At 73.4% G+C, this 57,171-nt stretch carries 52 protein-coding genes, 1 tRNA gene and 2 pseudogenes (2 of these 55 cut by a window edge); 33 read left to right on the forward strand and 22 right to left on the reverse strand.

Annotated elements, in window-relative coordinates; all coding sequences use genetic code 11:
* Positions 1-510, forward strand: the 3' portion of a protein-coding gene (locus GA0070560_RS06190; RefSeq protein WP_091292418.1) for an NAD(P)/FAD-dependent oxidoreductase. 459 nt of this gene lie to the left of the window's left edge; the window shows 510 of its 969 coding nt (coding positions 460-969); its start codon lies beyond the left edge, outside the window; its stop codon occupies positions 508-510.
* 41 nt (positions 511-551) lie between these two features.
* On the opposite strand, the gene GA0070560_RS06195 is transcribed toward GA0070560_RS06190, so the two are convergent.
* Complete coding sequence (locus tag GA0070560_RS06195) at positions 552-1,241, reverse strand: TetR/AcrR family transcriptional regulator (RefSeq protein ID WP_091292420.1); 690 nt, start codon at positions 1,239-1,241, stop codon at positions 552-554.
* A gap of 142 nt (positions 1,242-1,383) precedes the next feature.
* Between GA0070560_RS06195 and GA0070560_RS06200 the strand changes: the two genes are divergently transcribed.
* Positions 1,384-2,301 carry an NAD-dependent epimerase/dehydratase family protein gene (locus GA0070560_RS06200; RefSeq protein WP_091292422.1) on the forward strand — a complete coding sequence of 306 codons (918 nt, stop codon included), beginning with the start codon at positions 1,384-1,386 and terminating at the stop codon, positions 2,299-2,301.
* Between the two features lie 12 nt (positions 2,302-2,313).
* On the opposite strand, the gene GA0070560_RS06205 is transcribed toward GA0070560_RS06200, so the two are convergent.
* Both GA0070560_RS06205 and glpX read right to left on the reverse strand, forming a co-directional pair.
* Positions 2,314-3,285, reverse strand: coding sequence for a DMT family transporter (locus tag GA0070560_RS06205; protein WP_091292424.1), 972 nt, complete (start codon positions 3,283-3,285; stop codon positions 2,314-2,316).
* Entirely contained in the window at positions 3,282-4,313 is a 1,032-nt protein-coding gene (gene glpX / locus GA0070560_RS06210) for a class II fructose-bisphosphatase (RefSeq protein ID WP_091292426.1), read from the reverse strand. Before glpX ends, GA0070560_RS06205 begins: the two co-directional genes overlap by 4 nt.
* Positions 4,314-4,471: 158 nt before the next feature.
* Between glpX and GA0070560_RS06215 the strand changes: the two genes are divergently transcribed.
* Both GA0070560_RS06215 and GA0070560_RS06220 read left to right on the forward strand, forming a co-directional pair.
* Positions 4,472-5,260: a DUF4245 domain-containing protein gene (locus GA0070560_RS06215; protein WP_091292428.1), complete on the forward strand. Its 789-nt coding sequence runs from the start codon at positions 4,472-4,474 to the stop codon at positions 5,258-5,260.
* Positions 5,261-5,480: 220 nt separating this feature from the next.
* Entirely contained in the window at positions 5,481-6,326 is an 846-nt protein-coding gene (locus GA0070560_RS06220; RefSeq protein WP_091292430.1) for a hypothetical protein, read from the forward strand.
* A 108-nt stretch (positions 6,327-6,434) separates the two neighbouring features.
* Here GA0070560_RS06220 and GA0070560_RS06225 read toward each other — a convergent pair whose 3' ends face one another.
* A complete protein-coding gene (locus tag GA0070560_RS06225; RefSeq protein ID WP_091292990.1) occupies positions 6,435-6,647 on the reverse strand; it encodes an exodeoxyribonuclease VII small subunit in 213 nt (70 codons plus the stop codon).
* A complete protein-coding gene (xseA, locus tag GA0070560_RS06230; RefSeq protein WP_091292431.1) occupies positions 6,647-7,873 on the reverse strand; it encodes an exodeoxyribonuclease VII large subunit in 1,227 nt (408 codons plus the stop codon). The genes GA0070560_RS06225 and xseA overlap by 1 nt, the downstream gene beginning before the upstream one ends.
* A gap of 142 nt (positions 7,874-8,015) precedes the next feature.
* Between xseA and GA0070560_RS06235 the strand changes: the two genes are divergently transcribed.
* The gene (locus GA0070560_RS06235; protein WP_091292433.1) at positions 8,016-9,005 is read left to right on the forward strand and encodes a 4-hydroxy-3-methylbut-2-enyl diphosphate reductase; all 990 of its coding nucleotides are present in this window, start codon (positions 8,016-8,018) and stop codon (positions 9,003-9,005) included.
* Between the two features lie 41 nt (positions 9,006-9,046).
* Positions 9,047-9,496: a hypothetical protein gene (locus GA0070560_RS06240; protein ID WP_091292435.1), complete on the forward strand. Its 450-nt coding sequence runs from the start codon at positions 9,047-9,049 to the stop codon at positions 9,494-9,496.
* Positions 9,497-9,617: 121 nt separating this feature from the next.
* On the opposite strand, the gene GA0070560_RS06245 is transcribed toward GA0070560_RS06240, so the two are convergent.
* On the reverse strand, positions 9,618-12,884 hold the full coding sequence (locus tag GA0070560_RS06245; RefSeq protein ID WP_091292437.1) for a S8 family serine peptidase: 3,267 nt from the start codon (positions 12,882-12,884) through the stop codon (positions 9,618-9,620).
* Positions 12,885-13,033: 149 nt separating this feature from the next.
* Positions 13,034-14,197 (reverse strand): DNA recombination protein RmuC, encoded by a 1,164-nt coding sequence (locus GA0070560_RS06250; RefSeq protein ID WP_091292439.1) that lies wholly within the window; start codon positions 14,195-14,197, stop codon positions 13,034-13,036.
* A 54-nt stretch (positions 14,198-14,251) separates the two neighbouring features.
* On the opposite strand from GA0070560_RS06250, the gene GA0070560_RS06255 reads away from it, so the two are divergent.
* Positions 14,252-15,037, forward strand: a complete 786-nt coding sequence (locus GA0070560_RS06255) for a hypothetical protein (protein ID WP_091292441.1) — start codon at positions 14,252-14,254, stop codon at positions 15,035-15,037.
* 139 nt (positions 15,038-15,176) lie between these two features.
* Here the strand turns inward: GA0070560_RS06255 and ppc are convergent, their stop codons facing one another.
* Positions 15,177-17,963, reverse strand: coding sequence for a phosphoenolpyruvate carboxylase (gene ppc, locus GA0070560_RS06260; protein ID WP_091292992.1), 2,787 nt, complete (start codon positions 17,961-17,963; stop codon positions 15,177-15,179).
* A gap of 279 nt (positions 17,964-18,242) precedes the next feature.
* Here ppc and GA0070560_RS29350 point away from each other — a divergent pair.
* Positions 18,243-18,575, forward strand: a pseudogene (locus tag GA0070560_RS29350) (LD-carboxypeptidase); the annotation flags it as partial.
* Between the two features lie 370 nt (positions 18,576-18,945).
* Entirely contained in the window at positions 18,946-19,284 is a 339-nt protein-coding gene (locus tag GA0070560_RS29355; protein WP_245675383.1) for a S66 peptidase family protein, read from the forward strand.
* Here the strand turns inward: GA0070560_RS29355 and GA0070560_RS06270 are convergent.
* The 4 genes from GA0070560_RS06270 to GA0070560_RS06285 all read right to left on the reverse strand — a co-directional run bounded on the left by GA0070560_RS06270 (position 19,268) and on the right by GA0070560_RS06285 (position 22,616).
* Positions 19,268-19,537, reverse strand: coding sequence for a GntR family transcriptional regulator (locus GA0070560_RS06270; RefSeq protein WP_091292443.1), 270 nt, complete (start codon positions 19,535-19,537; stop codon positions 19,268-19,270). The genes GA0070560_RS29355 and GA0070560_RS06270 overlap by 17 nt on opposite strands.
* 88 nt (positions 19,538-19,625) lie before the next feature.
* Positions 19,626-20,546: a cyclase family protein gene (locus GA0070560_RS06275; RefSeq protein ID WP_091292445.1), complete on the reverse strand. Its 921-nt coding sequence runs from the start codon at positions 20,544-20,546 to the stop codon at positions 19,626-19,628.
* A gap of 340 nt (positions 20,547-20,886) precedes the next feature.
* The gene (locus GA0070560_RS06280) at positions 20,887-21,795 is read right to left on the reverse strand and encodes a helix-turn-helix domain-containing protein (protein ID WP_139131448.1); all 909 of its coding nucleotides are present in this window, start codon (positions 21,793-21,795) and stop codon (positions 20,887-20,889) included.
* A 128-nt stretch (positions 21,796-21,923) separates the two neighbouring features.
* Positions 21,924-22,616 carry a hypothetical protein gene (locus tag GA0070560_RS06285; RefSeq protein WP_139131449.1) on the reverse strand — a complete coding sequence of 231 codons (693 nt, stop codon included), beginning with the start codon at positions 22,614-22,616 and terminating at the stop codon, positions 21,924-21,926.
* A 217-nt stretch (positions 22,617-22,833) separates the two neighbouring features.
* On the opposite strand from GA0070560_RS06285, the gene mfd reads away from it, so the two are divergent.
* The 4 genes from mfd to GA0070560_RS06305 all read left to right on the forward strand — a co-directional run bounded on the left by mfd (position 22,834) and on the right by GA0070560_RS06305 (position 30,364).
* Positions 22,834-26,472 carry a transcription-repair coupling factor gene (mfd, locus tag GA0070560_RS06290; protein ID WP_091292452.1) on the forward strand — a complete coding sequence of 1,213 codons (3,639 nt, stop codon included), beginning with the start codon at positions 22,834-22,836 and terminating at the stop codon, positions 26,470-26,472.
* A 98-nt stretch (positions 26,473-26,570) separates the two neighbouring features.
* Complete coding sequence (locus tag GA0070560_RS06295) at positions 26,571-27,356, forward strand: SurA N-terminal domain-containing protein (protein WP_091292994.1); 786 nt, start codon at positions 26,571-26,573, stop codon at positions 27,354-27,356.
* Positions 27,353-28,351: a nucleoside triphosphate pyrophosphohydrolase gene (locus GA0070560_RS06300; RefSeq protein ID WP_091292454.1), complete on the forward strand. Its 999-nt coding sequence runs from the start codon at positions 27,353-27,355 to the stop codon at positions 28,349-28,351. The genes GA0070560_RS06295 and GA0070560_RS06300 overlap by 4 nt, the downstream gene beginning before the upstream one ends.
* 393 nt (positions 28,352-28,744) lie before the next feature.
* Positions 28,745-30,364, forward strand: a complete 1,620-nt coding sequence (locus tag GA0070560_RS06305; protein WP_091292456.1) for a DUF885 domain-containing protein — start codon at positions 28,745-28,747, stop codon at positions 30,362-30,364.
* Between the two features lie 46 nt (positions 30,365-30,410).
* Here the strand turns inward: GA0070560_RS06305 and GA0070560_RS06310 are convergent, their stop codons facing one another.
* Complete coding sequence (locus tag GA0070560_RS06310; protein ID WP_091292996.1) at positions 30,411-31,103, reverse strand: hypothetical protein; 693 nt, start codon at positions 31,101-31,103, stop codon at positions 30,411-30,413.
* 235 nt (positions 31,104-31,338) lie between these two features.
* On the opposite strand from GA0070560_RS06310, the gene eno reads away from it, so the two are divergent.
* From eno to GA0070560_RS06385, 15 genes and pseudogenes are all read left to right on the forward strand, one after another.
* Positions 31,339-32,622 carry a phosphopyruvate hydratase gene (gene eno / locus GA0070560_RS06315; protein WP_091292459.1) on the forward strand — a complete coding sequence of 428 codons (1,284 nt, stop codon included), beginning with the start codon at positions 31,339-31,341 and terminating at the stop codon, positions 32,620-32,622.
* 32 nt (positions 32,623-32,654) lie between these two features.
* Positions 32,655-33,275: an FtsB family cell division protein gene (locus tag GA0070560_RS06320; protein ID WP_091292998.1), complete on the forward strand. Its 621-nt coding sequence runs from the start codon at positions 32,655-32,657 to the stop codon at positions 33,273-33,275.
* 37 nt (positions 33,276-33,312) lie between these two features.
* A complete protein-coding gene (locus GA0070560_RS06325; protein WP_091293000.1) occupies positions 33,313-33,870 on the forward strand; it encodes a DUF501 domain-containing protein in 558 nt (185 codons plus the stop codon).
* 2 nt (positions 33,871-33,872) lie between these two features.
* Positions 33,873-34,376 (forward strand): amino-acid N-acetyltransferase, encoded by a 504-nt coding sequence (locus GA0070560_RS06330; RefSeq protein ID WP_091292462.1) that lies wholly within the window; start codon positions 33,873-33,875, stop codon positions 34,374-34,376.
* A gap of 423 nt (positions 34,377-34,799) precedes the next feature.
* Complete coding sequence (locus GA0070560_RS06335) at positions 34,800-35,741, forward strand: Ppx/GppA phosphatase family protein (RefSeq protein ID WP_091292464.1); 942 nt, start codon at positions 34,800-34,802, stop codon at positions 35,739-35,741.
* Between the two features lie 155 nt (positions 35,742-35,896).
* Positions 35,897-35,986 (forward strand): annotated as a pseudogene (locus tag GA0070560_RS06340) (PadR family transcriptional regulator); the annotation flags it as partial.
* A 252-nt stretch (positions 35,987-36,238) separates the two neighbouring features.
* Entirely contained in the window at positions 36,239-36,829 is a 591-nt protein-coding gene (locus tag GA0070560_RS29360) for an LppU/SCO3897 family protein (RefSeq protein WP_245675384.1), read from the forward strand.
* A 203-nt stretch (positions 36,830-37,032) separates the two neighbouring features.
* The gene (locus tag GA0070560_RS06350; protein ID WP_091292467.1) at positions 37,033-37,719 is read left to right on the forward strand and encodes a dienelactone hydrolase family protein; all 687 of its coding nucleotides are present in this window, start codon (positions 37,033-37,035) and stop codon (positions 37,717-37,719) included.
* Positions 37,720-37,738: 19 nt separating this feature from the next.
* Positions 37,739-38,452 carry a uracil-DNA glycosylase gene (locus GA0070560_RS06355; protein ID WP_091292470.1) on the forward strand — a complete coding sequence of 238 codons (714 nt, stop codon included), beginning with the start codon at positions 37,739-37,741 and terminating at the stop codon, positions 38,450-38,452.
* A gap of 17 nt (positions 38,453-38,469) precedes the next feature.
* Positions 38,470-39,216 carry a DUF4129 domain-containing protein gene (locus GA0070560_RS06360; protein WP_091292472.1) on the forward strand — a complete coding sequence of 249 codons (747 nt, stop codon included), beginning with the start codon at positions 38,470-38,472 and terminating at the stop codon, positions 39,214-39,216.
* The gene (locus GA0070560_RS06365; protein WP_091292474.1) at positions 39,213-39,800 is read left to right on the forward strand and encodes a hypothetical protein; all 588 of its coding nucleotides are present in this window, start codon (positions 39,213-39,215) and stop codon (positions 39,798-39,800) included. Before GA0070560_RS06360 ends, GA0070560_RS06365 begins: the two co-directional genes overlap by 4 nt.
* Positions 39,797-40,804 (forward strand): AAA family ATPase, encoded by a 1,008-nt coding sequence (locus GA0070560_RS06370; RefSeq protein WP_091292477.1) that lies wholly within the window; start codon positions 39,797-39,799, stop codon positions 40,802-40,804. The genes GA0070560_RS06365 and GA0070560_RS06370 overlap by 4 nt, the downstream gene beginning before the upstream one ends.
* A complete protein-coding gene (locus GA0070560_RS06375; RefSeq protein WP_091292479.1) occupies positions 40,801-42,180 on the forward strand; it encodes a DUF58 domain-containing protein in 1,380 nt (459 codons plus the stop codon). Before GA0070560_RS06370 ends, GA0070560_RS06375 begins: the two co-directional genes overlap by 4 nt.
* Positions 42,181-42,235: 55 nt before the next feature.
* On the forward strand, positions 42,236-42,796 hold the full coding sequence (locus tag GA0070560_RS06380) for a hypothetical protein (RefSeq protein ID WP_091292482.1): 561 nt from the start codon (positions 42,236-42,238) through the stop codon (positions 42,794-42,796).
* A gap of 102 nt (positions 42,797-42,898) precedes the next feature.
* Complete coding sequence (locus GA0070560_RS06385; protein WP_091292484.1) at positions 42,899-44,251, forward strand: NAD(P)/FAD-dependent oxidoreductase; 1,353 nt, start codon at positions 42,899-42,901, stop codon at positions 44,249-44,251.
* 67 nt (positions 44,252-44,318) lie between these two features.
* Here GA0070560_RS06385 and GA0070560_RS06390 read toward each other — a convergent pair whose 3' ends face one another.
* A complete protein-coding gene (locus tag GA0070560_RS06390; RefSeq protein WP_091292486.1) occupies positions 44,319-46,154 on the reverse strand; it encodes a DUF6311 domain-containing protein in 1,836 nt (611 codons plus the stop codon).
* A gap of 102 nt (positions 46,155-46,256) precedes the next feature.
* Here GA0070560_RS06390 and GA0070560_RS06395 point away from each other — a divergent pair.
* The 3 genes from GA0070560_RS06395 (at position 46,257) to GA0070560_RS06405 (ending at position 47,761) form a co-directional block, all read left to right on the forward strand.
* A tRNA-Leu gene (locus GA0070560_RS06395) sits at positions 46,257-46,337 on the forward strand.
* A 109-nt stretch (positions 46,338-46,446) separates the two neighbouring features.
* Positions 46,447-47,268 carry a Bax inhibitor-1/YccA family protein gene (locus GA0070560_RS06400; protein ID WP_091292489.1) on the forward strand — a complete coding sequence of 274 codons (822 nt, stop codon included), beginning with the start codon at positions 46,447-46,449 and terminating at the stop codon, positions 47,266-47,268.
* Positions 47,269-47,431: 163 nt separating this feature from the next.
* On the forward strand, positions 47,432-47,761 hold the full coding sequence (locus tag GA0070560_RS06405) for a hypothetical protein (RefSeq protein ID WP_091292492.1): 330 nt from the start codon (positions 47,432-47,434) through the stop codon (positions 47,759-47,761).
* Here the strand turns inward: GA0070560_RS06405 and GA0070560_RS06410 are convergent.
* The 3 genes from GA0070560_RS06410 to GA0070560_RS06420 all read right to left on the reverse strand — a co-directional run bounded on the left by GA0070560_RS06410 (position 47,758) and on the right by GA0070560_RS06420 (position 51,116).
* On the reverse strand, positions 47,758-49,020 hold the full coding sequence (locus GA0070560_RS06410; protein WP_091292494.1) for an acetyl-CoA C-acetyltransferase: 1,263 nt from the start codon (positions 49,018-49,020) through the stop codon (positions 47,758-47,760). The two genes, GA0070560_RS06405 and GA0070560_RS06410, sit on opposite strands and share 4 nt — an antisense overlap.
* An 83-nt stretch (positions 49,021-49,103) precedes the next feature.
* Entirely contained in the window at positions 49,104-49,907 is an 804-nt protein-coding gene (locus GA0070560_RS06415) for an SGNH/GDSL hydrolase family protein (RefSeq protein WP_091292497.1), read from the reverse strand.
* Between the two features lie 156 nt (positions 49,908-50,063).
* A complete protein-coding gene (locus GA0070560_RS06420; RefSeq protein WP_091292500.1) occupies positions 50,064-51,116 on the reverse strand; it encodes an SGNH/GDSL hydrolase family protein in 1,053 nt (350 codons plus the stop codon).
* A 181-nt stretch (positions 51,117-51,297) separates the two neighbouring features.
* Between GA0070560_RS06420 and GA0070560_RS06425 the strand changes: the two genes are divergently transcribed.
* Both GA0070560_RS06425 and GA0070560_RS06430 read left to right on the forward strand, forming a co-directional pair.
* The gene (locus GA0070560_RS06425) at positions 51,298-51,654 is read left to right on the forward strand and encodes a YkvA family protein (protein WP_091292502.1); all 357 of its coding nucleotides are present in this window, start codon (positions 51,298-51,300) and stop codon (positions 51,652-51,654) included.
* A 76-nt stretch (positions 51,655-51,730) separates the two neighbouring features.
* Positions 51,731-53,101, forward strand: coding sequence for a cystathionine beta-synthase (locus GA0070560_RS06430; RefSeq protein WP_091292505.1), 1,371 nt, complete (start codon positions 51,731-51,733; stop codon positions 53,099-53,101).
* A 50-nt stretch (positions 53,102-53,151) separates the two neighbouring features.
* Here GA0070560_RS06430 and GA0070560_RS06435 read toward each other — a convergent pair whose 3' ends face one another.
* The 5 genes from GA0070560_RS06435 to ngg all read right to left on the reverse strand — a co-directional run.
* A complete protein-coding gene (locus tag GA0070560_RS06435; RefSeq protein ID WP_091292508.1) occupies positions 53,152-53,661 on the reverse strand; it encodes a GNAT family N-acetyltransferase in 510 nt (169 codons plus the stop codon).
* Positions 53,658-54,587: a ribonuclease Z gene (locus GA0070560_RS06440; RefSeq protein ID WP_091292510.1), complete on the reverse strand. Its 930-nt coding sequence runs from the start codon at positions 54,585-54,587 to the stop codon at positions 53,658-53,660. The genes GA0070560_RS06435 and GA0070560_RS06440 overlap by 4 nt, the downstream gene beginning before the upstream one ends.
* Before the next feature lie 320 nt (positions 54,588-54,907).
* Positions 54,908-55,864 (reverse strand): helix-turn-helix transcriptional regulator, encoded by a 957-nt coding sequence (locus GA0070560_RS06445; protein WP_091292513.1) that lies wholly within the window; start codon positions 55,862-55,864, stop codon positions 54,908-54,910.
* Positions 55,865-55,908: 44 nt separating this feature from the next.
* Positions 55,909-57,084 carry an osmoprotectant NAGGN system M42 family peptidase gene (locus GA0070560_RS06450; protein ID WP_091292515.1) on the reverse strand — a complete coding sequence of 392 codons (1,176 nt, stop codon included), beginning with the start codon at positions 57,082-57,084 and terminating at the stop codon, positions 55,909-55,911.
* Positions 57,081-57,171, reverse strand: the final stretch of a protein-coding gene (ngg, locus tag GA0070560_RS06455; RefSeq protein WP_091292517.1) for an N-acetylglutaminylglutamine synthetase. It continues 1,739 nt past the right edge of the window; 91 of the gene's 1,830 nt are visible here — the last part of the coding sequence; the start codon falls outside the window, past its right edge — the gene reads right to left on this strand; it ends in the stop codon at positions 57,081-57,083. The genes GA0070560_RS06450 and ngg overlap by 4 nt, the downstream gene beginning before the upstream one ends.

Below are 57,171 nucleotides of genomic sequence, written 5' to 3' on the forward strand. Positions count from 1 at the left end.
GTCGGCGGTGGCGACTCGGCCTTCGACTGGGCGGCGACCCTGCAACCGCTGGCCCGCTCGGTGACCCTGGTGCACCGCCGGGAACGGTTCCGGGCGCATGCGGGCACGGTCTCCCGGGTGCTGGCGTCACCGGTCCGGGTGATCGTGAACGCCGAGGTGACGAAGCTGTACGGGGATGACGCGGTCACCGCCGCCGAGATCACCGTACGCGGCGGGGCCGCCGAGACCCTGCCGGTCGACGCGGTCGTCGCCGCGCTCGGCTTCACCGCCGACCTGGGTCCGCTCGCCGAGTGGGGGCTGCGGCTGGACCGTCGCCACATCGTCGTCGACAGCGCGATGGCGACCAACCTGCCCCGGGTCTTCGCCGCCGGGGACATCACCGAGTACCCGGGCAAGGTGCGCCTCATCGCCACCGGCTTCGGCGAGGCGGCGACCGCGGTCAACAACGCGGCCGTCGTGATCGATCCCACCGCCCACCTCTTCCCCGGTCATTCCTCCGACGCCGGCTGACCCGGGTCGGGCACCCCGGGTCGCGCCTGGTGGCCCGGCCGTCAGCGGGGCAGGCCGATGAGGTCGGCCATCAGTCCCGTCTGGTGGTCGAAGTACGCCTCCCGGTGCGGCACGGCCCGGTTCAGCCGGCCGAAGAGTTCGAAGCTGATCAGCCCGAACAGCTGCGTCCAGCCCGCCATGACCCGGGCCAGCAGTGACTCCGGCAGGCCGGGGAAGAGCCCGGCGGTGATCTCGGCCAGGTCGGCGCGGACCGGCTCGGGCAGGTCGTCGTCGGCCACGGTGACCCGACCGTCGGCGTACCCGTCACCGAGGATGCCGACCAGGGTCGTCGGGGGGCGCTGCGCCGGCAGGACGGTGTCGTCCGGGGCGGCGTACCCGGGGACCGGGCTGCCGTAGAGCAGGGCGTACTCGGCGGGGTGGGCCAGCGCCCAGTCCCGGGCGGCGCGGCAGGCGGCGTGCCACCGGCCGCGCAGGTCACGCGGGTCGACGGCGGCGTCGGCCGCCTCGACGGCGTCGCCGAGCGCGTCGTACGCCTCCAGGATCAGCGCGGTGAGCAGGTCGTCCCGGCTCGGGAAGTAGCGGTAGAGGGCCGAGGAGACCATGCCCATGTCCCGCGCGACCGCGCGCAGCGAGAGGTTGGCGCCGTCGGTGGCCAGGTGCCGCCGGGCCACCGCCTTGATCTCGTCGATCATCTCGGCACGGACCCGGGCGCGGATGGAGGCAGCGGGCATGCGGTCCACTCTGCCACGGATTGGAGCGGCAATCAAAAGAGAGAGCGCTGCTCTTGACGGCACGGTGGGATGACAGTCATGCTGTGGTGGCACGACGAGAGCGCTGCTCTCGGTTCGTACTGACGCTTCGAAAGGTGTTCCCATGTCGCTGCATGTGATCGTCGGGGCCGGCCCGGTCGGCACCGCCACCGCCCGGCTCCTCGCCGAGCGGGGCGAGCGGGTCCGCATCGTCACCCGGCGCGGCACCGGTCCGGAGCACCCGGCCGTCGAGCGGATCGCCGCCGACGCCGCCGACCCCGGCCCGCTCACCGCCCGCACCGAGGGCGCTACCGCCCTGTACAACTGCGCGAACCCCGCCTACCACCGCTGGCCGACCGACTGGCCGCCGCTGGCCGGGTCGCTGCTCACCGCCGCCGAGCGGACCGGCGCGGTGCTCGCCACGGTCGGCAACCTCTACGGGTACGGCCCGGTCGACGGCCCGATGACCGAGACCACCCCGCTCGCCTGCACCGGCATCAAGGGGCAGGTCCGCAACCGGATGTGGGCCGACGCGCTCGCCGCCCACCAGGCCGGTCGGGCCCGGATCACCGAGGTGCGCGGCTCCGACTACCTCGGCGCCGGAGGCATGTCGCTGGCCATGATGGTGCTGCCGCGGGTGCTCGCCGGGCGGCGGGTGTACCTGCCGGTGAACTGGGACGCCCCGCACACCTGGACCTACATCGACGACGTCGCCCGTACTCTCGTCGCCGCCGCCACCGACGAGCGGGCCTGGGGACGCGCCTGGCACGTGCCCAGCGCGCCCGCCGAGTCGATGCGTGAACTGGCCGCCCGGGCGGCGGCCCTGGTCGGCGCGCCCGCGCCCAAGCTGACCCGGATGCCCTACCCGGTGCTCTGGCTCGGCGGCCTGGTCGACCCCACGGCGCGTGAACTGCGCGAGACCGCCTACCAGTTCGACCGGCCGTTCCTGATGGACTCGGCGGCGGCCACCACCACCCTCGGCGTGGAACCGACCCCGCTGGACCGGGCGGTCAAGGAGACCGTCGAGGCCCTGCGCCGCTGAACCGGGCGCAGGTCAGCGACGCGGCACCGGCCCGAGCGCCGCCACCAGCACCGCGACCAGGGTCAGCGCCGCGCCGGCCAGGGTCGCCGGCCCCGGGCGCGAGGCCGCGGTCGGCAGGATCAGATCCAGCAGTACGGCCCCGACGATCTGCCCGGCGATGGTGGCCAGGCCGAGCAGCAGCACCCCGGTGAAGCGGACGATCGCCGCCGCGATCGCGATGAAGACGATGCCGATCGTCCCGCCCAGATAGAGCCAGGGCTCGCCCGGGAAGGCGCCGGCCGGGCGGCCGCGTACCGCCACCTCGACGGCGAAGGTGGCGAGCAGGGCCACCGTACCGACGGTGAAGTTGACCAGCGTGGCGGTCAGGGCGCTGCCGGACGCCGCCCGGACCCGGCCGTTGACCGCCTGCTGCCAGGCGACGGCCACCCCGGCCAGCAGCGGCAACGCGGCCAGCGCCAGGGTCTGTGGGTCACCGAGCCGGTCACCCACCGCCAGCAGCACGGCGAGCACGGTCAGCACCGCGCCGGCCAGCCGGGCGGTGGTGACCGGATGGCGGCCCGCCGGGCCCACCCCGGCCCGGTCGACGGCGAGGCTGCTCGCCGACTGGCCGGCGACCACGGCCACGGTGAAGACCGCCACCCCCAGGGTGCCGATGGTGAGCCCCTGGGTGGCGACCAGGAACGCGCCGCACAACCCGCCCAGGCACTGCCACGGGCGCAGCGCCCCCTCGCCCAGCGCCGCCCGCAGCGCACGCAGTCCCCGCCGCCCGCCCGGGGTGGCGGGGACCAGCACCAGCAGCACCAGCAGGCCCGATCCGAACGAGACCACCGCGGCGGCGATCCCGTCGGCCAGGCGTACCCCCAGCTCGCCGTTGATCCGGGACTGCACGGCCACGGCGACGCCCGACGCGGTCGCCAACCCGACGCCGGTGATCCGCCGGGATGCCGGGACGGTCGGACGGACCGCCGTCCCGGTCGCGCTCACTCCTGTTCGGCCAGCGGCCGGCCGTCGAAGTCGACGGCCGAGTAGAGAGCCAGCTTCTCCAGCCGGTGGTACGAGTCGATCACCCGGATCGTGCCGCTCTTGGAACGCATCACGATCGACTGGGTGTACGCCCCACCGGCCCGGTACCGCACGCCGCGCAGCAGGTCGCCGGAGGTGACGCCGGTGGCGACGAAGAAGCAGTTGTCGCCGGTGACCAGGTCGTCGGTGCCGAGCACCCGGTCCAGGTCGTGCCCGGCGGCCAGCGCCTTCTCCCGCTCCTCGGCGTCGCGCGGCCAGAGCTTGGCCTGCATCGTCCCGCCCATGCACTTGAGCGCGCAGGCGGAGATGATGCCCTCCGGGGTGCCGCCGATGCCCATCAGCACGTCGACGTCGGACTCGCCCCGGGCGGCGGCGATCGAGCCGGCGATGTCACCGTCGGAGATGAACCGGATGCCCGCCCCGGTACGCCGGATCTGGCTCACCAGGTCGTCGTGGCGGGACCGGTCCAGGATGCAGACCGTGACCTCGGAGACGTCGGTGCCCTTGACCTTGGCGATCCGGCGGATGTTCTCCGCCGGCCCGGCGTTGATGTCGACCACGTCGGCGTACATCGGGCCGACGGCCAGCTTCTCCATGTAGAAGACCGCGCTCGGGTCGAACATCGCCCCCCGCTCGGAGACGGCCAGCACCGCCAGCGCGTTCGGCATGCCCTTGCTCATCAGGGTGGTGCCGTCCACCGGGTCCACCGCGACGTCCACCTCGGGACCGCTGCCGTCACCCACCTCTTCGCCGTTGAAGAGCATCGGCGCGTTGTCCTTCTCGCCCTCGCCGATCACCACCACCCCGCGCATCGGGATCGAGTTGATCAGCTTGCGCATCGCGTCGACGGCTGCCCCGTCGCCGCCCTCCTTGTCGCCCCGGCCGACCCACCGGCCGGCGGCCATGGCCGCGGCCTCGGTGACCCGGACCAGGTCGAGGGCAAGGTTGCGGTCGAGATCCTGCGGGATCCGCGTCCTGGCGTTGGTCATACGGCTTCCTCCTCGCGACGTTGCGGGGTGGACCGGCAGGGTGCGGCGTCGCCGCTGCCGGCTGTGTCGCTGATCCTCACACGATGACAGGTCCGCCGTCGGAGCGGGGCGGAGGTGGGCCGGATCTCCCCAGCCGGGACGGCTGCGAGAATGGACCGGTGGAACCCGCACAGCCTGCCGACCGCGTACCCGCCGATCCGACCCCGCCGGACGGCCAGCCGCCGGTGACCCCGACCGGGGCGACCGACGCGGCGGCCGGGACCCGGCCCTCGACCGGCCCGGGGGCGTCGGACGCCGGCCCGGCCGGGGCGGAGGCTGCGCTGGTCGAGACGCCGCCCGCCGCGGGCCCCGGGGAGCCGGCGCTGGTCGAGCCGGACCAGGCCGAGACGGACGTGCCGCCCGCGCGTCCGGGTGGTCGGCCGGCCGGTCGGGAGAAGGCCCGCTCCGAGCGCTCGCCCCGGGACATGGCGCTGTCGCTGCTGGTGCTGCTCGTGCCGATCGCCCTGCTGCTCGCCTTCTACCGGGGCTTCCTCGGTGGCGAGCAGCCGACCGTCGTCGACACCGCCCCCACCTACGAGCTGGCCCGCTCGGCGAACGCCTTCCCGGTCAGCGAGCCGGCCGGGCTGGACTCCGACTGGCGTACGGTCAGCGCCAGCTACCGCACCGTCGAGGGCGGCGCCAACCTGCGCGTCGGCTACCTCACCCCGGAGGGGCGGGGGGTCCAGCTCGTGCAGAGCAACGTCCCGCCGGAGAAGCTGCTCCCCAACGAGCTGACCGCCCAGGGGCAGCCCCAGGGCCCCACCGACGTCGGCGGGCGCAACTGGCAGCGGTACACCGGCCGGGGCAACGACCAGGCGCTGGTGCTGCTCGAACCGGACCGCACCGTGATCGTGGTCGGTGACGCGCGGGAGAACGAACTGCGCCAGCTCGCCGGGGCGCTGCGCTGACGGGATCCACGGGTGGGCCCGGCATCGTGCCCCCACCGCCGTCCCACCACCGGGTGGTCCGGACAGGGATTGCCGAACGCGGCGTCAGGGAACAGAAGGTACGCGACCTCGCCGGCTCGCTCGCCTCGGCCGGACGGGACTCGTGCGCCGGGGCAGGAGCAGGGCCCCGACGCCACGCCTCCGGCGCCCGCGCGGGCCGGACGATCCTTGAGAGGTTCACGTGACCATTCGGCGATTCAGCGCGGCGGTCTTCGCCGCGACGCTCCTCACCCCTGGTCTGGCCGCCTGCAACAGCACCGGGACCGGCGAGGCGGGGGCCTCCGCGTCCCCCACGGTCTCCGGCAGCGCCTCGCCCGGCGCGACCGGCGCGGTGAGCGGAGACGCCAGGCAGGCCCTGCTGAACTCCACGAACGAGATCCGCAACGGCAACTTCCGGTTCAGCATGTCCGGCGCCGGCTCGACCGCCGAGGGGCAGGTGCACGAGCCGAGCCAGAGCGCCGAGATGCGCGTCATGATCGGCGACGCGTCCTCGGACCTGATGATGAAGCTCGACCTGATCCACTACAGGCCGGACAGCTGGGTGAAGCTGGAACTCGGTGGCAGCTCCGCCAACAGCGTCCCCGGCGTGCAGAAGCTCAACCTCGGCAAGTACCAGCACCTCGACCAGAACCGGATCAAGGGCAACAAGGCGTTGGGCTTCGACTTCGAGAAGATCGACCCGGCCGGCAGCGAGGTGCTGACCCAGGGGATCACCGAGGTCCGGCAGACCGGCGAGGGCAGCTACGCCGGCACGCTCGACGTGTCGAAGGCGGCCGAGGCCGGGTCGGTGGACCAGTCGGTGATCACCGCCCTCGGCCAGCAGGCGAAATCGGTGCCGTTCACCGCGAAACTCGACCCGCAGGGCCGGCTCAGCGAGATGGTCGTCCGGATCCCGGCGGCCGGCCGGAACGCCGCCCAGGAGATCAAGGTCACCTACTCCGACTACGGCAACGCCACCGCGGCCCGCAAGCCGCCGGCCGATCAGGTGGTCGAGGCGCCGCAGGAGTTCTACCACCTGTTCGACTGACCGGCGTCGGGTGCCGGCCCACCCCGTTGCGCGCAGATGGCGGTGTCCCTGGACGCGGATACCGCCGTCTGCGCGAAACGGAGTCGATCAAGAACCTGCCCGGCCTGATCAGGAGGCCGCCGACTGGCGGGCGGCGTCGATCCGGGCCCGCGCCCCGTCCAGCCAGCGCTGGCAGATCGCGGCCAGCTTCTCGCCGCGCTCCCAGAGCGCCAGCGACTCCTCCAGCGACGTGCCGCCGGCCTCCAGCTTCTCGACCACCTGGGCCAGTTCGGCGCGGGCCTGTTCGTAACTGAGCCGCTCGTCCGGCTTCTCGTCCACCATCACGGTTCCCTCGGTTCGTCGACGGTCGCGGTCAACTCGCCCTCGGCGAGGCGTACCCGCAGCGGATCCCCCTTGGCGACCTCGCCGGCCGCGCGGACCACGTGGCCGTCCGCGCGCTGCACGATCGCGTACCCACGGTCGAGGGTGGCGGCGGGGGAGAGGGCGCGCAGCCGGGCCAGGGTGTGCCGCAGGTCGTCGCCGGCCGCGCCGAGCCGATGGTCCAGGCAGCGGCCCGTCCGGTCACGCAGCGCGGTCACCTCGGCGGCACGCTGGTCCACCATCACCTGCGGGCGGGACAGCACCGGGCGGGACCGCAGCAGGTCGAGACGGTGCCGCTCCCGGTCGACCAGGTTGCGGACCGCGCGTTCCAGCCGGGACCGGGCCTGGCCGATGAGGCGTACCTCCTCGGTGAGATCCGGGACGACCCGCTTGGCCGCGTCGGTGGGGGTGGACGCGCGCACGTCGGCCACGTAGTCGACCAGCGGCGCGTCCGTCTCGTGGCCGATCGCGCTGACCACCGGCGTACGACAGGCGAAGACCGCCCGGCAGAGCGCCTCGTCGGAGAAGGGCAGCAGGTCCTCGATGCCGCCGCCGCCCCGGGCGATGATGATCACGTCGACGGTCGGGTCGGCGTCGAGCACCTTGAGCGCGTCCACGATCTGCGGCACCGCGCCCGGCCCCTGCACCGCCACGTTGACCGTGCGGAACTCGACCGCCGGCCAGCGCCGCCGGGCGTTGGTGAGCACGTCCCGCTCGGCCGCCGAGGCCCGGCCGGTGATCAACCCGATCCGCTGCGGCAGGAACGGTGGCCGGCGCTTGCGCGCCCGGTCGAAGAGCCCCTCGGCGGCGAGCAGCTTCTTGAGCTTCTCCAGCCGGGCCAGCAGCTCGCCGAGCCCTACCTGGCGGATCTCGTCGGCGCGCAGGCTGAGGGTGCCCCGCGCGGCGTAGAACTCCGGCTTGGCGTGCAGCACCACCCGGGCGCCCTCGCGCAGCTCCGGCGCGCCGGAGTCGAGGACGTCCCGGTTGGTGGTGACGGTGAGGCTGAGGTCGGCCGACGGGTCGCGCAGGGTGAGGAAGACGGTGCTGGCGCCGGGCCGCCGGCTGATCTGCGCGACCTGCCCGTCCACCCACACCCAGCCGAGCCGGGCGATCCAGGCGCCGACCTTCTGGCTGACCACCCGGACCGGCCAGGGCTCCTCGGGGGTGCTGCGCGGGGCGTCGGTCACCCGCCCACCCTACGGTCAGGCTCCGACGACCTGCGGCAGGCCCGACCGGGCGTGCTGCTCGCCGGGGTGGCGGTGAGCGCCTCCTCCCGTACCCCGGCTGCGGCCTCCTGCCGGCGCGGACGCGGCCACGTACGATGGTCGGGTGACTCAGGCTGAGACGACTCCCCGGACCGGCAAGCGCGTGCTCCTGGCCAAGCCCCGCGGCTACTGCGCGGGCGTGGACCGGGCGGTGCAGACCGTCGAGGAGGCGCTCAAGCTCTACGGCGCCCCGATCTACGTGCGCAAGCAGATCGTGCACAACAAGCACGTGGTGCGGACCCTGGAGGCGCAGGGCGCGATCTTCGTGGAGGAGAACGAGGAGGTGCCGGAGGGCGCCACCGTCATCTTCTCCGCGCACGGCGTCGCCCCCGAGGTCTACGAGCAGGCGAAGGCGCGCTCGCTGAAGGCGATCGACGCGACCTGCCCGCTGGTGACGAAGGTGCACCAGGAGGCCAAGCGGTTCGCCGCGGAGGACTACGACATCCTGCTCATCGGCCACGAGGGGCACGAGGAGGTGGTCGGCACCGCCGGTGAGGCTCCCGCGCACATCCAGCTCGTCGACGGCCCCGAGGGCGTCGACAAGGTCACCGTGCGGGACCCGAACAAGGTCGTCTGGCTCTCCCAGACCACCCTGTCGGTGGACGAGACGATGGAGACCGTGGCCCGGCTCAAGTCGCGGCTGCCGCTGCTCCAGTCGCCACCCAGCGACGACATCTGCTACGCCACCTCCAACCGGCAGCACGTGGTCAAGGAGATCGCCCCCGAGTGCGACGTGGTGATCGTCGTCGGCTCGCGCAACTCCTCCAACTCGGTACGCCTGGTCGAGGTGGCCCTGGACGCGGGCGCCCGCGCCGGTCACCTGGTCGACTTCGCCCACGAGATCGACGACGCCTGGCTGGCGGGGGCCACCACGGTCGGCCTGACCTCCGGCGCCAGCGTGCCGGACGAACTGGTGCAGGAGGTGCTGGCGCACCTGGCCGAGCGGGGCTTCACCGACGTGGACGAGGTGGTCACCGCCAACGAGCGGCTGACCTTCTCGCTGCCGCAGGAGCTCAAGCGGGACATGAAGGCCGCGGCGGCGGTTCGGGGCTGACCATCCGGAACGGATCGGCGCCACGGCACGTCAGAGGGGGTATGAAGACTCCTCGGATGGCTTTCGCCGCGCTGGTCGCCTGCGCGGCGCTGACCGCCTGCGGCGGCCAGGACGCGGGCGACGGAACGGGCACGCCCAGCCCTTCGGAAGGATCGCCGGTGACCAGCGCGCCCAGCACCGACCCGGCCGACCCGACCGGCCCCAGCGCGCCGCCGCCGAGCGACCCGGCGACCGCGCTGCCGCCGACGAAGCGGCCGACGCCCGGCCCCAGCCTGCCGCCCGGCCCCGGCGCGAACACGATCTCCGGCACCGTCGAGGCCGGGGTGGAGCCGGGCTGTCTCATGCTCGACGGCTTCCAGCTCATCGGCGGTCCCCGCGACGTGCTGACCCCGGGTGCGAAGGTGACGGTCACCGGCAAGCCGCAGCCCGACATGATGACCACCTGCCAGCAGGGCACCCCCTTCACGGTCGAGTCCGCCCGCCGGTCCTGACCGACCCCGCGTCCGCGACCGCACACACGACGGCAGGAGGCCCGCCCCCCGACGGGGATCCCCAGCGCGGGAGCCCGCCCCCGACATTCGGGGACGGGCTCCGGCGGGTGCTACGGACGGATCAGTTCACGGCGCCGATGGAGACCGCGCTGCGGCCGACGACCGCGCCTTCGGTGGTCACCACGGCCAGTTCGCCGTAGAGCTCCCGGCCGTCGGCCGGGGCGGCCAGGGCGGTCACCGTACCGGTGAGGGTGGCGGTGGCGCCGTGGGCCAGGGTGAGCGGGGTGCTCGGGGCCGACAGGCTGCCCAGCGCCGACGACGAGAACGAGTCCCGGTAGTCGTACGCCGTGCTGCCGCCGGCACCGTCGACCGCGTAGCCCTCGACGACCACCCGGTAGGTGCCGGGCGCCGGATTGGCGAGGGTCACCGCCTCCTCGGAGTCACCGTCGGCGGACTGGCCGACCGCGGTGTCACCCCGGAAGACGTACAGGTCCAGGTCGGCGGCGGCGTTCGCCGGGTTGCCGATCCGGGCGGTGAACTGGCTGACGCCCTCCGGCACCTCGACGGTGAACTCCTGGGTGCCGAGCTCCGCGATCGTCGGCCGCTCGTTGCGCACGCTGGAGAGGGGACCGCCCTGGCCGGCCACCGAGACCGGGCCGAAGGTGTTGGTCAGGTCCCACGTCACCGGGGTGGCCTCACCGGCGTCGACCGCCGGCAGTTCGACCACGGCCGGCTCGACCGCGACACCCTGGATCCGCACCGTGAGCTGGAACGGGTTGTTCAGCGACGGCGAGGTACGACGCGACTCGACCTCGATCTCCCAGACGCCCGGGATCGGGTTCTGGTAGTCCCGCTCCTGCGGCTTGCAGGTCGCCGGGTTGGAGAAGTTGGTGAAGCAGGCCAGGCTGGAGGTGCTCTCCACCGGAACGCCGTACGGGTTGAAGGCGATGAAGCGGGTCTGCGAGCCGGTGGCGATGCCGGAGAGGTTCACCTGCAGCGCACCGGTACCCGGCGGCACGGTCACGTAGTACGACGTGACGCCGTTGCGGTCCACCGAACCTTCGGCCGAGAACGCGTAGCTCGGCTCACGGGTGTCGACGGACGCGACCACCACGAGGGAGACCTCGAAGTCGACCGTGTTGGTCTTCGGGTCGTCGACCAGCATCAGGGCGCCGTGGGCACCGGCCGCCTTCGCCTTGGCGGTGACGGTGACGGTGACGGGCTTGTTCAGCGGCAGCGAGACGGTCTTCGGCGCCTTGAAGGTGCCGTCGTTGCCCCGCAGCGTGACGTTGTGCCTGACCGAGCCGGCCGGCCCGCTGGTGCGGGTGAGCGTGACCTGGTAGGTCTTGCTCTGGCCGACCTTCTGGCCGCCCTCGACCGAGGCGCAGCGGTTGTAGACGCCCGTGCCGCGGTTCGGGGTGGACAGCTGCTCCGACAGCACGGTGCAGACCGGAGCCTCGGAGGTGTACGAGCGGGTCTCGACGCCCTTGCGCAGCAGCTTCCAGGCGCCCGGCACGTTGACCATGCCGTAGCCCTGGCCGTACGTCGGAACGCCCTTGATCGGCTTGGCCGAGCTGTAGATGGCCCGGCGCAGCGCGGCCGGGGTGACGCCCTTGTCGGTCGCCTTGGCGGCCGACAGCAGCAGCGCGGCGGCGCCGGCTGCCTGCGGGGAGGACATCGAGGTGCCGTTGAACATGCCGTAGCCCGGCGGCAGCGCGTAGCCGGCCTCGGGGACCGGGCTGCCCGCCTGCCAGACCGGGATGGTGGAGATGGCGGAGCCGGGCGCGGTGATGTTCGGCTTGAAGCCGCCGTCCTCACGCGGGCCGCGCGAGGAGAAGTTGAACAGCGCGTTCTTCGCCCGCACCACCGAGCCGTAGTTGGCCAGCCAGGTGTCCTTGCTGATGCTGGCCGCGGTGCTGATCACGTTGGCCGCGACCGACGGGTCGCCGACCGTGTTCAGACCCGGGCCGCTGTTACCGGCCGAGATGACCAGCTGCACGCCGTAGGTGGTGATCAGGTTGTTGTACAGCTCCGCGCGGGCGTTGTTGCCGTCGTTGAGCGCCGGCAGGCCACCGATAGACATGTTGACCACGTCGACCTTGCGGTTGATCACCAGGTCGGCCATGCCGGTGGTGAGCGCCGCGTAGGTGCAGCCGCCGCCCCAGGTGCAGGCGCGGGAGGAGACCACCTTGGCGCCGGGCGCGGCTCCGTCGAAGGCGTCGTTGCCCAGCATGTCGTTGGCGGCGGTGATGCCCGCGACATGGCTGCCGTGCGCGTCCTCGACGATGCCGATGTTGACGTAGTCGACCAGGCCCGGGCCGCCGAGCGGGGTGGTGTCGACGTCCTCGCGGTACTCGACCACGAACGGCATCTGCTCGCGGACCCCAGTCGCCGGGTTGTCGGTGCCGAAGTGCCCGACGTCGAACTTCTCCTTGTACGGCCGCATCAGGGCCTCGTCGGTGAAGTCCCGGTCCAGGTCGACGTCCACCCAGATGTCGTTGGTGGCGGGGTTGTAGAGCACGCCCCACACGTCGGTGGTGTCGCCGTCCCGGTTGACGTCGCCGCCCGGCTCGCTGCCGGCGGTGATCGACTCACGGAAGGTGCTGAACCGGTAGGTGCCCGCCGGAGCGGTCCAGGTCGCGCCGGCCGCGGTGAACGACGGACCGGTCACCTCGGTGATCATCGGACGCCAGGTCGCGTCCTCGAACGGGTCCGTTGCGGTGACCCAGTCGACGATCTTGCGCTCACCGGTGGTGGTCCGCTGGAGAGCAGGGTGGTCGAGGTCCACACCGGAGTCCATGATGCCGATGGTGACGCCCCGGCCGTCCCACTCCGGGTGCTGCTCGACGAAGCGGACGGCGCCAGTCTCGTTGGCCGGCATGTAGGGGTTGGCGGCGCGGGTGGCCTCGCCCGGCCCGGGGAGGGTCGTGCCCTGCTTCGCCGCCTTCCGTCCGGTGGGGGCGGCCTCCGGCTTCGGGTCCGGCCGCTGGATCTTCTCGTCGAGGTCGACTGCGGAGACGCCGGGCAGCGTGGCCGCCTTGACCACCTTGTCGGTGGGCACCTTGGCCAGGACGTAGCCGATGGTGTCGTACCGTTCGGTGACGGCGGCGCCCAGGCCCTTCAGGTCCTCGGCGACGTCCTTGGCCTCACCCTTCTCGGTGGCGACGATGAGAGTGACGGTGGGGGCCTTCTCGGCCTCCGCCTCGGCGAGCAGCTTGGCGTCGTGCGACCCCAACGCCTCCACGGGGGTGGCCGGCGCGGCGCTGGGGCGGGAGGGTGCGGCGCTTGCGGTCGCGGCACCACCCGCGACGGTCACGGCGCTCGCCGCCACGACCGACGCGAAGAGCGCGGCGGAGGTACGCCGGCTCAGGTTTCGGGGTTTGCTCACGTTCTCTTTCCTCCAGAGAACAGGGCCCTGAGATGACAGGGCACGCGTGAGCGAAATCCTTTGTGCTGCGTAGCTCCGGTGTCACTACCGGCCGGTATGTTGTGACCCCATCGTGACATGCACGGGTGCGCACTGTCACATGCGAACTGCTAGGCGGAGCGCTCCATGGTGGACGGATCGTCGAGCAGCTCGGGCGCCTGCGGCTGCCGGGGTGTCAGCTCCACCTGTGCCGGCGTCGTCAACTCCTGGTCGGAGACGCCCAGCTCGGCCAGCTTGCGGGCGCTGACCAGCACCCGCGCCTCCAGCGAGCCGACCGCCCGGTTGTAGGCGGTCACCGCCCCGCCCAGCGAGGCGCCCAGCTTGCCGACGTGCTCGCCCAAGGTGGACAGCCGGCCGTACAGCTCGCGGGCCAGCGAGTGCACCGCCACCGCGTTGCGGGCCAGCGCCTCCTGTCGCCACGAGTAGGCCACCGTGCGCAGCATCGCCACCAGGGTCGCCGGGGTCGCCAGCACCACGTTGCGGGCGAAGGCGTGCTCCAGCAGGGTCGGGTCGCGCTGCAACGCCACGTCCAGGAACGGGTCGGCGGGCACGAAGAGCACCACGAACTCCGGCGTCGAGTCGAAGGCCGCCCAGTACGACTTCGCGGCCAGCGCGTCGACGTGCGCCCGCAGGTGCCGGGCGTGCGCGTCGAGATGGGTGTCCCGCCCCCGCTCGTCGCGCGCCTCCATCGCCGTCAGGTACGCGTCGAAGGGCGCCTTGGCGTCCACCACCACCGTTCGGCCGCCGTGCAGCCGGACCACCAGGTCGGGGCGTACCCCCTGGTGGTCGGTGGCGGCGGTGACCTGCTCGCTGAAGTCGCAGTGCTCCAGCATGCCGGCCGCCTCGACGATCCGGCGGAGCTGGTGCTCGCCCCACCGGCCGCGCACCTGCGGCGCGCGCAGCGCGGCGACCAGCTGCTTGGTCTCGGTGCGCAGCTCGCCGGAGACCGTGCTCATGGCGCGTACCTGCTCGCGCAGCTCGGCGTAGGCGTCCACCCGGTCGCGTTCCAGCTCACCCACCCGCTGCTCGTACCGGCGGAGGGTGTCGTGCAGTGGGGCGACCGCCCGGGCCACCGCCTCCTGGGACTGGGCGGTCGCCTCGTAGCTGAGCGCCCGCATCGACTGCTCCAGCCGCCCCTCGCCCTCCCGGGTGGCCGCCAGGGTGGCCTCCAGTCGGGCGACCTCCGCCGCCGACCGGGCCCGGGCCAGGTGCCAACCCCCGACGCCGCCGGCGGCGAGACAGACGACCACCACGGCCAGCGTCGACAGGTCCATCCCCCGAGCATGCCAAAGGGGTACGACCAGCGCCCGGCGGGTACGTTCAGCGGCATGGAACTTCTGCTCGTGGCGATCCTTGCCGTCCTGCTGGTCGGCGGGCTCGTGTGGTGGCGGCGGGAACGGGCCGCCCGGGAGGCGCGCAGCCTCGCCGACGTCCGGGCCGACGCCCAGCGCTGGTACGAGCGCCTCGGCGGCCAGGTGATGAACCTGCACGGCGACGCCCCAGCCGTACGCCAGGCGCTGGTCGACGCCGCCGAACGCTACAACGCCGCCGGCAGCCAGTTGGAGCAGGCACGCACGGTCCATCAGTACCGGCTGGCCCGGGAGACCGCCCTGGAAGGGCTGGCGTACGCGCGCGCGGCGCGGGTGGCGCTGGGCCTGGACCCGGGCCCGGAGCTGCCGCCGCTGGCCGCCGCGCAGGGCACCGGGGAGTTGACCAGGGAACGCCAGGTGCAGGTGCAGGGGCAGACCTTCAAGGCCGGCCCGCAGCCGGGCCGGGACACGCCGTACTACTACCCGGGCGGGCGACTCCGGGGCCGGCCGGTGCCGGCCGGCTGGTACTCCACCCCGTGGTGGAAGACCGCGCTCGGCGCCGGTGCCGGGGTGATCGGCGGCATGCTGATCGCCGACGCGCTCTTCTCCCCGGCCTTCGCCGACCCGGGCTACGACGCCGGCAACCAGGAGGGCTTCGGCGACGGCGCGACGGACCAGGGCGCCGGCGGCGACCAGGGCGACTTCGGCGGGGCCGCCGGGGACTTCGGTGGCGGCGACTTCGGGGGCGGCGACTTCGGCGGGGGCGACTTCGGCGGGGGCGACTTCGGGGGCGGCGACTGGTGAGCCGCCGCGGGTGGGCCTGCTGAGGGACGCCGGACCCGGCCCGTGCCCCGCCTCACCGCCCGACGACGCCGGCCCCACCGCACGACACGACGAGGAAGGCCCCGGTCACGCGGACCGGGGCCTTCGTCGTACCGGTGGATCAGCCGGTGTTGCGCATGCCGGCGGCGATGCCGTTGACCGTGGTGAGCAGCGCCCGCTCCAGGGCGGTGCCGTCGCTCGGGGCACGCCGGCCGCCCGGCGCGGTCGCCACCGCGCGCCCGGCGGCGCCGGAGTCCCGGTACTGCCGCAGCAGCGCCACCTGGAGGTGGTGCAGCGGCTCCAGGTAGGTGTCCCGCACCGCGAGGGTGCGCTGGAGCACCGGGGAGTTCTCCAGCAGGGCCGGCGCGGAGGTGACCGCCAGCACCTCCTGCTTGGTCAGCTCGTACTCCTGCTCGATCTTGTCGAAGATCGGGTGCAGCTTCTTCGGGACCAGCGTCTCCACGTACCGGCGGGCGATGGTCAGGTCGGTCTTGGTCAGCATCATCTCGACGTTCGACAGGAACGTGCGGAAGAAGTGCCAGTTGCGGTTCATCTCGGCGAGGACGTCCTCCAGGCCGGCCGCCCGGGCCGCCGCCAGGCCGGAACCCACCCCGAACCAGCCGGGCACGATCTGCCGGGTCTGCGTCCAGCCGAACACCCACGGGATGGCCCGCAGGCCGGACAGCCCGGCCCCGGTGTTCGGCCGCTTCGCCGGCCGGGAGCCGATGTTCAGCGCGCCGAGCAGCTCGGTCGGGGTCGACGCCCAGAAGTAGGCCGGCAGGTCCGGGTCCTCCACCAGCGACCGGTACGACCGGTACGCCGAGGAGGAGACCACGTCCATCGTCGCGTCCCAGCGCTCCAGCATCTCGGCCGGCTGGCGGGGCGCGGTGTGCAGCAGCGTCGCCTGGAGCACCGCGGCCACGGTCAGCTCCAGGTTCTCCCGGGCCAGCGCGGGCAGCGTGTACTTGTCGGAGATGACCTCGCCCTGCTCGGTCACCTTGATCGCGCCGTCCAGCGTGCCGTACGGCTGGGCCAGGATCGCGTCGTGGGTGGGGCCGCCACCGCGACCCACCGTGCCGCCCCGGCCGTGGAAGAGCCGCAGGTGCACGCCGTGCCGGGCGGCCACGTCGCGCAGCGCGCGCTGCGCCCGGTGGATCGACCACTGGCTGGTGGTGATGCCGGCCTCCTTGTTGGAGTCGGAGTAACCCAGCATCACCTCCTGCACGTCGCCCCGGGCCGCGACCAGCGCCCGGTACGCGGGCAGGGACAGCAGCTCGTCCAACAGCTCGCCACCGGCGTTCAGCTCGGCCGGGGTCTCCAGCAGCGGCACGATGCCGATCCGGGCCCGGCCGCTGTGCACGTCGACCAGGCCGGCCTCGCGGGCCAGCACCACGGCGGCGAGGATGTCGTCCACGCCCAGGGTCATCGAGATGATGTACGACTCGATGACCTCGGTGCCGAACCGGTCCTGCGCCTCCCGGATCGTCGCGAACACGTCGAACGTCTTCTGCGCGCTCTCGGTCAGCGGCGTGTCCAGGGTGGAGAGCGGCCGGCGGCCGGTCAGCTCGTCGGCGAGCAGCTTGGTGCGCTCCAGCCGGCTCAGCGACGGGTAGTCGGAGACCTCGCCGACGGCCGCGTAGAGCTGACTGAGCACCTCGTGGTGCTTCTCGGCGTGCTCCCGCACGTCCATCGTCGCCAGGTGCAGGCCGAACGCGGAGACCGTACGGATGGTGGAGGCGAGCCGGCCGACCGCGGTGAGCTGCCCGGAGTTGCGGGCCAGCGAGGCGCGCAGCAGCTCCAGGTCGGCGATCAGCTCGGCCGAGCCGCGGTAGTCCCGCCCCGGCGTGTGCGCGGTGCCGGTGCGCAGCCGCTCCCGGGTGTTGGCCAGCTTCGCCTTCACGCACCGGGCCTTGAGCCGGTACGGCTCCTCGGCGTTGACCCGGCGGAACCGGGGAGCCACCTCGGGCAGCGCGTCCAGGTCGGCGGCGAGGCTGGCGGAGAGATCGAGGGAGACCGCGCGCAGCCGGCGGGAGACGGAGACCTCGCTGATGAGGTGGTCCATCGCCTTCTCGGTGGCAGCGATGCCGTGCTCGTGCTGGATGCGCAGCACCTCACGGGTGACCGTCGGAGTGACGAACGGGTTGCCGTCGCGGTCACCGCCGATCCAGGTGCCGAAGGTCAGCGGGCGGGACGTCGGCGAGGTCTCCACGCCCAGGGTGCGCAGCGTGTCGGCGAGGTCGTCGAGCACCTGCGGGGCGGCCTCGGCGTACAGGTCGCGCAGGTAGTAGATGGCGTTGCGGGCCTCGTCGGTCGGGTCGGGCCGGTCCAGCCGCAGCTCGTCGGTCTGCCACATCAGGTCCAGCAGCTCGGCCAGGCGCCGGTTGGCGGGCCCCTCGTCGCTGGCCCCGTAGAGGATGGCGTTGCTGGTCTCGGTGTCCAGCTCGTCGGCGATGGCGCGCAGCTTGGACAGGATGGACCGGCGGGCCGCCTCGGTCGGGTGGGCGGTGAACACCGGGCGTACCGCGAGCCGGCGGGCCGCCGCCGCGATCTCCTCGGCCGGCACCCCGCGCTCGGCGATCATCTTGGCCGCCTGGTCCAGCCAGCCGCCGTGCATGGCCCGGCGACGGCGCAGGTCCCGCGCCCGGTGCACCTGCTCGGTGATGTTGGCCAGGTGGAAGTAGGTGGAGAAGGCGCGGGCCAGCTTCGTGCCGGTGGTCACGTCCAGCCCGCCGAGGCGCTGCGCGGCGGCCGGGGCGTCGGAGCGGACCTGGGCGCGGATCTCCTCGACCAGGTCGAGCAGGGGGCGGCCCTCCTGCCGGGCCAGGGTCTGGCCGAGCAGGGTGCCGAGGCGGCGGATGTCGGCCCGGAGAGCGGCGTCGGGCCCGTCGTGGTCGTGCTGGTCGGTCACCATGCGCTCCTTACGTGAGTACGAAGGACAGCGCTGTCCGACTCCATGGATCGTATCGGTGCAGACCCCCCGGCAAGGAGGGGGTCAGGGATGTCGCCTTCCCCACGATCATGGCCGGCCGGAGACCTTGACGGGGCGTCCGACGGCCTGCCGGCACTCATCCTCCACACCGCCAGCCTATGGCCCGGGTCCGTCGGTGATGTGAGTTTCTGTCGCTCGACCCGGTCCGCCCTGCCGCCGGCCGGGAAAACCGGTGGTGGCCCTGGCTAACCTCCGGACATGACAGTGCCGAGCTATCCCCTCAAGCCGAAGCCGGGCGACCGGGTCGCGGTCGTCTCGCCCTCCGCCGGCCTGCCGGGCGTGTTCCCGGCCGTGTACGAGCTGGGCCTGCGCCGGCTGCGCGAGGAGTTCGGCCTGGAACCGGTCGAGTACCCGACCACCCGCCAGGTGGGTGCCGACCCACGCGACCGGGCCCGGGACCTCACCGCCGCCTTCGCCGACCCGACGGTCACCGCCGTGCTCGCCACCGTGGGCGGGGACGACCTGATCACCGTCACCCCGTACCTCGACGACGACGTGCTGCGAGCCAACCCGAAGCCGTACTTCGGGTACTCGGACAACACCAACGTCCTCAACCACCTGTACCGGCTCGGCATCGTGGCGTACCACGGCGGATCGGTGCTGGTGCACCTCGGCCGGCCCGGCAGGCCGCACCCGCTGACCTTCGACTCGCTGCGCGCCGCCCTCTTCACCTCCGGCTGGTACGAGCTGACCCCCGCCACCGAGTGGGGCGACAAGCCGAACCCGTGGGACGAGCCGGAGACGCTGGCGTACGAGCCGGAGATGCTGCCGGGCGCCGGCTGGCGCTGGCAGGGGCCGGCACGGGTGGTGCAGGGGCGGACCTGGGGCGGCTGTCTGGAGATCCTGCACTGGCTGATGGCCGTCGACCGGGTCCCGACGGCCGAGCAGCTGGCCGGGGTCGGTGCTGGTCGTCGAGACCTCCAACGAGCTGCCCGACGCGCAGGAGGTCTTCCGGATGGTGCGCAACATGGGGGAGCGGGGGCTGCTCGCCGCCTTCCCGGCGGTCGTGGTCGGCCGGCCCAAGGCGTGGGACTTCGACCACCAGCTCCCGGTCCCGGAGCGGCTGGCCTGGGCCGAGGCGCAGCGGGCGGCGATCACCCGCGCGCTCGCCCCCTACAACCCGGACGCGGTGGTGGTCTTCGATGTCGACCTCGGCCACACCGACCCGCAGCTCATCGTGCCGTACGGCGGGGAGATCCGGGTCGACGCCGTCGAGCGCCGGATCAGCGTCCGCTACTGACCGTCGGGATCGCGGACGAAGACACCTTCCCTTGCCGGCCCTCGATCAGCCCTTCCGCCTTGAGGATCAGCAGGGCGGTGCGGATCGAGCCGTAGGAGACGCCGTAGCTCTCGATCAGCTCCTGCGTCGTGGGTAGCTCTGATCGCCCGCCTTCAGCTTGCCGGTGTGGAGCTGTTCTCGGATGGCTTGGTGGAGCGCTGGCGGTGTCTCCGCCCCATTTGACACCCATGGCGTTCCACTCACTGCTCAGCACGTCTGGATCTTGGCGAGTTGTCGTTCGCTGCGAACAGTAGGTCGCCAAGATCTGGCCAGGGTCCCTGCGCGGGGCGCGGTGGGTCGGGTCAGGGGAGGGTGGCGAAGGCGCGGACGGGGAAGGTGCCCATGCCGGCCACCATCGGCGGGGCGGCGGTGAAGCGGAACCCCTCCGGGGGCAGGGCTTCCAGGCCGGTCAGGTGCTCCACGATCGGGATGCCGGCGGCCAGCAGTGTGCTGTGCGCCGGGCGCTCGCCCCGCGCCGCCGGGCCCATGTCGTCGATGTTGACCGAGTCGATGCCGACCAGGGTGGCACCCGCGTCGGCCAGGGCCCGCGCCCCGTCGCCGGTCAGGTACGGCGCCTCCGGCGCGCCGTACCGGTCGGTGCCGAAGTGCGCGGACCAGCCGGTGTGCACCAGCACCGCCCGGCCGGCCACGTCGTACGGCGCCAGCAGCAGCCGGTCCACCGCCCGGGTCCCGGCCGGTACGCGGACCACGACCCCGGGCAGGTCGGCGAGGCGGTCCAGCGGGGTACCGGCGAGGTCCGCGCCGTCGGCGTACCGGTGCGCCGGGGTGTCCAGGTAGGTGCCGGTGTTGGCGATCATGTCGATCCGGCCCACCTGGAACTCGGTGCCCGGGGCGTAGTTCGCCCGGGACGCCTCCCGGGTCAGCCACTCGGTGATCCGCGGCGCCGGCCAGCCGGGCAGGGTGGTCATCCCGTCCGCGATGACGTGGCTCAGCTCGACCAGCCGCCGGGCCCCGGACCCACTGCCGGCGTCCGGCCCGGCGACGCCCCGGCCGCCCTTGTGCGGCTCCTCGACGACCGTCCTGTTGCTGATCCGCACCTCACCGACCATCAGCAGCCCGAGATGCCGGACGAGAAGTGCGGCGAGGTCGTCGTCGCCGATCTCCCGCCCGGGAATGTCGAGCCGGAATCCGTCGGTCCGCAGACCGCCCCCGTTGGCGAACGTGATCTCGGCGTCGAACTGCGCCCGGTACTGCCCCGTCATGGGCCCACCCGACCACGCCGATCCGGTCCGGTCAAGATCCTTCCCGGTTCGCCCGGAGTGTCGCCGGACCCGGAACGTGGCACGGATCACGCAAGGAAGTTCGGTGGTGGAGACGCCGAACCTGGGGGGTTGGCGACGCCTCCACCACCGGGGCACCCGCAGGGCGCCGCCGTTGCCCGGTGGGGCGTCGGACCTCCCCGAACAGGTCCGCGTACCCCTCGGTCGCCGCCTGGTGGCGGCCCGGCCGGGCTGACGCGTTCCATCCTCGCGGCGGGGCCGCCCCCACTTCTTGAAGAAAATTGCTCGAAACCGTGCCGGCCCGTCGGGTCCGCGCGCCGGGTCAGGCGGCTTCGGTTTCGGGCGCGGTGAGCAGGCGGCGCAGCTGCGCCGGCGGATGCCCGACCTGGTCGCGGACCACCCGGGTGAGGTGGGCCTGGTCGGCGAAGCCGTGCTCGGCGGCGACCGAGCCCAGCGGCTGCCCGTCGTCGTCGGCGAGCGCGTCGAGCACCGCGCGGACCCGCAGCCGGTTCCGGTACGCGGTGAGGCTCTGCCCGGTCACCCGCTGGAACACCCGGCTCAGGTGGTGCGGTGAGCAGCCCACCTGGGCGGCCACCTCGGTCAGGCCCAGCCGGAAGTCGGAGCCGGCCAGCACCTCCCGGGCCCGGTCGGCCAGCCGGCGGTGCGCGGCCAGGGTGGCCGGGCGGCGGCCGACCGCCCGTTCGATCTCCGCGCCCGGTTCGCCCGCGCCGATCGGGCTGGCGGCGAGGAGCCGGCCGAGGAACCGGTGCAGCCGCTCGGCGAACTCGAACCCGTCCAGGCCCCGCACGCAGCGGGCGACCAGCATCCGGTGCTCCAGGTCGAGCCGTTCGTCGACGGTGCCGTCCCAGCCGCGTCGGTCCAGCCACCGGCCGGCGTCGGGGCGGTCGGCCAGCAGTTCCGGCGTGAACTCCAGGCAGGAGTAGACGTCACCGTCGCCGTACGGGTGGGCGACGTGCATCTCGTCGCCGGGACGGGTGAGCAGCACCGTGGTGGGGTCGGCCACGGTGACCTGCCCGTTGAGCCGCCGCAGGTAGGCGCCGGAGCGGCCGAGGAAGACCCGGTGCCCGAGGTGGGGGACGGGCCCGTGCCAGCCGGGATCGTCCACGACGCAGCGCACCTGGTAGACGAGCATCCCCTCGGCGAAGCCGAGCACCCGCCACCGGGCCGGGGTGCTTCCTCCCCGGGGATCACTGCCGACCTGCTCCGGCACCGTACCTCCCCCTCAGCACACCCGTCGGGATCCGCCCCGACCTGCCGCCACCCGGATCGTGCCCCGACCGTGCCGGGAGCGACGGAGGCATCCCGTCACGCGGGCACGGCCCGGGCCGGGTTGCGGCGTCAGAGGAGCCGGCAGCGACCGGCGCTGTAGTGCGCGACCGCCGCCAGGATCTCCGATTCCGGCCGGTCCGCGAAGTTCAGGGTCGCGACCAGCCCGGAGCCGTAGAAGGCGCTCAGCAGCCCGCTGTCCAGTGCGGTGAACGTACCGAGGTTCTGCAGGGCGCGTTGGTCGTAGGGCTTGACGACCAGCATCTTCTCCAGGCTCCACCGGCGGCGGGAGATCTGGGCGACGGCCTCCCAGGGCAGCCAGACCGCCTGCCCTCGGGTCGGCCGGGTGCGGATCCAGAGCCCGGCCGGACCGAGCGCCAGCACCGGGCCCCCGGAACCGATCAGCCAGAGCTGGAGGCCGATCGGCAGAGCGATCGCGACCAGCAGGCAACCCACCAGGGCGAGGAGGCCGGCCACGGCGCTGCCGCGGGCCTGCTCGTCGGTGCCTCCCAGGAGGCCGACGCCGAGGATGCAGAGGATCGGGACGAGCAGCACCGCCACGACCCCGCCCATGACCAGGCCACGTTTGGCGACGTTGGGCCGGACGACGAACGGCTGGTCCTCCGGGATGCGCTTGGTCACCGGCGCGGGCGGGGGCGGGGGCGGGTATCCCGGCGGCGGAGCGCCGTACGGGTGCTGCGGGGGCGGGCCGTACGGGTGCTGCGAGGGCTGGCCGGACGGCGGCCAGGGTGGCGGGGTGGTCACCGGGGGCGCTCCCACTGCTGCGCGGACAGGAGGGCCAGCCTACGGGCCGGCGGCCACCACGGGTGCCCCCGGATCCGTCGGCGCGGAGCCCGAGGCCCACGGGCGGGCGGCTGGAGCCCGGAATGTCCGGGCGGCGGGATAGTCTCGACGGGTGCACCCCCCGTCCGGCTGGACGCGGGGCCGTCGTCGTGTGTCGACTTCCTGGAAGTGATCACAGATGCTCACCGGACTCTTCTCCGCCGCACTGGCCGACCCCGGGCTGGCCCGGGCGCGTGACCTGGCGCGCTCCGGTGCCGCCCAGGTCGACGGGCTCGACCTCACCGCCCCGGCCGCCCTGCGCCCGTTCGCCGTCGCCGCCGTCGCGGCCGACGAACCGGCCGGCGGGGCCGGCCGTCCCGTGCTCGCCGTGACCGCCACCACCCGGGAGGCCGACGACCTGGCCTCCGCGCTGGGCAGCCTGCTCCCGCAGGACCAGGTGGCGGTCTTCCCCTCCTGGGAGACGCTGCCGCACGAGCGACTCTCCCCGCGCTCCGACACGGTGGGCCGGCGGCTCGCCGTGCTGCGCCGCCTGGCACACCCGGGATCGACCGACGCGCACGGCCGCACCGGTCCGCTGCGGGTGGTCGTCGCTCCGGTCCGCTCGCTGCTGCAACCGCAGCTCAAGGGGCTCGGCGACCTGGAGCCGGTGCAGCTCGCCGCCGGCGCCGAGGCGGACCTGGAGGAGGTGGCCCGCCGGCTCACCGACATGGCGTACGCGCGGGTCGACCTGGTGACCAAACGTGGCGAGTTCGCCGTGCGCGGCGGCATCCTGGACGTCTTCCCGCCCACCGACGAGCACCCGTCCCGGGTCGAGTTCTGGGGCGACGAGGTGGAGGAGATCCGCACCTTCGCCGTCGCCGACCAGCGGACCATCGAGGGCGTCCCGCTGCTCTGGGCCCCGCCCTGCCGGGAGCTGCTGCTCACCCCCGGGGTGCGCAAGCGGGCCGCCGTGCTCGCCGAGGAACACCCGGAACTGGCCGAGATCCTGGACAAGCTCGCCGAGGGCATCCCGGTCGAGGGCATGGAGTCGCTGGCCCCGGCGCTGATCGGCGCCGACGCCCTGGAGCTGCTGCTGGACTGCATGCCGGCCGGCACCCACGTCCTGCTCTGCGACCCGGAGCGGATCCGCACCCGGGCACACGACCTGGTGCGTACCTCCGACGAGTTCCTCCAGGCCAGCTGGGCTGCGGCGGCCGTCGGCGGGCAGGCCCCGGTCGACGTCGGCGCTGCCGCCTTCCGCACCCTGTCCGACGTCCGTACGCACGCCCGCGCGCTGCGCCAACCCTGGTGGACCCTGGCGCCGTTCGGCCTGGTGGAGGCCGACGTCACCGCGCCGGCCCGGCAGCCGTGGGAGGACGAGCCGAGCGAGGTCGACGTCACGCCCGACGCTGCGATCGCGGTGACCCTGGCCGCCCAGCCCGCCCCGCTCTACCACGGCGAGACCGCCCGGGTGGTCGACGACCTCAAGCGCTGGGCCGGCGAGGGCTGGTCCATCGCGCTGGTCTTCGAGGGGCACGGCCCGGCCCAGCGGGCCGTCGAGGTGCTGCGCGACGCCGGGCTCGGCGCCCGGCTGGTCGACCAGGTGCCGGCCGCGCCCGCCCCCGGCGAGCTGCTGGTCTCCTGCGGCTGCCTGACCGCCGGCTTCGTCGACGAGGCGTCGAAGTTCGTGCTGCTCACCGGCAACGACGTCACCGGCGGTCGGGGCACCTCGACCCGGGACATGCGCAAGATGCCGAGCCGGCGGCGCAACACCATCGACCCGCTGGAACTGAAGGCCGGCGACCACGTCGTGCACGAGCAGCACGGCATCGGCCGCTACGTGGAGCTGGTGCAGCGCAACGTCAACGGCGCCAGCCGGGAATACCTGGTCATCGAGTATGCCCCGAGCAAGCGCGGCCAGCCCGGCGACCGGCTCTTCGTCCCCACCGACCAGCTCGACCAGCTCTCCCGCTACGTCGGCGGCGAGCAGCCCACCCTGCACAAGATGGGCGGCTCGGACTGGCAGAAGTCCAAGGCCCGGGCGCGCAAGGCGGTCAAGGAGATCGCCGCGCAGCTGATCCAGCTCTACGCCGCCCGCAAGGCGTCCAAGGGGCACCCGTTCGGCCCGGACACCCCGTGGCAGCGGGAGCTGGAGGACGCCTTCCCGTGGCAGGAGACGCCCGACCAGCTCGCCGCGATCGAAGAGGTCAAGCGGGACATGGAGCAGACCGTCCCGATGGACCGGCTGATCTGCGGCGACGTCGGCTACGGCAAGACCGAGATCGCGGTGCGGGCGGCGTTCAAGGCGGTGCAGGACGGCAAGCAGGTGGCGGTGCTGGTGCCGACCACGCTGCTGGTCCAGCAGCACTACAACACCTTCGCCGAGCGGATGAGCCAGTTCCCGGTGGCCATCCGGCAGCTCTCCCGCTTCCAGACCCCGAAGGAGTCCGAGCGGACCCTGGAGATGGTCGCCGACGGCACCGTCGACATCGTCATCGGCACCCACCGGCTGCTCCAGTCGGCCACCCGGTTCAAGTCGCTGGGCCTGGTCATCGTCGACGAGGAGCAGCGCTTCGGTGTCGAGCACAAGGAGCACCTGAAGTCCATGCGGGCCTCGGTCGACGTGCTGAGCATGTCGGCCACCCCGATCCCGCGGACGCTGGAGATGGCGATCACCGGCATCCGGGAGATGTCCACCATCGCCACCCCGCCGGAGGAGCGGCACCCGGTGCTGACCTTCGTCGGGGCGTACGACGACCGGCAGGTGGCCGCCTCCATCCACCGTGAGCTGCTCCGCGACGGGCAGGTCTTCTACCTGCACAACCGGGTCGAGTCGATCGAGCGGGCGGCGCGGCGGATCCGGGAGCTGGTGCCCGAGGCCCGGGTCGCGGTGGCGCACGGCCAGCTGGGCGAGGAAGCCCTGGAGAAGGTGATGGTCGGCTTCTGGGAGAAGGAGTTCGACGTCCTGGTCTGCACCACCATCGTCGAGTCGGGCATCGACATCCCGAACGCCAACACCCTGATCGTGGAGCGGGCCGACCTGCTCGGCCTGGCCCAGCTGCACCAGATCCGGGGCCGGGTCGGCCGGGGCCGGGAGCGGGCGTACGCGTACTTCCTCTATCCGCCGGAGAAGCCGCTCACCGAGCACGCGCACGAGCGGCTGGCCACCATCGCGCAGCACACCGAGCTGGGCGCCGGCATGTACGTGGCGATGAAGGACCTGGAGATCCGGGGCGCCGGGAACCTGCTCGGCGGTGAGCAGTCCGGCCATATCGAGGGCGTCGGTTTCGACCTGTACGTCCGGATGGTCGGTGAGGCGGTCTCCGCGTTCAAGGGCGAGCACCCCGAGGAGGAGACCGAGGTCAAGGTGGATCTCCCGGTCGACGCGCACCTGCCGCACGACTACGTCGGCGTGGAGCGACTGCGCCTGGAGATGTACCGCAAGCTGGCCGAGGCCCGCGACGAGGAGCGGTTGCGCGAGGTGGTCGCCGAGATGACCGACCGGTACGGCGAGCCGCCGGCCCCGGTGCAGAACCTGGTCGCGGTGGCCCGGTTCCGCCTGCTGGCCCGCCGGTACGGCCTCGCCGACGTGAGCATGCAGGGCAAGCACATCAGGTTCGGCCCGCTGCCGCTGCCCGACTCGAAGCAGCTGCGGCTCAAGCGGTATCACCCGGACTCGGTCTACAAGTCCGCGCTCGACCAGGTCAGCGTGCCCCGGCCGAGCACCCGCCGGGTCGGCGGCGAGCCGCTGCGCGACCAGGCCCTGCTCCAGTGGTGCGCCCAGCTCCTCTCCGACGTGCTGGGCGAGCCGGCACCGCTGGCCGGGGCGAAGGCGTGACCGCGGGGCAGCGGCCGGCGCCGGGCCCCCGCCGACCGGCGGCCGGCCCGTGGTGGGCGGCGTTACAGCGGGTCGGAGGACATGAGAGAGTGACCGGCATGCGTGCACGCCGTCTCATCGCCGCCGCCAGCGTCGCGGCTCTCGGTGTCCTCTCCCTGACCGCCTGCGGCCGGACGTCGCCGGACGTGGCCGCGTACGTCGGGGACCGCACCTACTCGGTCGACCGGGTGGACGCGGTCTACGACGACGCCCAGGCGCGGTACGCGGAGGCGGTGCGCCAGAGCGCGGCCCAGGCCGGCATCACCCCCACCGCCGAGCAGCTGCGTTCGTCGGTGACCCGGCAGGACGTGCTGAACCTGCTGGTCAGCATCGAGCTGGGCAAGCGGATCGTGGCCGAGCAGGGCCTGTCGGTGCCGGACCAGGTCACCCCGGAGCAGCTCGCCCAACAGCTCCAGATGCCGCCGCAGGCCGAGTACGCCAAGCTCTGGGCGGAGTGGTGGGACATCTCCCAGGTGCTGAGCCAGAGCCTGCCGCCGGCCCAGCTCAGCGACGAGTCGGTGATGGCCGTCTACCAGGCGATCGTGAAGGCCGGCGGGATCCAGCCCGGCCTCTCCGTGGGCCAGGTGCGCCAGCTCTTCGGCGCGGGCGGGTTCGTGCGGACCGCGTCGGCGCTCAGCGCGGCGCTGGAGGCGGAGGCCGACGAGGTCGACCTCTCGGTCAACCCGCGCTACCGTCCGCTGGGCGTGCCGTCCTGGGTCAACAAGGGTCAGGAGCTGGTCTTCTACGCCCTGCCGTACGTCGAGTCCGGCAGCCCGGTCACCGACATCTCGACGCCTGAGCCGGTCGTCACGCCGGCCGAGCAGAACGCGCCGGTGGCATCCTGAGCACGTCCGCACGCATCGTCCTGCTGGTCACCTCGCCCCGGCTGCCGGCCGGCCTGCTGACCGCCGCCGCCTGGGACGTCGTACGCTCCGCGCCGGTGCTGGCCGGTGCGGAGAGCCCGGTGACCGCGGCGGTCCGCGCGGCGGGCGCCGAGGTCACCGTGGTCGGGTCCGGGGCGACGCAGGTGCTGCTCGACGCGGTGGCGGCGCACGGCACCGTGGTCTGGCTGGCCGGCCCGGCGGGCGACGAGTCGCTCGCCCGGGAGTTGGGCCTGCGGCTGGCCCGGGAGCCCGGGCTGGCCGAGCTGGAGCTGATGTACGGCTCGTGGGATCCGCCCGGAGCCCGGCTGCTCGACGCGGTCGAGGTGATGGACCGGCTGGCGTCCCCGGGCGGTGACCCGTGGAAGCGGGCGCAGACGCACCGTAGCCTGGCCGGGTTCCTGCTGGAGGAGTGCTACGAGGCGTACGACGCGATCAGCGCCGACGACACCGACGCGCTCCGCGAGGAGCTGGGCGACGTGCTGCTCCAGGTGCTGCTGCACGCCCGGCTGGCGGAGAACCTGCCCGAGGGTGAGCGGTGGACCGTCGACGATGTGGCCGGCGTCCTGGTGGACAAGATGGTCCGCCGCAACCCGCACGTCTTCGCCGGGGACGAGGCGGGCACCCTGGAGGAGATCGAGGCGAGCTGGGAGCGGATCAAGCGGGCCGAGAAGGCCCGCGAGTCGGTGCTGGACGGCATCGCGCTGAGCCAGCCCGCACTCGCCCTGGCTGCCAAGATCCTGGACCGGGCCGGCCGGATCGGCCTGGCCGTCCCGCCGCCGCTGGCCGACGGTCAGGTCGACCCGGAGGCACGCCTCGGCGCCGGCCTGCTGGCCACGGTTGCCGCCGCCCGGGAGGCCGGCATCGACCCGGAGGCGGCGTTGCGCCGCGCCACCCTGGCGTACGCCGATGCGGTGCGCGCCGCCGAACGCGAGGCGCGCGGCCCCGGCCGACCGTGACGCGGGCGCCCGATGCCCGGGGATGCGCCTCGTGGCACCGGGCGGTGACGCCCTGCCCTCGACCGGCCGCGCCCCCGGCTGGCCGATGTAGCTCTCGGTGACCTTCGCCTACGGTTGCTGAGGGTGACCGCGTGGGCGAGATCCGTAAAGGGTCGCCTGGGCCCTTTGCTCTGCTGTCATCACCGCACCACCGCATTGAGCAGCGGATTTCCCGTGTGCCGCCGTCGGCGTGCCCCGACTGTCAGTGACTCGCCGTCACTGGTGCGTGGGTGGGTGCAGAGCAAAGCGTCGGCACGGATGCCCGGCCGGTCGTCCGGCCGACACAACGGGTGACGGTCCGAGGGTCGGTCGTCGGGGCACGACGGGCGTCGGCGGGACGGTTAGGGTCGGGGGATGGAGTCCTTCGTGCCCCTCGCCGAGCGGATCGTCGACGCCCTGCTGGAGAGCCACCCCGGCCTCGCCACGTCCACCGGCGACCACCGGTACGACGACCGCCTGCCCGACCTCTCCGCCGAGGCGGTCGCGGCGGACCGGGCGATGCTGAAGGAGGCCGCCGACGCCCTCGCCGAGCTGGACGCGGACTCGCTCGACGTCGACGAGCAGGTCGACCACGCGCTGCTCGGCTCGTTCGTGGACCGGGCGCTCTTCGAGAGCGACGAGATCCGCGCGCACGAGTGGGATCCGCTGCGGCACAACCCCGGTCCGCTGCTGCACGCCCTGCTCGCCCGGCCGTACGCTCCGGTCCAGGAGCGGCTGACCCATCTCGCCGGCCGGCTGGAGGCCGTACCGGATGCCCTGGCGACCGCGCGCGCGACGCTGCGGGACATGCCACGGATCCACGCCGAGACGGCGGTCGGGCAGTTCACCGGCACGGCGGCGCTGATCCGTGACGAGCTGCCGGCGTTGCTCGCCCAGGCTCCCAACCGGTACGACCGGGTGGAGTCGGCGGCCACCGCGGCCATCGCCGCACTGGAGGAGTTCGTGGCGTGGCTGCGGGCCGGCCTCGCCGCCGATGCCGGGCCGGGGCGCGACCCCCGGCTGGGGCGACGCCGCTGGGAGGCGCGGCTCTGGCACACCCTCGACACCGAGCTGGGCGCGGCGGAGATCCAGCGCCGGGCCTGGGCCAACCTGGAGCGGGTCACCGAGGAGATCCGCGCGGCGGCGGTCGAGCTGGTCGGCGGTCCCGGCGACGACGAGACGGTACGCCGTGCGCTGGACCTGCTCGCCGCCGAGCACCCGGACGACCACTCCATCGTGGATCTCGCCTCGGTCAGCCTGGACGAGGCGACCGACTTCGTCCGCGCCCACGACCTGGTCAGCCTCGTCGACGACCCGTGCGTGATCCAGGAGATGCCGGAGTTCGCCCGTGGCGTCGCGGTCGCCTACTGCGACTCGCCCGGCCCGCTGGAGACGGCGAACCTGCCGACCTTCTACTGCATCGCGCCCACCCCGGCCGGGTGGCCCGCGCACCGCGTCGAGTCGTTCTACCGCGAGTACAACGACCACATGATCCGCAACCTGACCGTGCACGAGGCGATGCCGGGGCACTTCCTCCAGCTCGCCCACGCCCGCCGGTACGTCGGCCCGACCCGGGTCCGGCCGCTGACCGAGTCCGGGGTGTTCATCGAGGGCTGGGCGGTGTACGCCGAGGAGCTGATGGTCGGCCTCGGCTTCGGCGGCCTGCCGGTACGGTTGCAGCAGCTCAAGATGCAGCTGCGGATGACCATCAACGCGCTGCTCGACCAGCTCGTGCACTGCGAGGACCTGCCCGAGGCCGACGCGATGGCGCTGATGACCGGGCGGGGGTTCCAGGAGGAGGGCGAGGCGGCCGGCAAGTGGCGGCGGGCGCTGCTCACCTCCACCCAGCTCTCCACGTACTTCGTGGGGTGGAGCGAGATGGCGGACATCGCCCGGTGCCGGCCGGACGGGGTGCCGGTGCGCGAGTGGCACGACGCGATGCTGGCGCACGACTGCCCGCCGCCGCGCCACCTGCGGACCCTGCTCGGGATCTGACGCCGCCGGCCGGGGACCCGGGCCGTCGGGTGTCAGCGCCGCCCGGTCACGGGGTGACGGTGCGGCGGTCCACGACGCCCGCGCCCGCCGGCACGTCGAAGGCGGCCGGGTCGACCGACTCGGTGTAGCGGCTCAGGGTCACCTCGGTGGGGGTGCCGGCGAGGGTGCCGGAGAAGCTGCCCAGTACCCCTTCGGTGGTGACGCAGGTGGAGAAGTCGCCGGTGGAACGCTTCACGTCGACGCAGGTGGCGTGGTGCCCGGCGACCGTGGTGTCGCTCTGCGTGATGACCGCGTCCGGGTCGAGGGCGGCGTCGGTGAGCAGACCCATCACCGCCGGCGGGGTGACCAGGCCGCGCTTCTCGGCTTCGGTCCAGACGAGCACCGAGGGCTTGCCGGCGGTCAGCTCCGGGGGCAGCACGGTACAAGCGGTGCGGCCGGCGGAGGTCTCGCACCGGGTGACCGACTCCTGGGTGACGGTGATCTTGCCGTCCGGCCAGGTGTACGCCGAGCGCAGCGGCGTCTTCGTCTGGGCGACGGAGGCGGTCCGACCGCCGGGGAGCTGGTAGTCGGCGGCCCACGTCGCGGTGAGCGCGCCGTCCATCCGCGCGGCCAGGTCGTTGACCAGGTCGGAGCGGCCGAGCGCCCGACCGGCGTCGTCGAGGGTCTGACAGCCGGTGACCGTGAGCGACGCGATGACCGACACGGAGAGCATGCGGAGAGTGGTCGAGACGGCGGGCATGACGACCAGCGTCGTCGATCGGGTCCACCGGACGCAAACCCGTTGCCGGTTGAGGACCGAGAATCCGGGAATGTCCGTACCGTCCGTCACGGTGACGGGGTCCCACGGCACGGTCCGTACGGCGGGCGACGGCATGCGGCAGGCCGTCGCCCGATACGCTGCGTTCAACACACCTGCCCCAGCCGCACCGTCGCGGCCCATACCGGACTCGCACACACGAACGAGGAGCGACTCAGTGGCAAGCATCGAAGGAATCGTCGCCCGGGAGATTCTCGACTCGCGGGGCAACCCGACCGTCGAGGTCGAGGTCGGGCTCGACGACGGCACGATCGCCCGCGCCGCGGTGCCGTCCGGCGCCTCGACCGGCGCCTTCGAGGCGATCGAGCTGCGCGACGGTGACAAGGACCGTTACCAGGGCAAGGGCGTCGAGAACGCGGTCGCCAACATCGAGGACAAGATCGTCGACCAGCTCATCGGGTACGAGGCCAGCGAGCAGCGGCTGATCGACCAGAAGATGCTCGACCTCGACGGCACGGACAACAAGGGCGAGCTGGGCGCCAACGCGATCCTCGGTGTCTCGCTGGCCGTGGCGAAGGCCGCCGCCGGCAGCGCCGAGCTGAGCCTCTTCCGCTACCTGGGCGGCCCGAACGCGCACCTGCTGCCGGTGCCGATGATGAACATCCTCAACGGTGGCGCGCACGCCGACTCCAACGTCGACGTCCAGGAGTTCATGATCGCGCCGATCGGTGCGCCCAGCTTCCGCGAGGCGCTGCGCTCCGGCGCGGAGGTCTACCACGCACTGAAGTCGGTGCTGAAGAAGAAGGACCTGTCGACCGGCCTGGGCGACGAGGGCGGCTTCGCCCCGAACCTGCCGAGCAACGCCGCCGCGCTGGACCTGATCGCCGAGGCGGTGGAGAAGGCCGGTTACCGGCTCGGCACCGACATCGTCTTCGCCCTCGACGTCGCCGCCACCGAGTTCTTCGACAACGGCACCTACACCTTCGAGGGCAGCGCGAAGAGCGCCGAGGAGATGAGCAACTACTACACCAAGCTCATCGGCGACTACCCGATCGTCTCCATCGAGGACCCGCTGTCGGAGGACGACTGGAGCGGCTGGGCCACCCTGACCGCCGCCGTCGGCGACCGGATCCAGATCGTCGGTGACGACCTCTTCGTCACCAACCCGCAGCGCATCGCCCGGGGTATCGCCGAGAAGGCCGCCAACGCGGTGCTGGTGAAGGTCAACCAGATCGGCTCGCTGACCGAGACCCTGGACGCGGTGGACCTGGCCCACCGGGCCGGCTTCAAGTGCATGATGAGCCACCGTTCCGGCGAGACCGAGGACACCACCATCGCCGACCTGGCCGTCGCCACCGGCTGCGGCCAGATCAAGACCGGTGCTCCGGCCCGCTCGGACCGGGTCGCCAAGTACAACCAGCTCCTGCGTATCGAGGAGGAACTGGCCGACGCGGCGCGGTACGCCGGCGCGGGCGCGTTCCCGCGTTACCGTTCGGCCTGAGACGCGAGAGGCCTCGGGGGAGGGGTGTGACGATGCAGCAGCGCCGCACACCGGGTGGCCAGCGCCCCGTCCGTCGACCGACCGGTCGGCCGGGCGGGGCCCGCGCCCGGGCTGCCGTCCGTGACAGCGGGGTCCGCGCCGAGCCGCGGGCCGGTGCCGCGCGGGCACGGGGCGCGGAGGGCGTACGCTCCGCGAACCGGCCCGCCGCCGCTCGGCGTACGGCGGCCAGCGGCACGATCAAGCGGCTGACCGCACCCCACCCCCGACGCTTCACCGGGCGGGCCACCGTGCTCTTCGCGGTGCTGATCGCGCTCGCCCTGGCGTACACCTATCCGGTCCGGGTCTACCTCGACCAGCAGGTCGACATCGAGCGCATGCAGGCGTCGCAGGCCGCCCAGCGGCAGGAGATCTCCCGGCTCTCGGCCGAGGCGGCGAAGTGGCGGGACCCGGAGTACATCAAGATCAAGGCCCGGGAGCGGTTCTACATGGTCCCGCCGGGTGAGGTGCCGGTGATCGTGCTGAACGACCCGGAGGGCGCCGCCCGGGACGCCGCCGCGGGCCGGCCGAAGGCCCCGCCGAAGACCCCGGATCCCTGGTACGACACCCTGTGGTCGAGCGTGCGGGCGGCGGACGACGACCAGCCCGGCCAGTGAGCAGCAGCACCCGAGCACCGAGCGAGAGATGGGCACCGTGACTGTCGTACCACCGCAGGAGCCGGCGGCGGACTCCGTACCCCCGCCGCAGCGCGAACCGGCCACCGAGGCCGACCTGGCCGCGGTGGCCGCGCAGCTCGGACGCCCGCCGCGCGGCACCCGGGCGGTGGCCCACCGCTGCCCGTGCGGGCTGCCCGACGTGGTGGAGACGACGCCTCGGCTGGCCGACGGCACCCCCTTCCCGACGCTGTTCTACCTGACCTGCCCGCGGGCGACCGCGGCGTGCAGCCGGTTGGAGTCGGCCGGGCTGATGAAGGAGATGGCCGACCGGCTCGCCGAGGACCCGGAGCTGGCCGCCCGCTACCGGGCCGCGCACGAGGACTACCTCACCCGCCGGGAGGCGATCGGCGAGGTGCCGGAGATCGCCGGTATCTCCGCCGGCGGCATGCCGGGGCGGGTGAAGTGCCTGCACGTCCACCTGGGCCACGCGCTGGGCGCCGGGCCGGGGGTCAACCCGTTCGGCGACGAGACCCTGGCCCTGGTGGAGAAGTGGTGGTCCGCCGGGCCGTGTGTGGACGTGCCGGCGGCGGAGTGACCATGGACGAGATCGTCGTCCGGCGGGCCCGCACCGGCGACGTGCGGGGGATCCGGCGGCTGGTCGACACCTACACCGACGACCGGCGGCTGCTCAGCAAGGCGACCGTCACCCTCTACGAGGACGTGCAGGAGTTCCGGGTCGCGGTGACCGGCGACGGCACGGTGGTCGGCTGTGGCGCGCTGCACGTGATGTGGGAGGACCTGGCCGAGATCCGCACCGTCGCGGTGGACCCGGCCTGCCGGGGCCGCAAGCTCGGTCACCGGATCGTCGGCGAGTTGATCGACGCGGCGCGTGAGTTGGGGGTCGCCCGGATCTTCGTGCTCACCTTCGAGACCCGGTTCTTCGGCTCGTTCGGCTTCACCGAGATCGACGGGGCGCCGGTGCCGCAGCCGGTCTACGAGCAGCTGCTCCGTTCGTACGACGAGGGTGTCGCCGAGTTCCTGGACCTGGAACGGGTCAAGCCGAACACCCTGGGCAACACCCGGATGCTGCTGCGCCTGTAGCGGTGGGCGGACGCACCTTGTTCTTCTTCCGCTTGGCGCTGTGGGTCGGCCAACTCGTCACACTGGGTAGGTTCTGTGGAGGGGCGGGATGGGTCCTGTCGCCCGCTTTGCTCTGCAGCCATATAAGCGCCAGTCACGTATCGTGGTTACTTGTGGCCCGTCGCGCATGTGCCTCTCATCGGGTATCGGCAGGTCGTGCGTGGTGGTGCGGTGGTGGCAGCAGAGCAAAGGGCGAACGTCACCCGCGTCGACCTCTCCAGCTCGGTGACGTTCCGTGAGCAGCGCGCCTATTGACGCTCCGTGTCCAAAAAGGGCTCCGGACGAGGTACGGCCGACGGGGCGTCGGACCGGGTGCGTCGAGGGGCGACGAGCCCGCTGCCGGTCCGGCTCGGCTGCCGTAGGGTTGCTGCCGTGACGACGCGTGTGGCCGCCATCGACTGCGGGACCAACTCCATCCGCCTACTGGTCGCCGACCTGCCCGAGGAGTCGGCGGGGCCGCAGGCGCCGCTGGTCGACCTGAGCCGCCGGATGGAGATCGTCCGGCTCGGCCAGGGCGTGGACAGGACCGGCCGGCTCGCCCCGGAGGCGATCGAGCGGACCCGGGTGGCGCTCGCCGACTACGCCGCCGAGATCGAGAAGCTCGGCGTGGAGCGGGTGCGGATGTGCGCCACGTCGGCCTCCCGGGACGCGTCCAACGCCGGTGACTTCCGGGCCATGGTGGAGCAGACCCTCGGCGTCGCGCCCGAGGTGGTCACCGGCGACGAGGAGGCCCGGCTCTCCTTCACCGGCGCGGTGCGCGGCCTGCCCGCCGACGCCGAGCCGCCGTACCTGGTGGTGGACATCGGGGGCGGCTCGACCGAGTTCGTCGTCGGCACCCGCGAGGGTGGGGTGCAGGCGGCGATCTCGATGGACATCGGCTGCGTCCGGATGACCGAGCGGCACCTGCACGGCGACCCGCCGGCCCTGGACGAGATCGCCGCCGCGCAGGCCGACATCGCGGTCGCGGTGGACCGCGCGCTGGAGGCCGTCCCCGGCCGCGAGGCCGCCACGCTGGTCGGCCTCGCCGGGTCGGTCACCACCGTCGTCGCCATCGCCCAGGGCCTCACCGGGTACGACCCGGAGCGCATCCACCACGCCCGGGTGCCGTACGACGGGGTGGCCGAGGTGACCGCCGACCTGCTGGCCAAGTCCCGCGAGCAGCGGCTGGCCATCCCGGTGATGCATCCGGGCCGGGCCGACGTGATCGGGGCGGGCGCGCTGGTGCTGCGGGTCATCATGGAACGGGCCGGGATGTCCTCGGTGATCGCCTCCGAGCACGACATCCTCGACGGCATCGCCTGGAGCCTCGCGGAGATCCAGGGATAGGTCGTTGTCCCTGCGTGTGGCCGGTATGATTTTCATTTGGTCACCAGTTCGATCTGCCTGAAGTGCCTCGATCGTGATGGGGGAGGCACCGTCCGTGTCTTCCTCGCGCTCAACGACGTAGCGATCAAGGACGTCGATGTGGACCAGGCGGAAGCTACGACAGCCTGCGCCGGCTCTTCGCCGCCGGCCTGCTGACCACGTACGTGGTGCCGAGCGAGTCGGGGCCGCACCGCAAGTACTACGCGCCCCCGACCACGACGGAGGCGCCGGCCCGACCCGGCACGTCCCCGACTGCGACGGCCGACGCGGCGACGCCCGGCGCCAGCGCGACCGCGTCCGTCGGTCCGGCCCCCACGTCCGCCCCGCCCGCCCCGGAGCCGACCCGGTGAGTATCGACCCCCGGAAATGGCTGAACGGATGAGCCCGACGGGACAACCCTTTTCGATCTTGGTGGCTACGGTGTCGTCTGCTCACTGACCCCACGGGAAGGAACGTCATTGTCCGAGCAGGTCGCACCGCCCGCCGGTTCCCCGGCAGGACCACCGGCCGGGGAACCGGCAGCGCAGGTCACCCACCCCGGACCGGAGCCGTCCCCGGCCGGCACCCGGGTGGACACCGACGACCCGGAGACGGAATCGGGCGGGACACAGGTGGACACCGACGACCCGGAGACGGAGTCGAGCGGGGCCGTGCGGCCGGTGCTGGCCGTGGCGAAGATCCTCACCGTCGTCGCCGCGGTGGTCGGGGTGCTCGTCGTCGCCGGGTTGAAGTTCGGCGCCGGCGCGGCGCTGGCCGACCTGCTCCGCCCCGACCCGGTGGCCGGCGCGAAGGCCGGTGACTGCCTGACCGATCTGCCGCAGGTCAGCGGCACGGAGGAGCGGACGGTCCGGGACGTCGCGGTGGTCGACTGCGGCTCCGCCGACGCCGCGTACACGGTGGCCGGCCGGGTCACCGACCAGACCCAGGAGCAGGCACGTTCCGGCCGGGCGTGCGAGCCGTTCGTCAAGCCCGGCGAGGACGGCTACGTCTTCTACAACATCGCCCCGGGGGAGACGGGCTACCTGCTCTGCCTGACCAGGCGCACCTGACGGCACCGGTCGGACACCGCCGACGGCGGCGCGGGAAGGACTCCGTGCCGCCGTCGGCGTCTTCCCGCTCCCCGCCTGGTGAACGGGAGGTATATGCCACTGTTCTCGCGTCTTCCCGGCGCGGTCACGGCGTGGCAGGCTACCGGCACGTACGACCACTGGGCGACCAGCCAACGATGACTGACCGTCAGGAGGACAGACCAATGGGCGAGATGGTGAGCTACACCGGCAACGGAGGGACGCGCGAGGGGTATCTCGCGATACCCTCCACCGGTGCGGCCAGCCCTGCGGTCATCGTCATCCAGGACTGGTGGGGGCTCGTCTCCCACGTACGGTCGGTCGTGGACCGTTTCGCCGAGGCGGGCTTCGTCGCCCTCGCCCCGGACTTCCGGCACGGCCAGTCGGCGAGCCGGCCGAGTGAGCCGCGGCAGATGCTGAACAGCGTCCAGATGGACGAGGCGGCGGCGGACATCGCCGGTGCGGCCGACTACCTGGCCGGTCGTCCCGAGGTCGCCGGCAAGGTCGGCTGCGTCGGATTCTGCGCCGGGGCCAGCCTGGCCCTCTGGGCGGCCACCCGCTCCGAGCGGATCGTCGCCACCGCCGCCTTCTACCCCCGTCTGCCGTGGGAGGGCATGCGCCCCGAGTGGACCGACTACGCGGGCAAGGCCGCCGTCATCCACTGCGCGGAGGCGGACGGCACCTCCGCCGACGAGGGGGTGCAGACCGTCCGGCGGGCCGTCGAGACCGCCGGCGGCACCTGCCAGACGTACGACTACCCGGGCACCGCGCACGCCTTCTTCAACGAGGACCGGCCGGAGAACTTCGACCAGCGTGCCGCCGCCACCGCCTGGGCCCGTAGCCTCGAACTCTTCCGGGCCAAGCTTGGCTGAGGCCCGTACCCCCGACGAGGTGGTCGCCCGCGCCGCGCGGGCGACCGACCTGGCCGACCTCGACGGCGCGGTCAGCGACTGCTTCGCCTGCCCGCGCCTGGTCACCTGGCGGGAGGAGGTCGCCCGGACGAAGCGGGCGGCCTTCCGGGACCAGGACTACTGGGGACGCCCGGTCCCCGGCTTCGGCACGCCGGACGCCCGGATCGCCATCCTCGGCCTGGCCCCGGCCGCGCACGGTGGCAACCGCACCGGCCGCATCTTCACCGGGGACCGCTCCGGCGACGTGCTCTTCGCCGCGCTGCACCGCGCCGGCCTGGCCAACCAGCCGACCAGCGTCGCCGCCGCCGACGGATTGACCCTGCGCGACCTGCGTATCTTCTCCGCGGTGCGCTGCGCGCCACCGGACAACAAGCCCACCCCGGCCGAACGGGACACCTGCGCCCCCTGGCTGCACCGCGAGGTGGCGCTGATCCGGCCCACCCTGCGCGTGGTGGTGGCGCTGGGTGCCTTCGCCTGGGCCGCGTGGTGGCCGACGCTGCGGCAGGTGTACGGCGTCCGCCCGCCCAGCCCGCGACCGGTCTTCGGCCATGGGGCACACTGGTCCGGGACGGCCGCCCCCGAGCTGCTCGGCTGCTACCACGTCAGCCAGCAGAACACGTTCACGGGACGGCTGACACCAGGGATGCTGGACGACGTGTTCGCCCGGGCGAAACAACTCGCCGGGGTGGACTGAAGCGTGGGGCGGTGGCGATGGACCTCGGCGTGCTGCGCAGGTGGTGGCCCGTCGCCGTGGTGGTCATGCTGCTCGCCGCCGCGGCGCTCGCCGCCGGCAACTCCTCGATCGGCGCCAGCCGTATCCCGCCGGTCGCCGACAACATCCCGTACGTCCCGGAGTACCCGGCCGGTGAGCCGGCCCCCTCGATCCCGGTCGAGCCGCGGACCGGCGCCGAGCGGACCCAGGCCGACGTGCCGCAGTGGATCGCGACCGTGGCGATCGTGCTGCTCGGCCTCGCCGTCCTGGCCGCCCTCGGCTACCTGACCTGGACGCTGCTGCGCGGCGCGCTGCGCCGGAGGACCCGCGCGGTGCCGGTGGCCCGGACCCGGCGCACCGCCGAGGGCACCGCCCGGGAGGTGGTCGCCGCCCTCGACGCCGGCCTGGTCGAGCTGGACGACGCCGACACCGACCCGCGTACCGCGGTCATCGCCTGCTGGGTACGCCTGGAGGAGGCCGCCACCGAGGCCGGGGTGCCGCGCCGCACCGGGGACACCCCGACCGACCTGGTCACCCGGCTGCTCCGGGGCGACCCGGCCGCCGGGGTCCCGGCGATCGCCAGCGCCGACGTGCTGGCGGAGTTCGCCCACGTCTACCGCGAGGCACGCTACGCCACCCACACCGTGGACGCGCGGATGCGCGACCAGGCCCGGGCCGCGTTGCGCCGGCTGCGCGGCGAGCTGGCCGCCCTCGCCACCGCCACCGCCGACGAGGTGCCGGCATGAGCGAGCGGACCGGCCTCGACGACCTGCTCAGCTTCGAGGAGGAGGCCCCGCCCCGGGCCGGTCGTACGCGGGGCGGACGGGCCCGGACGGTGTTCCGTACCCTCGCGGTGGCCGCCGCGGCGACCGCCGTCGTCCTGGTCTGCCTGCGCGCCGTCGGCCTCCAGCTCTCGGTCTGGATCGTCGTGGCCGGCGTGCTCGCGGTCCTCGCCGTGCGCCGGGTCACGGCCGCGCTCTCCCCGCCGCCCCCGTCCCGGTCCGGCGTCCGCGCCCCGGCCGGGGAGGAACCCGGCGGATGGAACTGGGGTGCCCGCGACGCCCTGCGTGCCGCCATCAACGGCTGGGAACGGCCGCTGGACTGGTCGTCCGCCAACCGCGAGCGGTTCACCGAACGGATCCTGCCCCGCCTCGGCGAGCTGGCCGACGAGCGGCTGCGCCAGCGGCACGGGGTGACCCGCGAATCCGACCCGACCCGGGCCCGCGCCCTGCTCGGGGAGCCGCTGTGGACGTTCCTCGACACCCCCTCCCGACGCCCCCCGTCGCCGCGCGACCTCGCGGCGATCGTCGCCGAACTGGAGAAGATATGAACGACGTGGACCGCACCATCCCCGCCACCGAGGTGGGCCACCTGGCCCGGGCGGTGCTGGACGCGGTCGGTCAGGTCGTGGTCGGCAAGCGGGAGGCGCTGGAGCTGGTGCTCGCCGGCATCCTGGCCGGCGGACACGTGCTGCTGGAGGACCTGCCCGGCCTCGGCAAGACGCTGACCGCGCGGTCCTTCGCCCAGGCGCTCGGGCTGGACTTCCGCCGCCTGCAGTTCACCCCCGACCTGCTCCCGGCCGACGTCACCGGCTCATTCCTCTACGACCAGCGCAGCGGCGACTTCTCGTTCCGCGCCGGTCCGGTCTTCACCAACCTGCTGCTGGCCGACGAGATCAACCGGACGCCGCCGAAGACCCAGTCGGCGCTGCTGGAGGCGATGCAGGAGAAGCAGGTCTCCGTGGAGGGCGTCACCTACAAGCTGGACGAGCCGTTCCACGTGCTCGCCACCGCCAACCCGATCGAGTACGAGGGCACCTACCCGCTGCCGGAGGCGCAGCTGGACCGGTTCCTGCTGCGGGTGTCGTTCGGCTACCCGCAGCGCGAGGAGGAGTGGGACGTGCTGCGCCGGCGGATGGCCCGCCGCCGCGAGGAGGCCGAGATCAAGCCGGTGGTCGACGCGGCCACGCTGCGCGCCATGCAGGCCGCGCTGGAGGACGTGGTGGTCGAGGACTCCGTCGGCCGGTACATCGTCGACCTGACCGCGGCCACCCGGGAGCACCCGTCGGTGCTGGTGGGGGCGTCCCCGCGTGGCTCGCTGGCGCTGCTGCTGCTCTCCCGCGTCCGGGCGGTCTTCGCCGGGCGCGACTACGTGGTCCCGGAGGACGTCAAGGAGGTGGCGGCGTCGGCGCTGGCGCACCGGATCACCCTGCGACCGGAGATGTGGCTGCGCCGGGTCGATCCGTCCTTCGTGGTCGGTGAGGTGCTGGAGCAGACCCCCGCCCCGGCCAGCGGCGCGCTGCCCAGCCACGCGGCCGGGCGAGCCGGGCGCTGACGGCCGTGCCCATCGAGGACGGGCAGGAGCCCGCGGCGGGCTGGGCGCCGACCTGGGCGCTGGGCCGGGCGGTGCTGCTCACCGGGCTGCTGCTGATCGCCGCCGTGCTGCTCGGCCGGGCCGACCTGGTGGTGCTCGCCACGCCGTTCGCGCTCGGCACCGCGTACGCGTTGCGCCGCCGCCCGGTCGCCGCCCCGCAGCTCGAGATCACCGCCGAGGACGCGCATCTGGTCGAGGGCGGTGCGCTGGCCGGCACGGTCAGCGTCGGCAACCCGGACACCGTCCCGTACCACCTGGCCGTGGTGCGGACCCGGGTATCGCCCTGGCTGCGGGTCGAGCGGGTCGGCTTCGGCGGCGCCGGGGTGGACGTCAGCCGTTCCGGCGGCGCGGACCGCCCCTTCGTCACCGCCATCCCCACCGGGGCCGCCGTCGACCTGGAGCTGACCGGCACCGCGCTGCGGTGGGGCCGGCACCCGATCGGCCCGGCCGGTGCCCGGGTCGCCGCCGCGGACGGGCTGCTGGTCTCCCGCGCGGTCATCACCGAGCCGGTGAAGATGCGGGTCTACCCGATGACCGAGGCGTTCGAGGCGGTGGAGGCGATGCCCCGGGCCGCCGGGCTGGTCGGCGCGCACCACTCCCGCCGGCCGGGCGAGGGCGGCGAGCTGGCCGGCGTACGGGTGTTCGCGCCGGGCGACCGGCTGCGCCGGATCGACTGGCGGGTGTCGCTGCGGGCCCGGCAACTGCATGTGGCGGCCACCCTCTCCGACCGGGACGCCGAGGTGGTGGTGCTGCTCGACGTGCTCGCCGAGGCGGGCCGCTCCGGCGGGGTGAAGGGCGCGGCGTCCGTACTGGACACCACGGTCCGGGCCGCCGCCGCGATCGCCGAGCACTACCTGCACCGCGGTGACCGGGTGGCGATGCTGGAGTACGGGCCGGCGGCCCGCCGGCTGCGTCCGGCCACCGGACGACGGCAGTACCTGACCGTGCTGGAGTGGTTGCTCGACACCCACGCCGAGTCCTCCCCGCACGAGCCGTACGACCAGGTCTTCGGCCCGCAACTGCTCTCCGCGGACGCGCTGGTGGTGGTGCTCACCCCGCTGCTGGACGAGCGGTCGGCGCAGATGCTGGCCCGGCTGGCCCGGGGTGGCCGGTTCGTGGTGGCCGTGGACACTCTGCCGGTCGACCTCCCGCCTCCCGGCGACAAGGGCTGGGCGCCGGTGGCGTACCGGTTGTGGCGGCTGGACCGGGACACGATGATCGCCCAGCTCCGTGAGCACGGCGTGCCGGTGGTGCCGTGGGCCGGCACGGGCAGCCTCGACCAGGTGCTGCGTGACGTGGCCCGGCTGGCCACCGCCCCGAGGGTGGGTGTCCGGTGAGCACGAGGAAGGCAGCGCAGCGGACTCCCGCAGTCGCGAACGAAGGCTGGCACCGATGAATGTCGTCGCCGAGCGGGCGAAGGCGGTGCGTGCCGCGGTGAACCGGGTGAGCCCGACGGCCCTGCTGGTGCGTCTCGGCATCTTCGTGGTGGTGTGGGCCGGTCTGCTGCTGGCGTACCCGGCGCAACTGTTCAACGCGCGGGCGCTGCTCGCCCTCACCGTGGTGGCGGTGCTGCCGGCGGCAGGGCCGCGCCGGGTGTGGCCGACCTTCGCCGCCCTGGTCACGGTGGCCGGCTGGGTGGTCGCCTCCGCCGGGTACGACCGCCCGATCGCGCTCTGGCGGCTACTCGCCGTGGCCGCGACCCTCTACCTCGGGCACACCCTCTGCGCGCTCGCCGCGGTGCTGCCGTACGACGCGGTCGTCGACCCGGACGTGCTGGTGGGCTGGCTCACCCGGGCTGCCGCAGTGGTCCTCGCCACGTCGGTGGTCGGGGTCGTCCTGGCCTGGTTGGGCGAGATCGGCGGGTCCGACGGGTTCCAGGCGGCGACGGTGGCCGGGCTGCTGGTGGCGGTGGTGCTGAGCGGGCTGCTGGGGTGGCTGTTGCGTCGCAGATAGCGGGACGGGGAGGGACGTCGCGCAGGTCACAAGGGTTGTGCTCCATCACAGAAGGGGGTCTCGGACGGGATTAGCCGGGCCGCTGAGGGAAAGATGGATGACGTGAATCCGAAGCGGATCCTTGTCGTGGGTGCCGGGCACGTCGGCCTGTACGCCGCTCTGCGCCTGTCCAAGAAGCTGAGCTCCCGTGAGGCCGAGGTCGTCGTCGTCGACCCGCAGCCGCACATGACCTACCAGCCGTTCCTCCCCGAGGCGTCGGCGGGCAACATCTCGCCCCGGCATTCCGTGGTGCCGCTGCGGCGTGAGTTGCGCAAGTGCAAGGTCCTGGTGGGCGCGGTGACGCGGATCGACCACGCTCGCAGGACGGCGGTGGTGCAGCCGATCAGCGGCCCGACCCGGGAGATCCAGTACGACCATGTCGTGGTGGCCCCCGGCTCGGTCTCCCGGACGCTGCCCATCCCCGGCCTGCACGAGCACGGGATCGGCTTCAAGACCATCGGCGAGGCGATCTACCTGCGCAACCACGTGCTGGACCGGCTGGACGTGGCGGCCGCCACGGTCGACCCGGTGGTCCGCCGCAACGCGCTGACCTTCGTCTTCGTCGGTGGCGGTTACGCCGGCATCGAGGCGCTCGCCGAGATGGAGGACATGGCCCGCGACGCCCTGCGCTACTACCCGGAGCTCAAGCCCGAGGACATGCGCTGGGTGCTGGTCGAGGCGACCCAGCGGGTGCTGCCGGAGGTCGACCGGGACATGGGCGCCTACACGGTGCAGCAGCTGCTCAAGCGCAACATGGACATCCGGCTGGGCACCCGGCTGGAGTCCTGCGTCGACGGCGTGGTGAAGCTCTCCGACGGTGACAGCTTCAAGGCCGACACGATCGTCTGGACGGCCGGCGTGAAGCCCTCGCCGATGCTGGACGCGACGGACTTCCCGCGTGACGACCGGCGGCGGGTCACCTGCCTGCCGACGTTGCAGGTCGTCGACGGCGACACGGTGGTCGAGGGGGCGTGGAGCGCGGGCGACTGCGCAGCCGTGCCGGACCTCACCAAGGAGCCGGGCGACTTCTGCTCGCCGAGCGCGCAGCACGCGGTGCGCCAGGCCGGCCGGATGGCCGACAACATCGCGAACGTCATCCGCGGGCGTGCGCCGGTCAACTACAAGCACAAGCACGCGGGCAGCGTGGCCAGCCTCGGCCTGTACAAGGGCGTCGCCCAGGTGTACGGCGTCAAGATGACCGGCTGGCCGGCGTGGTTCATGCACCGGACGTACCACATGAGCCGGATCCCGTCGTTCAACCGCAAGGTCCGGGTCGTGGTCGACTGGACGCTCGCGTTCTTCCTCAAGCGTGAGGTCGTCGCCCTCGGCCAGCTGCACGACCCGCGTGAGGAGTTCGTCGAGGCGTCCGCGCCGCCGGCCAGGAAGCAGCCGGTGGGCACCGGCAAGCCGGTCTGACCCGACCCGCACGCCGACAGGGTCCTTCCCGGGGCACGGGAGGGGCCCTTCGTCGTCGGCGATCCGGTCAGACCCGCCAGGTCCAGGCGTCCGCGATCCGGGTCCCCGGGCCGTAGAGCTGCACCAGCGTGCGGCGCAGACTCTCCGCGTGCGGGGCGTCGTCGGTCACCGCCACGCAGGACGCGCCCCAGAAGTCGGCGTCCTCGCGGGCCTGCCGCCGCTGCTCCTCGCCGATCACCGGCTCGGTGCCCCGCTTCGCCACGTCCGCCAGCAGCGCCGAGGTGGGCTGCTTGAAGGTGCCCATCGCGGCCGAGCCGTCGCGGCCGTGCGGGCCGATGAAGAAGCCCTCCGGCAGGCCGAACTCCGCGTCCGCCGCCGTCGCCCAGCGCATCGGCCACGGCTGGCTCGGGGTGGCCGCCGGCACCGGCACCAGCACGCCGCCGGGGCGTACGCAGTCGCGCCAGTGGCCCCCGGTGACGAACTCGGGCAACGCCGGCCGGAAGGTGGTCGGCAGGGGAGCGGGGAAGACCGTGAGCAGGGCCGCCCCGACGGCGGCCGGGACCAGCAGCCGGACCCGGCCGGGGGCGCGCAGGGCCCGGTCCACGGCGAGCACCAGCAGCGTGCCGGCCAGCGGCAGCACGGCCAGGGCGAACCGCATCGGCAGCGCGCCGTCGACCACCGGCAGCCCGGCGAGCAGCGCGTACGGCCCGGGCACCGGGCTGGGGTCGCCGTCGAGGACGACCTGCGGCCCGAGCGACAGCGCCCCGGTCACCAGCGCCCCGGCGGCGCAGGCGACCACCAGTGGCCGGCGGCGCAGCCAGAGCGCGCAGGCGGCGGTGACCAGCAGCAGGGGCGCCCCGAGGAAGGTGTTGTACTCGGCCGGGCCGGTGGTGAGTCGGGCCGAGGCGTCGTCGCCGACCACCGACAGCGGGGAGATCGTCCACCAGCTGCGCAGGTCGGCCGAGAAGTGGTGCGGGCTGAACATGCCGTCCGCCACGCCCTGTGGGCCAGCGAACTGGAACCACAGCGGGTAGCCGAGGACGACCAGGGCCAGTCCGGTGGCGATCAGCATCCCGCCGGCGAAGCCGGGCAGCGCCCGCCGTAGCAGCTTCCGGTCGGCGAAGCCGTACGCGACGGCCATCACCAGCAGGGTCACCGCGGCGAGGAAGAGCACCTCCTCGCCGACGAAGACCTGCGCGGTGACCGCCGTGGCCAGCCCGACCGCCGAGGTGACCAGTCGCCGCCGGTCGGCCCGACCGAGCGACCGCGGCCCCGGGGCGGCGGCCCGCAGCAGCCGGACGACCAGCCAGACGATCACCGGCACCAGCCACTGCGCCGTCATGTGCAGGTGGCTGTTGGACTGCGACACCATGCCGGGGCCGAAGCCGCAGAGCCCGGCGCCCAGCGCGGCGGCGAGCCGGCGGGCGTGCAGGGTCCGGGTGAAGAGCAGGTACCAGGCGATCGCGGTGCCGGCCAGGTTGACGGCGACCAGCAGGGCGAAGGTGACCGGCGCGCCGAGGAGCAGGGTGACCGGGGCGAGCAGCACCCCGAGCGCGATGACCGTGGTGTTGGTCATCAGGTTCACCCCGTCCGGGGCGTTGAGCCGGTCGGTGAGCAGGCCGAAGTCGCCTCGCAGCACCCGCGCGTCGACGGCCAGGAACCATTCGTAGAGGGTCTGGTCCGCCGGGTTGAGGGCCAGCACCCGGCCGCCGGGGTCGGGCCAGAGCCCGTGGGTGAGCCAGCCGGCGAGCAGGACGAAGCCCAGGCCGACCGTCAGGTCGACCCGGTGCCGGAGGAGGAAGGCCAGCCGGCGGTCGGTGCGGGAGCCGGCCGCGGCCGGTGCGGTGAGGCCGACAGCCAGGTCGGGGTCGGCGCCGGGCGCCGTACGGGCTGCGCTGGTCACGCGCTCGACCCTAGTGCGGCGGCGGTCACCGGGTACGCCGGGTGACCGGGGAACGGTTACGGTGGCACTGCACCGCCGCGTGTCGGCACGCCGGTGTCCCTCGCCCGGGTGGTGGAACGGCAGACACGGCCGCCTTAAAAGCGGCTGCCGCAAGGCGTGCGGGTTCGACCCCCGCCCCGGGCACCGAGACTCTCAGCTTTCCCACAGCCTGCCGTGCGGCGCGGCGTGGCCTGTACCCGTACCCTGGAAGAGCACGTCGGACGTGCGACGACCCCCTGAGGGAGGCCTGAAAGTGAAGACCTCGAACCCGGTGCTCGCCCGGCTCGGCCAGGCGGCCGAGCGGGAGCGTTCCGCCGGGTACGCCCAGCCCGGGCAGTACGGTTACGGCCAGCCCGGCATTCCGCAGCAGTACCCGGGTCAGCCCGGCTCCCCGGTCGCCCCGGCGGCGACCGGCACCATGACGCTCGACGACGTGGTCGTCAAGACCGTCGCCCTCCTGGGCATCCTCGGCGTCTCCGCCGCGGCCGCCTGGGTGCTGGTTCCCGACGCCCTGCTCGGTGTCGCCTGGATCGGTGCCGCCATGGTCGGCCTGGCCCTCGGCCTGGTCATCTCGTTCTCCCGGATGGCGAACCCGGCGCTGGTCATCGCGTACGCGGTGGTCGAGGGCGCCTTCGTCGGCCTGGTCAGCAAGGTGTTCGAGACGCGGTACGACGGCGTCGTGCTCCAGGCCGTGGTGGCCACCTTCGGTGTCTTCTTCGTGATGACCATGCTCTACAAGGCGCGGGTCATCCGGGCGACGCCGAAGTTCGTCAAGGGCATGATCGCCGTGATGGCCGGTCTCTTCGCCGTCATGATGATCAACTTTGTGCTGGCGCTCTTCGGCGTCAACACCGGCCTGCGCGACGGCAGCCCGCTGGCCATCGGCTTCAGCCTGGTCGCCATCGTGGTCGCCGCGCTCAGCTTCGTGCTGAGCTTCAAGGAGGTCGAGGACGGCGTCCGGATGGGGCTGCCGGCCCGCTATTCCTGGACGGCCGCGTTCGGCATCGTGGTCAGCCTGGTCTGGCTCTACCTGGAGCTGCTCCGGCTGATCAGCTACTTCCAGGGCGACGACTGACGCCTCAGCCGCCACCCGGCGCCCGCCACCGCTTCCCGCGGCGGCGGGCGCCGTCGTCTGCGCCGCCCGCCGCCCTCCCCGCCACCGCCGGGCCGTCCCGGGCAGCGTGACACCCGCGGCGCTGAGCGGGCGGTGTCCCGGTGCGGCCGTAGACTCGGCGGCGATGAGCGCAACGGAGCTGGACCGGACGGTGGGACTGCTGGTCCGTCAGGTGGGGCACTGGCAGCAGCCACGGTGGGCGGCGGGCGCCGACGGCGGCGACGGGTCCCGGGCGGACCATCTTCACCGGCTGGTGCAGAAGCTCGCCGACCTGGGTGCGGACGCCGAGGGCGGACCGCGCCGGCGGGTACCCCGGCTGGCGAACGACCTGGCCCTGGTCGACCAGCTCCGGGTGGTCGCGGCCGACCTGGTCGCGGCCGCGCCGCCGAAGGAGGTGCTCGCCCGGGCCGCCGCCGAGGTGGCGGCGACCCGGGACGCGCTCGGGGCGCGCTAGCTCAGCCGCTCCAGCACCATCGCCATGCCCTGCCCGCCACCGACGCACATGGTCTCCAGGCCGATGGTCCGGTCGTGCCACTCCAGCGCGTTGAGCAGAGTGCCGGTGATCCGGGCACCGGTCATGCCGAACGGGTGGCCGATCGCGATCGCGCCGCCCATCACGTTGAGCTTCTCCTCCGGGATGCCGAGCTGCCGGTAGGAGGGGATCACCTGCGCGGCGAACGCCTCGTTGATCTCGACCAGGTCGACGTCGTCGATGGTCATGCCGGCCCGCTCGAGGGCCTGCTTGGACGCCTCGACCGGACCGAGGCCCATGATCTCCGGTGACAGGGCGGTCACGCCGGTGGAGACGATCCGGGCCAGCGGGGTGAGGCCGAGGTCCTTCGCCCGCTGGGCGCTCATGATCACCACGGCGGCGGCGCCGTCGTTGAGCGGGCAGCAGTTGCCGGCGGTGATCCGGCCGTCCGGGCGGAAGACCGGCTTGAGCCCGGCCACACCCTCCAGGGTGACGCCCGGGCGGGGGCCGTCGTCGGTGCTGACCACGGTGCCGTCCGGGGTGGTGACCGGGGTGATCTCGCGGGCCCAGAAGCCGTCGGCGATCGCCTTCTCGGCGAGGTTCTGGCTGCGGACGCCGAAGGCGTCCATGTCCTCGCGGGTGACGTCGTACGCCTGGGCCAGGTTCTCGGCGGTCTGCCCCATGGTGAGGTAGATGTCCGGCAGCTCGTCGGCCTCACGCGGGTCGGTCCACACCTCGGCGCCGCCCGCCGCGCGCCGCGTCGAGCGCGCCTGGGCCTCGGCGAAGCGCGGGTTCTCCCAGCCGCCGCCGACCAGCGCCTGCGCCTCCGGCGGCAGGGTGTCGGAGTTGCCCCGGGCGTACCGGGAGACCATCTCCACCCCGGCGGAGATGAAGACGTCGCCCTCGCCGGCGCGGATGGCGTGCATCGCCATCCGGGTGGTCTGCAGCGACGAGGCGCAGTAGCGGGTCAGCGTGGCACCCGGCAGACCGTCCAGGCCCATCAGGGTGGCGACCACCCGGGCCATGTTGAAGCCCTGCTCGCCGCCGGGCAGCCCGCACCCGAGGTAGAGGTCGTCGATCTCGGTCGGGTCGAGCCCGGGGACCTTGTCCAGCGCGGCCTGGACGATGGTCGCGGCGAGATCGTCCGGGCGGACCTCGCGCAGTGAACCCTTGAACGCGCGACCGATGGGGGACCGGGCGGTGGCGACGATGACGGCGTCGCGGGACGACTCAATCGGCATGAACCAACGTTAACTCGCGAGTAACTTAAGGCGGAAGGAGCCCACCCGGCGGGAAATGTCACCCCGCCCGACGCTGCCGGCGGTCAGTGCGGGGACGCGGCGGTGGCTGCGGCGGCGACCGCCGGGAGCAGGGCGTGCGCCCAGACCCGGTAACCGTCTCCGGAGGGGTGGAAGCCGTCGTGGCAGAGCGTCCCGGCGTCGGCGCGGAACACCGGGCCGGTCTCGGTGGCCAGGTCGACCACCGTGCCGCCGGCCTCCAGCACCGCCGTGGTCTGCGCGCGGGCGATCCGCCGGCCCGACCAGCCGATCACCTGCCGTAGCGGCTGCGCCACGGCGCGGATGGCGCCGAGATCGGGGCAGGTGCCCACCACGACCTCGACCCGCGCCTCGCGCAGCCGACGCACCGCCGAGCCGAGGTACGCCGCCGCCTCGGCCGGACGGCGCATCGCCGTGGCGTCGTTCGCCCCGATCAGGATGACCGCGACGTCCGGGCGTTCGCCGAGCAGCGCGCGGGCCACCTGGGTGGCGAGGTCGGTGGAGCGCGAACCGGAGACGCCGACGCTGGACAGGTGCACCCGTCGCCCGGTCGGACCCTCGGCCAGCAGGTGGGCGAGCTGACCGCCCACGGTCTCGTCGAAGCGTTCCACGCCGACGCCGAGGGCGGAGGAGTCGCCGAGCAGCACCAGCCGCAGCGGCGGGGCGCCCGCCCGCCCGACGGTGGCGCGCAGCGCCAGGCCGAGCTCCGGCTGCGCGTAGCTGCGACTGCGCGCCGCCACAGCCTGCCCGGCGAGCACCGCGGCCCCGCCGATCGTGCCGGCGACCAGGGAGACCGCCGCCGCCTTGCCGAGTCGGAGTGCCAGCTCCGCCCCGGACGACCGTTCACTCATGCCGTTCCCTCCCTCCGGTCGGGACCGGCATGAGGCCGAGCCGCGCTGAGCCCGATGATTCGCTCACTGCGTTCGCTCATGCCGTTCCCTCCCTCCGGTCGGGACCGGCATGAGGCCGAGCCGCGCTGAGCCCGATGATTCGCTCACTGCGTTCGCTCATGCCGTTCCCTCCAGTGTCGGTGAGTCGGCGGCGGTGCCGGGTTGCGGCACCGCGCCGACGCCGAAGAAGGCCCGCCGGCGCAGTTGCGCCCACCGGCCGGCAGGCCCACGGTCGCGGCCCCGGACCTGGGTGCCGCTGACCTCGGTGCCCGCGTGCCGCGCCGCCTCCTGGGCGGCCTGCGGCAGCGAGCGTACGCCCTCACCGCGGCCGAGGACAGGTCTGCGATCCTGGCTGGCGCCGAGGGCGGAGATCACGGTGGGCAGCAGCGCGGCGGCGGCGACGGCGTACCCCTCGGCGGAGGGGTGGAACCGGTCCCAGGCGAACATCCGGGTCGGCTCCGCCGCGAAGCGGGGGCCGAGCAGGTCGCCGAGGGAGACCGTCCAGCCGCCCGCCTCGACGACGGCCACCGTCTGGGCGGCGGCGAGCTGCCGGCTCCACCGTCGGGCCAGCCAGCGCAGCGGCGGCTGGATCGGCTGGATCGCGCCCAGATCGGGGCAGGTGCCGACGACCACCTCGCAGCCGGCCGCGCGTAGCGCGCGGACCGCGTCGACCAGGTAGCGCACGGCCAGGCCGGGCGGGGTGCGGTTGGTGACGTCGTTGCCGCCGATCAGGATCACCGCGATGTCCGGCCCGTGCTCCAACGCCGACTCGACCTGCGGCTTCAGCCCGGCAGACAGGGAACCCACCACGGCGAAGCGGTGCAGCCTGACCTGCCGGCGCAGCCGGCGGGACAGCCCGGTGGCGAGCAACGCGCCGAGGGTCTCCCGCCGCCGGTGCACGCCGTAACTGGCGGCCGAGGAGTCACCGAGGATCACCATCGTCAGCGGCGGGCCGGGCAGCTTCGCACCGTAGACGCCGTCGCAGCGCGGCGGGGGCGCCTCGGCCATCGGGATGGTCCGCCGGGCCTGCCGGGCCTGCCCGAGCAGCACCCCACCGGTCGCGACCACGGCCGCCGCGGTGGCGCCCGTGCCGATCGCCGCGGCCCGGGCGATCTGCCGGACGCGCTGCCAGCGCGGACCAACCGGTACGACGGAACCAGCGACCCCCATACGGCGACAGTATCGCGCCGGCACGACACGCCGCTGTCGTCGTACGTGCTGTCGGGTGGCTGAGGGACGACGGTTCTGGGTACCGGTGGGGGTGACGACGACGGGTGGCCGGGCCCAGGGGCGCAGGTGGCGAGGGCTTGCGGGCCCGCGTCACCCTTGGACCGGCGAGAGGGGCTGGACGATGGGCAGGACGTTGAAGCGGAGCGCGGCCTTCACCGCGCTGGCGAGGGCGCTGGCGGCGGGCGCGCGGGGTGGCCCGTCGCTGGGCGCCCGGCTGGCCGCGTTGCCCCGGATGATCCGGGCGACCGCCAGGGGCGAGTACGACGGGGGCCTGCGGCTGGCGCTGATGGCAGCGGCGACGGCGTACGTCGTCTCCCCGGTCGACGTGGTGCCGGAGCTGTTCCTGACCGTCTTCGGCCTGCTGGACGACGCGGTCATGGTGACCTGGCTGGCCGGCAGCGTGCTGGCCGAGACGGAGCGTTTCCTGGAGTGGGAGGCCGCTCGCCGCTCCGTAGTCCCCGGGCAGGTGATCGGCTGACGGGACGTACGCTGGGCGGCGAAGAAAACGTCTGCCCGGCAGCCGACGCCGGCGCCGCAACGAAGGGCACAACGAGGTGCAGTACTACGACAACGTCGTCGACATGATCGGCAACACCCCGCTGGTACGGCTGCGTAACGTCACCGAGGGCATCCGGGCGACCGTCCTGGCGAAGGTGGAGTACCTCAACCCGGGCGGTTCGGTGAAGGACCGGATCGCGCTGCGGATGGTGGAGGACGCCGAGGCCGCCGGCATCCTGAAGCCGGGCGGCACCATCGTCGAGCCGACCAGCGGCAACACCGGAGTCGGCCTGGCCCTGGTCGCCCAGCTCAGAGGCTACAGGTGCGTCTTCGTCTGCCCGGACAAGGTCAGCCAGGACAAGCAGGACGTGCTGCGGGCGTACGGCGCCGAGGTGGTGGTCTGCCCGACCGCCGTCGCGCCGGAGGACCCGCGCTCGTACTACAACGTCTCCGACCGGCTGGCCCGGGAGATCCCCGGCGCGTGGAAGCCCAACCAGTACAGCAACCCGGCGAACCCGCGTTCGCACTACGAGACCACCGGTCCGGAGCTGTGGAAGCAGACCGAGGGGGCGATGACCCACTTCGTCGCGGGCGTCGGCACCGGGGGCACCATCTCCGGCATCGGCCGCTACCTGAAGGAGGCGTCCGAGGGCCGGGTGAGGGTCATCGGGGCGGACCCGGAGGGCTCGGTCTACTCCGGCGGCACCGGCCGGCCGTACCTGGTCGAGGGCGTCGGTGAGGACTTCTGGCCCCAGACGTACGACCGGGGCGTCGCCGACGAGATCATCGAGGTCTCGGACAAGGCGTCCTTCGAGATGACCCGGCGGCTGGCCCGCGAGGAGGGCCTGCTGGTCGGCGGCTCCTGCGGCATGGCCGTGGTCGCGGCGCTGGAGGTGGCCCGCAAGGCCGGCCCGGACGACGTGGTCGTGGTGCTGCTGCCGGACAGCGGCAAGGGCTACCTGTCGAAGATCTTCAACGACAGCTGGATGGCCCGGTACGGCTTCCTGGACAACTCCGGCACCGAGCCGACGGTCGCCGACGCGCTGGCGAACAAGCCGGGCGGCCTGCCCGAGCTGGTGCACGTGCACCCGACCGAGACGGTCCGGGACGCCATCGACTACATGCGCGAGTACGGCGTCTCCCAGCTTCCGGTGCTCAAGGCCGAGCCGCCGGTCGTCACCGGTGAGGTGGCCGGCTCGATCGCCGAGAAGGACCTGCTCGACGCGCTCTTCACCGGCCAGGCGCACCTGCACGACACCATCGAGCGGCACATGGCCGAGCCGCTGCCGATGATCGGCGGCGGCCAGCCGGTGAGCGAGGCGGTCAACCTGCTGGAGAAGTCCGACGCGGCGCTGGTGCTGGTCGACGGCAAGCCCCGGGGCGTGTTGACCCGGCAGGACCTGCTCGCCCACCTCGGCGCGCGCTGACCTGAAGTCCGTCAGGGCCTCTCCCGGGTTCGGGAGGGGCCCTGACGTCGTCAGAGCAGCCGGGCGTACCGGAGCTGAGGCACGGCCACCGGGCCGACGTGCTCGTCGCGCACGGCCCCGGTGGCCGCCCAGCCACCGCGCTGGTAGAAGCGTCGGGCGTGCGCGTTCTGCCGCAGCACCCAGAGCGCGGCGCGGGACCACCCACGGGAGCGCATCGTGTCCAGCGCGTCGACCATCAGGATCCGGCCGGTGCCCCGGCCCCGCTCGTCCGGCTCCAGGTGGATGGCGTTGAGCAGGCCGGTGGCCGGGTCGTCCTCGTCGTCCGGGCCGAGGTAGCTGAAGCCGACCAGCCGCCCGTTCCGCTCGGCCACGGCCATCCGGTGGTCGTCGCGCTCCCAGCCCCACCGCTCCACCCAGTAGGCCCCCATCGCCTGCGCCGACGGCTCGGCCAGCGCCTCGGGCGGCAGGAACGACGAGTACGCCGCCACCCGGGAGCGCTGGTGCAGGGCACCGACCGCCATCAGGTCGTCGACGGTCGCGGGACGCAGCGTGACGGTCACCCGGCCGAGGCTACCCGCCGGGGCGGGACCGGCACGGTGGTCAGGTCCTCGGCGACCACCAGCTCCCCGGCGAAGTGTTCCCGCGCCTCGTCGGCGAAGCGCCGCGGGTCGGCGTACCGCTGGGAGAAGTGGGTGAGCACGAGCGTGCGCACTCCCGACTCGGTGGCCACCCGCGCGGCCTGCGCGGCGGTCAGGTGGCCGACCTCGGCGGCCAGCGCGGCCTCCGACTCCAGGAAGGTCGACTCGATGACCAGCAGGTCGGCGTGCTCGGCGAGGGCGTACACCCCGTCGCAGAGGCCGGTGTCCATGACGAAGGCGAACCGCTGCCCCGGCCGGGTCACGCTCACCTCGTCCCGGGTGACGCGGCGCCCGTCGAGGTCCAGGTGACCGACGCGGAGCAACTCGCCGACGGCCGGGCCGGCGATGCCGTACGCGGCCAGCCGCTCCGGCAGCATCCGGCAGCCGTCCGGCTCGACCAGCCGGTAGCCGTACGTCTCGATCGGGTGTCGCAGCCGGCGGGCCTCCAGCGTGCCGACGCCCAGGCTGATCCGCTGTCCGTCCGCCTCGATCGGCTCGACGGCCAGCTCGGCGGTCTCGTGGAAGCTCGACGCGTGCCGCAGCCGGGCGAAGTACTCGGCGCCGCCGGCCGGGAAGTGCACCGCCACCGGCCGGGTGACCCGGTCGAGGGAGAGCCGTTGGATGGTGCCGGGCAGGCCGAGGCAGTGGTCGCCGTGGAAGTGGGTGACGCAGATCCGGGTCAGGTCGGTGGCGGTGACCCCGGTGTGCAGCAGTTGCCGCTGGCTGCCCTCGCCCGGGTCGAAGAGGATCACCTCGTCGTCCCAGCGCAGCACGTACCCGTTGTGGTTGCGCAGCCGGGTCGGGGCCTGGCTGGCCGTCCCGAGCACCACCAGCTCGCGCATCGACACGCTGGCTCCTCCCGCTGCTGACATGAAGCGACCCCCGGGGCTTCCGCGCTGACGCGCGGGCCGGCTGGACTGGGCCGGCACCCCGGGGGTCGGGTGGCTGTCGTGGTTTCGCCGCACCGCTGCCACACGGTCTCGACGATGGTGCTGTGCCCGCCTCGCGGCGGACGGGTCTTCACTGTCGAGGACAGCGGCTAGCGGACAGCCACCTCACGAGTCCGATTGCTATACAAGTCTGGACCACCTCCTTTCCCGTGTACGGCCACGCTATCCACTTCCGTGGGGCAGCGGCAACGGATTTCGATCACACGCTCGGGCGGGAGTCAGCCGCCGCCGGCGCGTAGCGCCCGGGCCCCCAGCTCGCGCAGGTGGGCGCGGAGTTCGGGTGGCTCGTGCACCTCGACCTCGCAGCCCAGCGTGGTCAGCCGGAACGCCAGCCAGTCGAGGGTGTCGGTGTACGAGACGAGCCGGCAGGTCCGCGCGTCGACCGGCGCCAGGTCGGCGTCGCCGAGCCGCTCGCGTACCTGGTCGACCGGCGCGTGCAGGGTGGCCACCGCCCGGTAGGTGGGGGCGAGCCGGAGCAGCCTGTCGTACACGTAGGTGGCCGCGTCCGGGGCCGGGAGCTGCCGGGGCACGGCCCGTGCGCCGGTGTTCGTCGCCCCGTCGATCCGGTCCAGCCGGTAGATCCGCCAGTCGTCGCGGTCGTTGTCGTGCCCGACCAGGTACCACCGTCGCCCGGCCGAGACCAACCGGTACGGGTCGACGTGCCGGCGGCTCCGCGCGCCGTCGTGCCCCCGGTAGCCGAACCGGACCCGCTGCCGGCCCGTGATCGCCGCGGCGAGGGTGGTGAGCAGCTCAGGGTCGACGGGGTCGGGGGTGCCGAACGGCGCCATCGGCACGGTGGCCGTGGTGAGGTTGCGGACCCGGTGCCGCAGCCGGGACGGCAGCACCTGGTCGAGCTTGGTCAGCGCCCGCAGGGCGGCCTCCTCGATGCCGGTCACCGCCTGCCGGGCGGCCGTACGCAGCCCGACGGCGACGGCGACGGCCTCCTCGTCGTCGAGCAGCAGCGGCGGCATCGCCGCTCCGGCGACCAGCCGGTAACCGCCGGTCACGCCGAGGCGCGCCTCGACCGGGTAGCCGAGTTCGCGCAGCCGGTCCACGTCCCGCCGGATCGTGCGGGGGCTCACCGCCAGCCGCTCGGCCAGTTCGCTGCCCGGCCACTCGCGGGGGGTCTGGAGCAGGGAGAGCAACCGGAGCAGCCGCCCGGCGGTGTCGGTCATGAAGGTCAGCGTGCCAGCGAACGAGGACGGGAACTGACCTGGAATCAGTCGATGCCGATCGGGCCCTCGCGCGGGCCCTCCTCGTTTGCCGGCTGCACCGCCAGCGACGGGAAGTCGGCCAGGTCGCCCTCGGGCTCGGCGTCCCACTCCGGGAAGACCAGGTCGCTCTGCAGGTAGAGGCAGAGCAACTGGGTGAGGTGGCGCAGCCCGTCCAGGTGGGTGCGCTCGTGCCCGTGGGTGGCGTCCACCCCGAAGCCGAGCAGCGCCACCCGGGCGTGCGCGCCCGCCTCGACCGCCGCCGCCACGTCCGAGCGGTAGTACTCGAAGACGTCGCGGACCAGGTCGACCCCGTGCTCCTTCGCGATCGAGGCGAGGTTGCGGGTCAGGTGGTAGTCGAACGGGCCCACGCCGTCGCCCATCGCCAGGGTCGCCGCGTGTTCCCGGGACTGCTGACCGGGGGCGACCACCGCCGCGTCCACCGAGACGATCTCCGCCACGTCCGGGTCGAGGCCGTGGCTGGCGCCGTGGCCGATCTCCTCGGTGACGGTGACCAGCAGGTGCGCGGTGACCACCGGGGTGATCCCGGCGTCCACGATCGCCTTGAGCGCGGTCAGCACCGCGGCCACACCGGCCTTGTCGTCCAGGTGCCGCGACTTGACGTACCCGGACGGAGTGATCATCGGGTTCGGCAGGAACGCCACGAAGTCGCCCGCGTCGATGCCGAGCGCGCGGAGCCCGGCGATGTCCTCGACCGGCTCGTCCACCCGCACCTCGACCTGCTCCCAACCGACACCCTGAAGGTCGACGGCCTCGTTGTAGCGGTGCCCGCTGGCCTTGAGCGGGAGCACCTGGCCGGTGATCACGCGGTCCAGGTCGTCGGTGAAGATCCGTACGTGCGCGCCCTCGGCGAACCGGGCGCTGTGCGTGCCGATCGTCTTCAGCTCCAGCCGGCCGTTCTCCTTCAGCCGTTTCACCATGCCGCCGATGGTGTCGGTGTGCACCACGATCGCCCGGTCGGCCCCGGTCTGCCGGGGGCCCGGCAGGCAGGCGCTGAGCGCCCCGCGCCGGGTCAGCGTCGACGGGATCCCGAGGGCGGAGAGGCGTTCGCCCACGTACTGCTGGACGTGGTCGGTACGCCCCGACGGGCTGGGGATCTCCAGCAACTCCAGCAGCACCTGGCGCAGATAGTCCAGGTCGATCTCCAGCGGCTTGAGACTCACGCGACGCCTCCCGGCCCGGCCGGGCTCCACAGCCGCTGCGGCGCCCGGGTGCCGGGGAAGAGCAGGTCCACGAAACGTTCGGCGGTC

This window comes from Micromonospora halophytica (assembly GCF_900090245.1).
In the GTDB taxonomy this organism is placed as follows: Bacteria; Actinomycetota; Actinomycetes; order Mycobacteriales; family Micromonosporaceae; genus Micromonospora; species Micromonospora halophytica.

Coding starts and splice junctions, on each gene's coding strand:
- GA0070560_RS06195 (WP_091292420.1), bottom strand. CDS start 1,241: ATGCCCGCTGCCTCCATCCGCGCCCGGGTCCGTGCCGAGATGATCGAC.
- GA0070560_RS06200 (WP_091292422.1), top strand. CDS start 1,384: ATGTCGCTGCATGTGATCGTCGGGGCCGGCCCGGTCGGCACCGCCACC.
- glpX (WP_091292426.1), bottom strand. CDS start 4,313: ATGACCAACGCCAGGACGCGGATCCCGCAGGATCTCGACCGCAACCTT.
- GA0070560_RS06225 (WP_091292990.1), bottom strand. CDS start 6,647: ATGGTGGACGAGAAGCCGGACGAGCGGCTCAGTTACGAACAGGCCCGC.
- GA0070560_RS06240 (WP_091292435.1), top strand. CDS start 9,047: ATGAAGACTCCTCGGATGGCTTTCGCCGCGCTGGTCGCCTGCGCGGCG.
- GA0070560_RS06250 (WP_091292439.1), bottom strand. CDS start 14,197: ATGGACCTGTCGACGCTGGCCGTGGTGGTCGTCTGTCTCGCCGCCGGC.
- GA0070560_RS06255 (WP_091292441.1), top strand. CDS start 14,252: ATGGAACTTCTGCTCGTGGCGATCCTTGCCGTCCTGCTGGTCGGCGGG.
- GA0070560_RS06275 (WP_091292445.1), bottom strand. CDS start 20,546: ATGACGGGGCAGTACCGGGCGCAGTTCGACGCCGAGATCACGTTCGCC.
- mfd (WP_091292452.1), top strand. CDS start 22,834: ATGCTCACCGGACTCTTCTCCGCCGCACTGGCCGACCCCGGGCTGGCC.
- GA0070560_RS06295 (WP_091292994.1), top strand. CDS start 26,571: ATGCGTGCACGCCGTCTCATCGCCGCCGCCAGCGTCGCGGCTCTCGGT.
- GA0070560_RS06305 (WP_091292456.1), top strand. CDS start 28,745: ATGGAGTCCTTCGTGCCCCTCGCCGAGCGGATCGTCGACGCCCTGCTG.
- GA0070560_RS06310 (WP_091292996.1), bottom strand. CDS start 31,103: ATGCCCGCCGTCTCGACCACTCTCCGCATGCTCTCCGTGTCGGTCATC.
- GA0070560_RS06320 (WP_091292998.1), top strand. CDS start 32,655: ATGCAGCAGCGCCGCACACCGGGTGGCCAGCGCCCCGTCCGTCGACCG.
- GA0070560_RS06330 (WP_091292462.1), top strand. CDS start 33,873: ATGGACGAGATCGTCGTCCGGCGGGCCCGCACCGGCGACGTGCGGGGG.
- GA0070560_RS06350 (WP_091292467.1), top strand. CDS start 37,033: ATGGGCGAGATGGTGAGCTACACCGGCAACGGAGGGACGCGCGAGGGG.
- GA0070560_RS06360 (WP_091292472.1), top strand. CDS start 38,470: ATGGACCTCGGCGTGCTGCGCAGGTGGTGGCCCGTCGCCGTGGTGGTC.
- GA0070560_RS06365 (WP_091292474.1), top strand. CDS start 39,213: ATGAGCGAGCGGACCGGCCTCGACGACCTGCTCAGCTTCGAGGAGGAG.
- GA0070560_RS06370 (WP_091292477.1), top strand. CDS start 39,797: ATGAACGACGTGGACCGCACCATCCCCGCCACCGAGGTGGGCCACCTG.
- GA0070560_RS06380 (WP_091292482.1), top strand. CDS start 42,236: ATGAATGTCGTCGCCGAGCGGGCGAAGGCGGTGCGTGCCGCGGTGAAC.
- GA0070560_RS06405 (WP_091292492.1), top strand. CDS start 47,432: ATGAGCGCAACGGAGCTGGACCGGACGGTGGGACTGCTGGTCCGTCAG.
- GA0070560_RS06410 (WP_091292494.1), bottom strand. CDS start 49,020: ATGCCGATTGAGTCGTCCCGCGACGCCGTCATCGTCGCCACCGCCCGG.
- GA0070560_RS06415 (WP_091292497.1), bottom strand. CDS start 49,907: ATGAGTGAACGGTCGTCCGGGGCGGAGCTGGCACTCCGACTCGGCAAG.
- GA0070560_RS06420 (WP_091292500.1), bottom strand. CDS start 51,116: ATGGGGGTCGCTGGTTCCGTCGTACCGGTTGGTCCGCGCTGGCAGCGC.
- GA0070560_RS06425 (WP_091292502.1), top strand. CDS start 51,298: ATGGGCAGGACGTTGAAGCGGAGCGCGGCCTTCACCGCGCTGGCGAGG.
- GA0070560_RS06445 (WP_091292513.1), bottom strand. CDS start 55,864: ATGACCGACACCGCCGGGCGGCTGCTCCGGTTGCTCTCCCTGCTCCAG.